Origin of the sequence: Pseudarthrobacter sp. AG30, from assembly GCF_003116525.1 — a bacterium.
Lineage (GTDB): Bacteria > Actinomycetota > Actinomycetes > Actinomycetales > Micrococcaceae > Arthrobacter.
Genome location: NZ_QEHL01000008.1, coordinates 1457 through 58456 on the forward strand (window position 1 = coordinate 1457; position 57000 = coordinate 58456).

Sequence of the window (57000 nt, forward strand, 5' to 3'; positions counted from 1 at the left end):
CGACACCCACTCCATCGTGGTGCGTGCCCTTGAAATGCTGGCGCGCCGCGGCGAGGTGGATGTTGACGCCCCGGTCAAGGCCATCGAGAAGTACAAGCTGCTCAACGTCAATGCCGGTACCACCGGCAATGCCGGCGGGGAGGCCTGACAGCCTTTCGCAGCAGAACCAACGGCGGCCCCCTCCATCACGGAGGGGGCCGCCGTTGTCCGTTCCGGGGTGCCTGCCTGCTGTGACGCAGCGCAAAGCGGATTGTAGCCTTCGCACAAATGGAGCTTGCGCGGTGGGGGCCGTATGCTCAAAGAATGCCAGCACCAGCCAGCCCGTCCGCCAAACGGAAACCGAGCCCGCCGAAGGTCACACCGGAGAAGTCCGAAACCCTTAAGCAGCTGCGGGCCAACGTCGGCCAGCTTTCCACAACCACCATGCGCAAGCTTGAGCAGTCGCTGCCCTGGTACAGCCGGCTCAGCTCCGACGAGAGGTCGGCCCTGGGCATGGTGGCGCAGAACGGGATCGCGGCATTCGTCACCTGGTACGAGCGTCCAAGCTCTCCGTCGTGGATCCTGACGGATGTGTTTGGGACGGCGCCCACGGAACTGACCCGCTCCATCAGCCTGCAGAAGGCGTTGCAGCTGATCAGGATCGTGGTGGAGGTTGTCGAGGACCAGGTTCCCGTCATTGCGCCGGAGGCAGACCAGCCGTCCCTGCGCGAAGCAGTCCTTCGGTACTCGCGTGAAGTCGCGTTCGCCGCAGCCGATGTCTACGCCCGGGCCGCCGAATCGCGCGGATCCTGGGACACCCGGCTGGAAGCCCTGATCGTGGATGCGATCCTTCGGGGTGAAAACACTGATGCGCTCCGCTCCCGCATCGCGGCCCTCGGCTGGAAGGCGCAGGAGCGTTTCACGGTCATGGTGGGGAACTCGCCGTCCGAACCCAGCGCCAGCTACGTGAGCGAACTGCGGCGGATGGCCGGGCGTTTCGCAGAGGACGCACTGGTGGGGATCCAGGGTGACCGGTTGATCCTCATCCTGGGCGGGGTGCAGGACCGCGAATCGGCCTATGTGAAGCTGAGCGAAATGTTCGCACCCGGCCCCGTGGTCTACGGCCCCGAGGCCGGTTCCCTGCTGGAGGCCAGCGGATCGGCGCAATCGGCGTTTGCCGGCCTCACTGCCGCCCGGGCGTGGCCGTCGGCGCCTCGGCCGGTAGCGGCCGACGATTTGCTGCCGGAACGGGTGATTTCCGGCGATGATGCCGCACGGCGTTCCTTGGTCAAGAATATCTACCGGCCCCTCGTGGCAGCGTCCAACGGCCTGGTGGAAACCCTGGGAACCTACCTTGAGCTGGGACATTCGCTGGAGGCAACGGCACGGGAACTCTTCGTCCACGCCAACACCGTCCGGTACCGGTTGAAGCGCGTTTGCGACGTCACCGGCTGGGACCCGCTGCTGCCCAGGGAGGCGTTTGTGCTCCAGGCAGCGCTCGTGGTGGGCCGCCTTTCTGCCCCGCCAAAGGCCGCCACGGAGCGGCAGTCGTCCCGGAACCAAGCGTGAGCCATTGTAGACTTCCTACAACCTGACCCCGTGAGCTTGGTGCGGTGAAACACCGCTGGATCACACAGTAATTTGGAAAGCTGGTTACGTGCTTGCAATAGTCTGCCCTGGACAGGGCTCGCAGACCCCGGGTTTTCTGGCCCCTTGGCTGGAACTACCTTCGGTGGCAGGCCAGCTGGCCGCCCTGAGCGACATCGCGGGGATCGACCTGATCGCCCACGGGACCACCTCCGACGAGGAAACCATCAAGGACACTGCCGTTGCGCAGCCCCTGATCGTTGCCGCAGGCCTGGTCACGGCGGCTTCCCTCTTCGACGTGGAGCTCAATTCCCTTCCGGTTATCCTCGCCGGCCATTCGGTGGGCGAAATCACTGCTGCCGCCCTCGCCGGCGTGCTGACCGAGCAGGAAGCCATGACCTTTGTCCGCGAACGGGCCAACAGCATGGCCGCGGCGGCTGCCGTCACGCCCACCGGCATGAGCGCCGTCGTGGGCGGCGACCCGGCCGAGGTGCTGGCTGCCATTGAGTCAGCCGGCACGGCCCCCGCGAACGTCAACGGCGCCGGCCAGACCGTTGCGGCCGGAACCTTCGACCAGCTGAAGGCGCTGGCCGCGAACCCGCCTGCCAAGGCCCGGGTGATTCCGTTGAAGGTGGCCGGTGCGTTCCACACCAGCCACATGGCACCGGCCGTTGACGCGCTTAAGGCGCTGGCGCCGCAGCTGAACCCGGCAGCCCCCAAGGTGCCCCTGCTGTCCAACTACGACGGCGGCGAGGTCACCGACGGCGGTGCCGCCGTCGAGAGCCTCATCGCACAGGTTTCCCGCCCGGTGCGGTGGGACCTCTGCATGGACGCGATGGTCAAGCGCGGTGTCACCGGACTCATCGAACTCGCCCCCGCAGGCACCCTGGCCGGACTCGCCAAGCGAGGCATGCCCGGCGTCAAGACGGTAGCGGTCAAGACTCCCGAAGACCTCTCTGCCGCCCTGGCACTGTTCGCAGAACTGGAGGGCAACGCATGAGCGTCCCCACGCTGAAGCAGGCTCCCATCCATGAGCACACCCGCATCCTCGGGCTGGGGGCGTACCGTCCGGACGTCATCGTCACGAATGAGGACGTGTGCCAGTGGATCGACTCCTCCGATGAGTGGATCCGCCAGCGCACCGGCATCGTGACCCGGCACCGTGCGGCCGCGGACGTGAGCGTGATCGACATGGCTGAGGGCGCTGCCCGCGAGGCCATGCAGAAGGCCGGGATCGAGGCTTCGCAGCTCGGCGCAGTCATCGTGTCCACCGTGACGCACCCGTACGCGACACCCTCAGCCGCTGCCAGCCTGGCGGACCGCATCGGCGCTACACCGGCACCGGCCTTTGACATCTCCGCAGCCTGCGCCGGTTACTGCTACGGCATCGCCCAGGCCGACGCCCTGGTCCGTTCCGGCGCTGCCAAGTACGTCCTGGTGGTGGGCGCGGAAAAGCTCTCGGACGTCATCGACAACCGGGAACGCACCATCTCTTTCCTGCTCGGGGACGGCGCCGGCGCCGTCGTCGTGGGTCCCTCCGACACTCCCGGCATCGCCCCGTCGGTGTGGGGTTCGGACGGCAGTAAATGGGATGCGATCGGCATGACCCGTTCCCTGCTGGACGTCCGCGATCTCGGCATGGCGGCCCGGCAGTCCGATTCCACCGGCGACCTTGCCCTCCTTGAAGAAGCGCAGGAACTTTACCCCACGCTCCGGCAGGACGGCCAGACCGTGTTCCGCTGGGCCGTGTGGGAGATGGCGAAAGTTGCCCAGCAGGCGCTCGACGCTGCCGGCATCGAGGCGGAAGACCTGGTTGCGTTCATCCCGCACCAGGCGAACATGCGCATCATCGACGAGATGGTGAAGAAGCTGAAGCTGCCCGAGACGGTTACAGTGGCACGGGACATTGCCGACGCCGGCAACACGTCCGCGGCCTCCATCCCGTTGGCAACGCACCGCCTCCTGCAGGAGAACCCCGGGCTGAGCGGCGGGCTGGCGCTGCAGATCGGTTTCGGCGCCGGGCTGGTCTTCGGCGCGCAGGTAATTGTCCTTCCCTAGATACGCCCAAGGGCCGCGACCGCGACCCGACCGTTTCCGGCAGCCCCTGCCGGCAATACAAGAAAAGGAGCCACCAATGGCTAGCAACGAAGAGATCCTGGCCGGCTTGGCTGAAATCGTCAACGAAGAGACCGGCCTGGCCCCGGAGGCCGTCGAGCTGGACAAGTCCTTCACCGAGGACCTGGACATCGACTCCATCTCCATGATGACCATCGTGGTCAACGCCGAGGAAAAGTTCGGCGTCCGCATTCCGGACGAAGAGGTCAAGAACCTCAAGACCGTCGGCGACGCCGTCAGCTTCATTGCCGGAGCACAGGCCTAATCCAGGCTTCCGCCGTCTCACGGCTTGGCTGGGCTGCCGATCCGGATTGACCGGATCGGCAGCCCGCCGCATCTAACCGGCACAGTGCCCCCGACCGGGACTGGCCGATCATCAAATGTGCGGGACCCTGCGGTTGGCGCAGGCGGATTCCCCACCGACGAAAGAGTGATCCCATGACGCGCAAAGTAGTCATTACCGGTCTGGGTGCCACCACGCCCATCGGCGGCGATGTACCCACCATGTGGAACAACGCCCTCAAGGGGGTCTCCGGTGCCCGCACCCTGGAGGACGACTGGGTAGCCAAGTACGAGCTCCCCGTCCATTTCGCTGCCCGCTGCAGCACACCCGCGCTGGACGTCCTGAGCCGGGTTGAAGCAAAGCGGATGGACCCATCCACGCAGTTCGGCGTCATTGCGGCCCGTGAGGCCTGGGCCGACTCCGGCATCACCGAATTCGACCAGGACCGGTTGGCTGTTGCGTTCGCCACCGGCATTGGCGGGGTCTGGACCCTGCTGGATGCCTGGGACACCCTCAAGGAGAAGGGCCCGCGCCGGGTCCTGCCCATGACCGTTCCCATGCTGATGCCCAATGGCGTGGCCGCGGCCGTCAGCCTGGACCTCGGCGCCCGAGCCGGCGCCCACACCCCGGTGTCCGCATGCGCCTCAGGCACCGAAGCCATGCACCTCGGCCTCGAACTCATCCGCTCCGGCAAGGCGGACGTAGTGATGTGCGGCGGTGCAGAAGCCGCAATCCACCCCATGCCGTTGGCGGCCTTCGCCTCCATGCAGGCACTGTCCCGCAGGAATGACGAGCCCGAGCGCGCCTCCCGTCCCTACGACACCGACCGTGACGGCTTCGTGATGGGCGAAGGGGCCGGAGCACTGGTCCTGGAGGCCGAGGAGCACGCCCTGGCCCGTGGAGCACGCATTTACGCCGAGCTCGCCGGTACGTCCGTCACTGCAGACGCGTACCACATCACCGCTCCGGATCCCCAAGGCCTCGGCGCCACCCGCGCGCTCAAGGCAGCCATGTTCGACGGCCGCATCCAGGCCGAGGACGTGGTGCACGTCAACGCCCACGCGACGTCGACCCCCGTAGGCGACAAGCCGGAATACACGGCACTGCGTGCCGCCCTGGGCAGCCACGTGGACAACGTGGCGGTTTCCGCCACCAAGTCGCAGATGGGGCACCTCCTGGGCGCGTCCGGCGCGGTGGAGGCGGTCCTGACCGTCCTGGCCGTCCATGAGCGCAAGGCTCCGGTCACCATCAACCTCGAGAACCAGGACCCCGAGATCCCGCTCGACGTTGTCACCTCCGCCCGTGACCTGCCTGCCGGCAGCATCGTGGCACTCAGCAACTCCTTCGGGTTCGGCGGACACAACGCCGTGGTGGCCATCCGCAGCATCTAGCCCCTGTCCTGCACAACGCATGGACAGCAAGAGGAGGCCCCGCCGGCTGGCGGGGCCTCCTCTTGTGCTATGGATGGGTACTCGTTTGGCCGCCCGGCAGGACGACGTCGGTCAACCTACCTGGTGCAGCCAGCGGACGGGGGCGCCTTCGGCAGCGTGGCGGAACGGTTCCAGTTCCTCGTCCCACGCCTCGCCCAGGGCCAGCGAGAGTTCGTGGTAGACGGCGGCGGGATCGCCCGCACCCGATTCGTAGGCGTAGCGGATGCGGTCCTCCGAAACCATGATGTTGCCATGGACGTCGGTGACGGCGTGGAAGATCCCCAGCTCTGGCGTGTGCGACCACCGGCCGCCGTCCACGCCCTGGGTGGGCTCCTCGGTCACCTCATAGCGCAGGTGCGCCCAGCCACGGAGGCAGGACGCCAGCTTGGATCCCGTGCCGGGGGTTCCGGTCCAGGAAAGCTCCGCACGGAACATTCCGGGCGCGGCAGGCTGCGGGGTCCACTCCAGGTCCGTCCGCTTATCCACCACAGCCCCGATTGCCCACTCGACATGGGGGCACAGGGCCGTAGGGGCTGAGTGAACAAACAGCACACCGCGGGTCATTGCAACAGACATTCCATCCTCCATAGCTCTAGGTACGTCTTCCCCAACGACCTCTGCCCGGATGGAACTGCCGTGCCCTGCACTGCGGCGGTGGTTCCCGATATTCAGGTGTATCAGATTAAGCTGTGTCCGGACTTGCCGAGCCGCATGAAGCTCAGGGAGCTTCAAGCGGGACTTGAAAGTTGCCGGACGTGACTCTCATTGTGCCGTACCCCGTGGAATTACGCCAGTGCGATGAGCCACACCGTCAGGCCCGGGGGTGAGCCTGCTGGTAGCTCTTCCGCAGGCGGTCAACCGAGACGTGGGTATAGATCTGGGTCGTGGCGAGGCTGCTGTGGCCCAGGATCTCCTGCACGGCACGCAGGTCCGCTCCGCCGTCGAGCAAATGCGTTGCAGCGGAGTGCCGCAAGGCGTGGGGCCCGGACACGGAGGTGTCACCGAGGGCACCGAAAAGAGTGTTGACCAGGGTGCGGACCTGGCGCTGGTCAACCCGGCCACCGCGGGCGCCCAGGAAGAGCGCCGGCCCGCTGGTGCCCGTCGCCAGGGCAGGGCGGCCTCGCCGCAGCCAATCGTCGACAGCGAGGGCGGCCGGAACCCCGTAGGGCACGGTGCGCTCTTTGTTCCCTTTGCCGATGACCCGCAGCGTCCGGCGGTCCGGGTCCAGATCGTCGACGTCCAACCCGGCAAGTTCACCTACCCTGATGCCTGTGGCGTAGAGGAGTTCCACGATGGCACGGTTACGCACGGCCAGCGGTTCACCGTCCAGTGCCGCGTTTTCGAGCCCTTCCAGCATTCGCGCCAGCTGGGACGCCTGGAGTACTCCCGGCAGTGATCCTTCGCGTTTGGGGGCTTTCAGGCGCAGGGCGGGGTCCGTCTCCAGAAGTTCTTCCCGGAGGGCCCAGGCAGTGAATGCCCTGGCCGTAGCGGACCGGCGCGCCAGCGTTGAGCGTGCGGCACCCGCCGAGCTCTGGCTGCCGAGCCAACGGCGGAAGGTTCCTAGTTCAAGGTCCTTCAGCCCGGTCGCGCCCTCGGATGCGGCGTGCGCCAAGAGGCTCCGCAGGTCCCCCAGGTAGGCACGCCGGGTATGCTCCGACACGGCCCGCTCCCCGGACAGGTAGGCGGCAAATGCGTCCAGTGCCGAGCCGAGCTCCTTGGGCAGTTCGTCATGGTCCACTCCTACACTGTCTCAGGCTTGCCCTCGTTCACCGCAGCCGGACACGGTCATACCTTGCCTCGTTTCCAGCCGCCGCGTTCAGAGACGGCCAGCCCGAGCAGCCCCAGCCGGCCGAGGCCGGCGCGCACCGAGTCCTGTCCCAATCCGGCCACCGCCGAGAGCTTTTCCACCGACGTGGTGGAGCGCAGCGGAAGTGCATCCAGCAGGATCAGGTCCTCCAGGGTCAGCCCGTCCTGCACGGCGGCTGCACCTGGCCGTTGTTCGGGCAGCCCCGCTCCGCTGGGCGCGGCGAGTTCGGACACTTCCGCGGCATCGGTGACGCAAACCGCGCCACCGTCCCGCAGGAGCCGGTGGCAGCCGGCCGAGTTGGCACTGTGGACTGATCCGGGGACCGCCCCCACTGCCCGCCCCAGGGTTTCGGCGTGGTGGGCTGTGTTCAGCGCACCGGAGCGCCACCGCGCTTCCACCACCACTGTCACTGACGAAAGCGCAGCAATCAGCCGATTCCGCTGCAGGAACCGGTACCGCGTGGGAGCCGATCCCGGCGGTACCTCCGCCAGGACCGCGCCTTGGTTGGCCACGGCCCGGAGCAGGTCCTCGTTTCCCGACGGATAGAACCGGTCCACTCCGCCGGCCATCACAGCGATGGTCGGGACGGCCGAGGATCCTCCCGCGAGGGCGGCACGGTGCGCGTGTGCATCGATGCCGTAGGCGCCGCCCGACACTATCGTGAAGCCCCGTTGCGCCAGCGAGTATGCCAGATCCCCTGTCACCGCAGCCCCATAGCTGGTGCTGTCGCGGGAACCTACCAGGGCGATGGACATGGCTGCGTCCGGCAGCGGGTGTTCCTGACCCCGCCACCACAGGCACAGGGGCTCCTGGATGCCGAGGTCGGCCAGCTGGGAGGGCCACAGCTCGTCCGTGGGAATGATCAAGCGGCCACCCAGCCGTGCCATCGTGGCCAGGTCCCGTTCCGGAGCCAGGTCAGCTATCCGCGGCTGCCAGCGCTTCAAGGCTGCAGCCATTCCCGCCCAGCTGCTCGCCCCGCTGTCAGCCAGCAACGAGGTGATTTCACGCTCCAGGTCAGCCCCGGCCGTGACCCGCCCGGTGGCAATCCGAAAGGCATCCGTTGCCCCAGCAACATGCACGAGGGCCAGGCCTGCGGCGTCCTGGGGCTCCATGAGGCGGGACAACGCTGCCCGGGCCAACCGCTCGTCAACCTTTGCTGGATGGTTTGCCGAATCGTTTGCCACGCGCAGTTCCTTTAGTTCGTTCACGTTTGCCGTCCTCCTCACGCCACCGCCGCGGCAGCCTGCCGCAAGCCAAGCGCCTGCCCGATGTCGTTGGCGTCCGGCAGGTCCCGCCGGCCCAGGTCGGCCAAGGTCCATGCCAGCCGGAGGACGCGGTCATAGCCGCGGGCGGTCAGGACCCCGCGCTCCAAGGCCTGGTCCAGGATCCGGGTGGCTGCCGGAGCGAGTCGCAAGTCACCGCGCAGGATGCGCCCCGGGACCTGCGAGTTCGTTTCCAGGCCAAAGCACCGCAACCGCTCTCCCTGCCGCTCACGTGCTGCCCTGACCCGCAGTGCGACCGTTGCGGTATCTTCCTCCCGGCCGGCCTGCCCGAACTCGGCCAGGGACACCCTTTCCACCTGCAACTGGATGTCCACCCGGTCCAGGAGTGGGCCGGACATCCTGGCGAGGTAACGGCGGCGCATCACGGGGGTACACGTGCAGTCCAGGCCTTTGCCGGAGGCCTTCCCGCACGGGCAGGGGTTTGCGGCCAGCACCAGCTGGAAGCGGGCCGGGTAGGCGGCAGTCCCGGCCGCCCGGTGGATCACCAGCTCACCGCTCTCCAGGGGCTGACGCAAGGCATCGAGAACCCGGCGTTCATATTCCGGGGCCTCGTCAAGGAACAGCACGCCGCGGTGGGCTCGGGATGCCGCCCCCGGCCGGGGAAGTCCTGAACCGCCTCCGATGATGGCCGCCGCAGTGGCTGAGTGGTGCGGGTTTTCAAAGGGTGGCCGGCGCAGAAGCTGGACCGCAGACGCCGGCAGGCCGCACAGCGAGTGGATGGCCGTGACCTCCATGGACTCATGGTCACCAAGATCCGGCAAAAGGCCCGGCAACCGTTCCGCAAGCATGGTCTTACCTGCTCCGGGCGGCCCCGTGAGGAGCAGGTGGTGTGCCCCTGCGGCAGCAACTTCCAACGCCTGGCGTGCCTCGGACTGGCCGGCAACATCGGCCATGTCCGGACACGGCCCGGCCGCCGGGTGTCCATCGTCAACATCGTCGGCGTCGTCCGGTTCAAAGTCCAAGGCGAGCTCCTGCGGATCCGCCCCGAAGTCCAGGGCCAGGCGCGCCAGCGTGCGGTAGCCGCGGACACTGGCGCCAGGCACGAGCGATGCCTCGGCAAGGTTTGCCTGCGCCACCACGACGTCCGGATAGCCGGCTTGTACCGCGGCCATCACGGCAGGCAGGATTCCCCGCACCGGCCGCAGCCGTCCGTCGAGGCCGAGCTCGGCAATGAAGACGGTCCGTCCGGTGGCTTTGACATCGTTCGATGCCCTCAGCACGGCCATGGTGACCGCGAGGTCGAAACCCGAACCACGTTTAGGCAGCGACGCCGGGATGAGGTTGGCGGTGATCTTCCGGCGGCTGAGCGGGATGCCGGAGTTCTTCGCGGCAGAACGGATCCGTTCCTTGGCTTCGTTGAGGGCCGCGTCCGGGAGCCCGAGGATGACGAAAGCCGGCAGTGTTTGGCCAATGTCGGCCTCCACTTCGACCACGTACCCGTTCAGGCCTACCAGGGCGATGGAGTAAGTCCGCCCCAGGGCCATCACCCAACCCCCTTGAGGTGCTCCACCACAGGGTGGCCGCCGCCGTCGTCCACCACGGCGATAACGTCCACGCGGCGCAGGGGCATCCGCAATTCCCGGTCGCGGCACCAGGCGGCGCCGAGCCGGTGCAGGCGTGCCAGCTTCTCCGGCCCCACGGCTTCGAAGGGATGGCCAAAGTCCAGGGAGCGGCGTGTTTTGACTTCTGCGATGACCAGCGCGTCACCGTCAAGGGCCACGATGTCGATCTCGCCCTCGGTGCATCGCCAGTTGCGCTCCACCACCAGCATTCCCAGCGTTTCCAGATAACCGGTGGCGAGGTCTTCGCCGCGCCGGCCCAGCAGGTCCTTCGATTTCATGTCTACCTCCGGAACCAGCTTGGCGGCGAACCGCTGCAGGGCACAGAAAGGCCCTGCCGTATGTGGACAGGGCCTTTCTGTGGAGGAAGAGTCGGAGCGCTGCTAGTTGCCCAGGTCCACGTCCTTGGGCAGGGCCAGCTCCTCGTTTCGTGGCAGTTCTTCGACGTTGACATCCTTGAAGGTCAGGACCCTGACGCTCTTGACGAAGCGCGCTGAGCGGTAAACGTCCCAGACCCAGGCGTCCTGGAGGGTCAGGTCGAAGTAGACCTCGCCGTCGGCGCTGCGGGCCTGCAGGTCCACGTGGTTGGCGAGGTAGAAACGCCGCTCGGTCTCGACAACGTAGGTGAACAGGCCGACGACGTCGCGGTATTCACGGTAGAGCTGAAGCTCCATGTCGGTTTCATAGTTCTCAAGATCCTCGGCACTCATGCTTCCATCTTGCACCATGTCCGGGGGCGCCGGCGCCGGGAGCAGGACTCAGGCTTCGTCCCGCGCGTCTTCGTCAGGAGATTCGGTGCCCTGCAACTCGCCGCCAAGCAGCCGCCAACTGACCCGGTGGTAGGGAGTCGGTCCGGCTGCGCGCAGGACATCACGGTGGGCTGCGGTGGCGTAACCCTTGTTGATGTCCCAGCCGTAATCCGGGTACTCGAGGTGCAATTCTCGCATCATCCGGTCACGCTCCACTTTGGCGATGACGCTCGCTGCGGCCACACTCAGGCACTGCATGTCCGCTTTGACCTTGGTGTGGACGGGCGCTTCACAGGCGGCTTCCACCACCGGCTGGTCGAACAAGGAAAGCTGCTCTGCCGGGGAAAGCCAGTTGTGGCTTCCATCCAGCAGCACCGCTTCCGGAATGATTCCGGCTCCCAGGATGGCCCCCCAGGCACGGGTTCCTGCCAGCCGCAGGGCTGCAATGATGCCGAGCGAATCGATCTCGGCGGCGGTCGCATGGCCAACCGCCGACGCAACGCTCCAGCGCCGCACCAACGGTTCCAGCCGCTCGCGCTCGGCCGGGCTGAGGAGCTTGCTGTCCCGCACGCCCGCCAGCGGTTTTTGGCGCTCCAGGTCCACGACAGCAATTCCCACGCTGACCGGCCCGGCAAGCGCACCGCGGCCCACCTCGTCAACGCCGGCCAGGAGCCGCACGCCCTGGGCCTTGAACGTACGCTCGTGCCGCAAGGTGGGCGCCTTGGCCCCGCGCGCCGGCGTGGCTCCGACGCTTCTGCGCGGCGCTGCTGCGGGGACGGTGCGGGTGGCGGACGGCATGGTCAGCGGGCCGCCGGGACGTTGCGGAACACGTCCGGGTAGTTGTCCAGGGTCTTGATCCGGTTCAGCGGCCACGCTATGACGGCGGCCTTGCCCACAAGGTCCTTGAGGTCGATGAAGCCGCCGTCGTTTTCCATGTGTGACCGGGAATCCGCCGAATGGTTACGGTTATCGCCCATCACCCACACTTTGCCCTCCGGAACGGTGACGTCAAAGTTACGGACCTGCGGGACTTCGGCGGGGTTGATGTAGGTCTCGTCCACGGCTGTTCCGTTGATGGTCAGTTTACCGCCGGCGTCGCAGCACACCACGTGGTCGCCGGGCAGCCCGATGACCCGCTTGACCAGGTGCTGGTCGGTGTTGTCGGGCAGCAACCCCACAAACGTCAGGCCGTCCTGAACCCAGGTGAACGGCCCCTGGGTTTTTGCTGCTGTTGGCGGCAGCCAGCCCTTGTTGTCGCGGAACACCACCACGTCCCCTCGGCTGAGCGCAAACGGCTCCGGGACGAGGAGATTGACGAAGATCCGGTCGTCCACATCAAGGGTGTTCACCATGGACTCGGACGGGATGAAGAACGCCCGGAAGAGGAAAGTCTTGATGAGGAAGGACAGCACAACGGCGATGACCACGACGGTGGCAATCTCCTTGAGCCACCCGAGCAAAGGGTTGCCCGTGGCCTTTCCGGCCGGTTTGGAGCGGGAGCCGCCCTTCCGGTGGGAATTCGTGCCGGCCTCGGGACTGTCGCCCGGCTCTGCGGGGGTTGGAACGCCCTGGTTCCCTGCGGCGCCGTCATGGCGCGGTTCAGGATTCCGCGCTGGGTTCTCGGGCATTTACCGTCCGTTCTGTGTTGTCGGCCCCACCACTGGCGGCCGCTCTACTGGAGCAAATCTATCAAGGGGCCACAGGATCTGGACCGGCCGGCCGACGACGCGCTCCAGCGGGACCATGCCGCCTCCTGGAGCTCCCAGCAGGCTGCGCGAATCGGCGGATACCGACCGGTGGTCCCCCATCAGCCACAACCTGCCCTCGGGGACCACCGAGTTGAACTTCTGCGTGCTCGGGACCTCTCCGGGAAAGATGTACGGCTCATCCAGCGGTACCCCGTTCACGGTGACCTTGCCGCCCGCGTCGCAGCAGACCACCGTATCGCCTGGGAGGCCTATGACCCGCTTGACGTAGGTGGTGTCGCTCCCGGTGAGGCCCAGCCACTGGGCGAGGCCGCCCGCTGCGTCCATCAGCGGACCCCTGCCGCTGTTCAGGGGCGCGAACGTACCGCGTCCGTCAAAGACGACGATGTCCCCGCGCCTGATGGGGTCGGCCTGGAAATCGGTGCGCGAGACCAGGATCCGGTCACCGCCTTGGAGTAGCGGCTCCATGGACTCGGAGGGAATGTAGTAGACATCGATCCACAAGGAGCGCACCACGCCGCTGATGGTGACGGCAAGGACCAGGGCCAGGAACACAAAACGCCAGCCCATGGTGCGGGGCTGGCGTTTTGTCTGGTGCATGGTCCGTATCCTGGCGCTGGTGGATTGCTCCGGCGCTGGCCGGTCACGGCCGCGTCCCAGCCGAGTGGCAAGTCCGAAAGGAACTTACTTGCCGGTGGCGAAGTCGCGCTTTTCCTTGATCTTCGCAGCCTTACCGCGCAGTGCGCGCATGTAGTAAAGCTTGGCGCGACGGACGTCACCCTTGGTAACGACCTCGATCTTTTCGATGATCGGGGAGTGCACCGGGAAGGTACGCTCCACGCCGACACCGAAGGAAACCTTGCGGACCGTGAAGGTTTCGCGGACGCCATCGCCCTGGCGGCCCAGGACGAAGCCCTGGAACACCTGGACACGGGAGTTCTTGCCTTCGATGATGTTCACGTGGACCTTGAGGGTATCGCCCGCGCGGAACTCGGGAACATCGTTGCGCAGCGAAGCTGCATCGAGGGAATCGAGAATATGCATGGTTGCACTCCTGGTGAACGCCACAGGTCATTCACTTTGGGTCACGGCAGGCAGGTCCGGCCGCCGAAAAGCGGGCCGGATTGTTGCCGCCGAAGTAAAGGGGTCCGGCCGCTTCAATGGTTGATGAGGCCGGTTGTCCGGCTGTTGGCCGCGCTACCCCCTGTGGCAGGTGCGGACCCAGCAGACACAAAGACCAATTTTGCCACAGTGCAGGGGTTACGCCAACTTGGGTCCGGCGCGGAAGCTATTCCTGTACCCCCGGCCCGGCGTCCGGGCGGCGGGCCAACCTTCCGGCCACGATGTCGAATCCCAGGTTGTGCAGTTCGGTGCGGTCGGCACGCGGAAGATTGCCGGCGTCGAACGCCTCCAGGAGGTCCGGGCGGCGTTCGGCCGTCCTGCGGTATTGCTCGTGCCGGCGCCACTGCGCGATCTTGCCGTGGTTTCCGGTGAGCAGGACCGCGGGGACCTCGCGGTCCCGCCATACGGACGGCTTGGTGTAGACCGGATATTCCAGCAGGCCGTCGGAGTGGGACTCCTCAACCAAGGACTCAGGGTTGCCCACCACACCCGGCAGGAGCCTGCCGATGGCCTCGACCATGGCCAGGACAGCGACTTCCCCGCCATTGAGCACGTAGTCGCCAAGGCTTACGGGGCGGACGGTGAAGTGCTCCTGTGCCCACTCGATGACGCGCTCGTCGATGCCTTCATAGCGGCCACAGGCGAAAGCAAGGTGCTCTTCCTCTGCCAGTTCATAAGCCAGAGCCTGCGTGAACCTCTCGCCGGCGGGAGATGGAACGATCAGGACAGGTTTGTGCTGCGGATCGGGACGGCCCTGGGCCACCGCTGAGAGGGCCTGCGCCCACGGTTCGGGCTTCATGACCATCCCCGCGCCTCCGCCGTACGGAGTGTCGTCCACGGAACGGTGCTTGTCGGTGGTGAAGCTGCGGAGGTCGTGGACATGCAGGTCCAGGATCCCGTCCTGGCGGGCCTTGCCGATCAGCGAGAGCTCCAGCGGGGCAAGGTATTCGGGGAAGATGCTGACGACGTCGATCCGCATCTATTCCCGGCCTTCTGGTTCCGGGGATGCGGCGTCGCCGGCGTTCAGTTCGAAGAGGCCGTCCGGCGGGGTGAGCAGGACGAAGCCCTCCTCAAGGTTGACCTCGGGCACAATCTGCTCCACGAAGGGAACCAGGATCTCTTCGCCCGCCGGGGTGGTCACGGTCAGCAGGTCCTGGACGGGCATGGTGGCCAGGGCAGTCACCTTTCCCACCACCTGTGAGCCGACCCGCGCCTGGAGGCCGACGAGTTCGTGCTCGTACCAGCCTTCGTCGTCATCCTCGTCGAGTTCTTCCGTTTCGATGAACAGCTTCGCGCCGCGGAGGGTTTCGGCCTTGTTGCGGTCCTTCACTTCCGCGAAGCCCAGCAGCAGGATGTCCTTGTTCCAGCGCGCACTGTCCACCGTCAAGGGGCCGGACGCGGCAGGTTCAACGACGAACTCCGTGCCGGGGACAAACCTGTCGTCGGGGGCATCGGTCAGCACCTGGACCGTGACTTCCCCGCGAATGCCGTGCGGCTTGCCGATCCGCGCCACCTGAAGCTGCATCTGTTCCTCTGTTCCGGGTTGTGGTTGGTGTGGGGTGAAAGCACTGTGTTGATCAAAGCAGTCCGGCCCCTCCACCAGGTGGTGGAGGGGCCGGAGCAGAACTAAGTGTTGCCGAGCGCTCAGCGGCGGCGGTCGGTATCGACGACGTCGACCCTGACCGGTTCGCCGCCGGCCAGTGCTGCCACCACGGTGCGCAGTGCGCGTGCGGTGCGGCCCTGGCGGCCAATCACCCGTCCGAGGTCATCCTGGTGAACCCGCACTTCGAGGGTGTCCCCGCGGCGGTTGTTCTTCGAACTGACCTTGACGTCGTCCGGGGAATCAACGATTCCACGGACCAGGTGCTCCAGCGCTTCTGCCAGCAATCTACTCAGCCTCGGTGGTCTCAGCTTCGGCGTCGGCCGGGGCCTCGGCAGCGTCAGACTTGGAGGCCTTTTTGGTGATGGCTTCCGGGATGATGACCGAGCCCTTCTCCGGAGCTACGAAAGCGTCCTTCGCGACCTTGGTCTTGAGGGTGCCTTCCTGGCCCGGGAGGCCCTTGAACTTCTGCCAGTCACCGGTGATCTTCAGGATGGCGGCAACCTGCTCGGACGGCTGGGCGCCGACGGACAGCCAGTACTGGGCACGCTCGGAGTTGACCTCGATGAACGAGGGCTCTTCGGTGGGGTGGTACTTGCCGATCTCCTCGATGGCGCGGCCGTCACGCTTGGTGCGTGAGTCCGCGACGACGATGCGGTAGTACGGGGCGCGCATCTTGCCGAAGCGCTTAAGGCGAATCTTTACGGCCACTTTTGTGGTCACTCCTGTTTCAGAAAAGGGGTGAACCCGGCGTTCTGCACCCGTGGGGCGGGCCGTACTTGCCGGTTCGAAGGACAGGATCCGGACGCGGAGAGAGGGGCCACGCAGATCGAGTACCTGTTTATTGTGCCAGATCAGCGAACTTATTTCGACTCGGCGTCGCCGCGCTTCGCGCCGGCGCCGGCCGCGGGATGGGCCCTGCGGCGCCGGTCAGGCGGACCAGACGTACAGCCCGGTTCGCTCGGCGTCGTCCAACCCGGCCGCGAGCCTGGCGAGCTGCTCCACGTAGGTCCGGGCCTGGGCCGCGCCGAAAGGCATGTCGTCCTGCGCGGCCCACTGCTCGGCGACGTCTTCGAGGACGTTGCCCTCGCCTTCGGTCTCGTAGGACAGGAGGTCGGCCAGCGCACGGACCATGGCAGGCGGAACTGCCAGAAGGGAGTCGCTGGCGACATCCACCATGGTCAGCTCATAGTCGGCACCACCGGCGTGGACAGCAGTCCCGGCGAGGTCGCCGAGCTGTTCGATTTCGAAGTCGCTGACTCCCTCGATCCGCACGGCCTGGCTGCCAGGACCGACGTTCGCCGCGGGCGCGCTCCCTGCATCAAGGAGGCCGGCGCGTTTGAGCGCGGCGTCATGGGTGGCAACAAAGATCTCGGTGAAGCCCATGGCTGTTTGCCCTTCTTCCGTTGGCGGAACTGCGCGCCGGGCGCTGCCCGCGTCCCGGCCGTACTGAATCAGCCTAGTAGCTGGGGACCGGCAGGGGCACGCGCCGGGCCGGGCCGCACAGGACAGTTCTCGGCGCTGGCCGGCCTCCGCCGGCAGCGCAGCTCAGCGGACGGCCACCCGCAGCCGGTTGCGCCACGGATCCTCGAACCGGAGTTCGGCGCCGGTGTGGTGCGCGGTCACTCCGGCGACCTTGAGGCGGTCAGCCAAGGCGCCGACGTCGTCCCCTGAAGGAACTTCGATGAGGACTTCGCCCAGCCCAAGGGTGTCCTTGCGGGGGCCGGCCCCGCGGCTGTTCCAGACGTTCATGGCCATGTGGTGGTGGTACCGCCCGGCGGAAACGAACAAGGCCTGCCCGTGCCAGCCCGCCGTCTTTTCGAAACCGAGGGTGCCCACGTAGAAGTCGCGCGCCGTCTGGACGTCTCCCACCTGGAGGTGGACGTGCCCCACGCCTGCGGCCGTCACGCGCTGGCCTTCGAGCGATTCCTCGGTGAGGTGCTGGTCCAGGTAGCGCTGCGGGGGAAGGGCAAGGCTGTCCATCACCACGTCCGTCCCGTTCCAGGACCAGTTGCTGCGCGGCCGGTCCCAATACAGTTCGATGCCGTTGCCTTCCGGATCGGTGAAGTAGAAGGCTTCGCTGACCAGGTGGTCGGCGCTGCCGGTGAAGGACATCGGCTCGTATTGGGCCGCGGTGGCGATGGTGGCGGCGAGGGAGGCCTGGTCTTCAAACAGCAGCGCGGTGTGGAAGAGTCCGGCCTCTCCCCTGCCGGGCAGGTTCAGCCCGGGGGCCGGAGCCAGGTGGACCAGGGGGCGGCCAAGGCGGCCCAGGTACAGTCCGCCGTCCTGCTCGGCCACCACCTCCAGGCCCAGTGCGCGCTGGTAGTAGTCGGTCATGACCTTCATGTCCCCCACCTTGAGCATCACCGTGCCCATGGCGAGGTCGGCAGGAAGCAGGTCCTGGCTGTTGGCTGATGCGGTCATTGGAGGCTCCTTGGATTGGCGGCCGTCCCGATGGCGGCCTGTCACTTCTTAAAATTACTTGAAGCTTCAATTTATTCCAAGTCCCGGGGGCCACGTTGGGTCAACGGATAACGCGGCCGCCCAGCACGACGTGGTCCAGCCTGCCGATGGTCTCCGGGACCGCCCGTGGATCCTCACGACAGACGATCACATCGGCGCGTGCGCCTTCTTCCAAGCCGTCCGCTCCGAGCCAGCGGCGGGCTGCCCAGCACGCTGCATCCAGCGCTGCAGTCATCGGCAGGCCCGCACCGTGCAGGGCGAGGATTTCGTCCGCGATGCGGCCGTGGCCGATGACGCTGCCGGCGTCTGTTCCGGCGAAGATGCGCACCCCCGCTGCGTGGGCCTCGGCCACGCGCTCCAGCCTCCGCTCCCAGAGGGACCGCATGTGGGCTGCGTACCGTGGAAACTTCGGCTCCGCTTGGGCGGCAATGTCCGGGAAGGTGGCGATGTTGATGAGGGTGGGCACGATCGGCACGCCCTGCCCGGCGAACCGGGGCAGGTGCCGTGGCAGCAGCCCGGTGGCGTGCTCGATGCAGTCGATGCCGGCGTCGAGCATCTGGTCCAGGGTGTCTTCGGCGAAGCAGTGGGCCGTCACCCGGGCACCTTCGTCGTGTGCAGCCTGGACCGCGTCGCGGACGACGGCGGCAGGAAAGGACGGCGCCAGGTCACCGGCGCCCCGGTCGATCCAGTCCCCCACCAGTTTGACCCAGCCGTCCCCGTCCCGGGCCTGCTTGCGCACGGCCTCAACGAGGTCCTCGGGTTCGACCTCGTGGGCGAAACCGCGCAGGTAGCGCCGGGTCCGGGCAATGTGCCGGCCGGCGCGGATCAACACCGGGAAGTCCGTGCCGCCCTGCATCCAGCGCGTATCGGCGGGCGAACCCGCATCACGGACCAGGAGGGTTCCGGCGTTGAGGTCCGCAAGCGCCTGTTCCTGCGCTACGGCGGCCTCCACCGGACCGGCCGGCCCCAGCCCGATATGGCAATGGGCGTCCACGAAGCCCGGCAATACCCAGCCGTCGAGTACCCGGTCGGGTGGCTGTGCGGGCCGGCGGAACGTGAGCTTGCCGCCCACGGACCAGAGTCCCTGCCGCAGGCTGTCCGGTGCAGCCAGGACGGGTCCGCGAAAGTGAATTATTCCTGCCATCCGGGCATCCTTTCGTTGCCCGGTCAGGCTAGCATCATCGATTGTTACAACGGGCTTCCGAAGGGCTGTGGTAGCTTCGTTGCTGACCACACGGGTGCCCCTGCAGGGGCTGAGATCGGGCTGCCGCAGCCTGCGACCGTTGAACCTGTCCGGGTAATGCCGGCGAAGGAAGTGAGTATTCCCTTGAGTACACAAAACACCCAGTTGAACCCTGCCCTGGTGCCGTCCGGTTCCGATGCGGCCAACGGTCCCGGCACCGGATCCAGTGGCGAATCCCAAGTGCGGGTGACGCAGTCGCTGAAGTCGCATTCACTGGCTTACATCGACGACGCCGGTTCCGGCATCCGGGTCCCGGTCACCGAGATCGCGCTGGAGCCATCACCCAACGGGCAGCCGAACGCACCTTTCCGGACCTACCGGACGGCCGGACCGGGAAGCGACCCCGTCCGCGGCCTGGAGCCCTTCCGTGCCGAATGGATCGTGGCGCGCGGGGACACCGAGGCCTACACCGGCAGGGAACGCAACCTGCTCGACGACGGCCGCTCGGCCGTGCGCCGGGGCGCTGCCTCCGCGGAGTGGAAGGGCGCCCGGCCGGTGCCCCGCCGCGCCGTCGACGGCCATACGGTGACCCAGATGCACTACGCCCGGCAGGGCACCATCACGCAGGAAATGCGTTTCGTGGCGCTGCGGGAAAACTGCGACGTGGAACTGGTCAGGAGCGAGGTAGCCGCCGGTCGGGCCATCATCCCGAACAACATCAACCACCCTGAGTCCGAGCCCATGATCATCGGCAAGGCGTTCCTGGTGAAAATCAACGCCAACATCGGTAATTCTGCCGTGACGAGCTCCATCGCCGAAGAGGTGGACAAGCTGCAGTGGGCCACCCAATGGGGTGCCGACACGGTGATGGACCTGTCCACGGGGGACGACATCCACACCACCAGGGAATGGATCATCCGCAACTCCCCTGTCCCGATCGGAACGGTTCCGATCTACCAGGCACTGGAAAAGGTCAACGGCGAAGCCAACGCGCTGACCTGGGAAATCTTCCGGGACACCGTCATTGAGCAGTGCGAGCAAGGTGTGGACTACATGACCATCCACGCCGGTGTCCTGCTGCGGTACGTCCCGCTCACCGCCAACCGGGTGACGGGCATCGTCTCGCGCGGTGGTTCCATTATGGCCGGCTGGTGCCTGGCCCACCACCAGGAGAACTTCCTGTACACGCATTTTGACGAACTTTGCGAAATCTTCGCGAAGTACGACGTCGCGTTCTCCCTGGGGGACGGGTTGCGGCCCGGCTCCACGGCGGACGCCAACGACGCGGCGCAGTTCGCTGAACTGGATACGCTGGCCGAGCTGACGCAGCGCGCGTGGGAGTACGACGTCCAGGTGATGGTCGAAGGCCCCGGGCACGTGCCGTTCCACCTGGTCCGGGAAAACGTGGAGCGGCAGCAGGAGCTGTGCAAGGGTGCGCCGTTCTACACACTCGGTCCGCTGGTGACCGATGTCGCGCCCGGCTACGACCACATCACCTCGGCAATCGGGGCCACCGAAATCGCACGGTACGGCACCGCCATGCTCTGCTACGTCACGCCCAAGGAACACCTGGGCCTGCCCAACAAAGACGACGTGAAGACCGGCGTCATCACGTACAAGATTGCGGCCCATGCAGCGGACCTGGCCAAGGGCCACCCGGGGGCGCGCGAGCGGGACGATGCTTTGTCCAAGGCCCGGTTCGAATTCCGCTGGCGCGACCAGTTCGCGCTGTCGCTGGACCCGGAGACGGCGGAATCGTTCCACGATGAGACGTTGCCGGCCGAGCCCGCCAAGACAGCGCACTTCTGCTCCATGTGCGGACCCAAGTTCTGCTCGATGCGGATCAGCCAGGACATCCGGAATGAATACGGCTCGGCTGAGGCGCAGGCGGCGCTCACTGAGGCGGCGTCGGGGATGCGGGCGAAGAGCCAGGAGTTCCTGGCCGCCGGCGGCAAGGTCTACCTTCCGGAGTTGCAGGTGCCCGCCGGCAGCTAGGAGGCCCGGGCCGGCTCGCTGCGGCTGACCTCGCCGATGAACTGCCTGATGGTCCGGTCGCCTTCCACCGAATCATGGGGCCGGTGCCCGCCCGCGGCAACGCGGTGCAGGGCACCGGTCTCCCGCAGGTAACCGGCAATCTCCTCGTACAGCGGCTCCCAGCCCCCGGTCAGGACCAAGGTGGGGACCCCGGGAACAATATGCAGGGGCGCTTCCCACGACGGGACCTGGAGCCGCAGCCGGCGCGCGGACCGTTTCTCCTCCGCGGTGGCAGGCTGCTGCAGGTCCGTGGCATAGACCCGCCGGACGAACTCCCGTTGGAAGTCCTCGTCACTGAGCTGGTGGCGGACCTCGAGAAGCGGCTTCATCAGGCTGATGTGTGCCGCCGTGGCCGGCAGCTCCGCGGTCAGGGAGAGGCACGCCGGTTCCACCAGGGTCAGGGAGTAGACGAGGTCGGGGCGTTCGACGGCCGCCATCATGGCAGGAATGGCTCCCTGGGAGTGCGCCACCACGTGTCCGCCGGCGGCGCCGCGGCCATCATCGGCCAGGGACCGCAGCACGATGGCAGTGTCCTCCGCAAATGATGATTCCACCGGCTCCGCGACGGCGTCATAGCCCTGCCTGCGAAGGAACAGGGCGTCGAAGGACAGCGCCATGCCGTGCTGGCGGGGCCACGCGGCGGCGCCGAAAGCACCGGCGCCGTGCACGAAAACTACCCGCTGCTTGAACATGACCCAACCCTATTCCACGGCACCGACATCCGTGGGGAACCGCTACTTGCCCAGGAACTTGTCGAAGCCCTTGGGGAGGTTCAACTGCGACGGATCGAAGTCGCCGCCCTGCTGGCCGAAAGCGGCACCGGTGGGCAGCGCCTTGCCCGCATTGGCGCGCCGGGCCTCGGCCTCCTTGCGTTCCTGCGCAGCCTTGGCCGGATTGCCGGACTTCGCCTTCTTCTTCGGCGCGTTCTTGGCGTTCTTCCGCGCACCCCCACCGGCACCGGGCATACCCGGCATCCCGGGCATTCCCGGCATGCCGCCCTGGGCCATCTTCTTCATCATCTTCTGGGCCTGCGCAAAGCGTTCCAGCAGGCCGTTGACCTCGGAAACGTGGACGCCGGAGCCGCGGGCGATGCGCGCCCGGCGGGAGCCGTTGATGATTCTCGGGGCGAGGCGCTCGTGCGGCGTCATGGACCGGACGATTGCCTCGACGCGGTCGATTTCGCGCTCGTCGAACTGCTCCAGCTGCTGCCGGATGTTCTGCGCGCCCGGCATCATCATGAGCATCTTCTTCATGGAGCCCATGTTGCGGATCTGCTGCATTTGGGCGAGGAAGTCCTCGAGGGTGAAGTCTTCCTGGTCGGCGAACTTCTTCGCCATCCGGGCTGCTTCGTCTTTGTCCCAGGACTTCTCGGCCTGCTCAATGAGGGTGAGGATGTCGCCCATGTCCAGGATGCGCGAGGCCATCCGGTCCGGGTGGAAGAGTTCGAAGTCGTCCAGGCCTTCGCCGGTGGAGGCGAACATGACCGGCTTCCCGGTCACCGAGGCGACCGACAGTGCGGCACCGCCGCGCGCATCGCCGTCGAGCTTGGACAACACGATGCCGGTGAAGTTGACGCCCTCATCGAAGGCGAGGGCCGTGTTGACCGCGTCCTGGCCGATCATGGAGTCGATCACGAAGAGGACTTCGTTCGGGACGATGGCGCGGCGGATCTGGCGGGCCTGCTCCATCATGTCCGCGTCGACGCCCAGGCGGCCGGCGGTGTCCACGATCACGACGTCGTGCAGGGTGCGCTTGGCTTCCTCGACGCCGGCACGGGCGACGGCGACCGGGTCACCGGCAGGGTGGTCCAGCTCGGTGGACGTGGCGCCGGGGTGCGGGGCGAAAACGGGCACGTTGGCGCGCTGGCCCACCACCTGGAGCTGGGTGACGGCGTTGGGGCGCTGGAGGTCGCAGGCCACCAGCATGGGGCTGTGGCCCTGGGCCTTCAGCCACTTGGACAGCTTGCCGGCCAAGGTGGTCTTGCCTGCACCCTGGAGGCCGGCCAGCATGATGATGGTGGGGCCGCTCTTGGCCAGCCGGATCCTGCGGGTTTCGCCGCCCAGGATCTCCACGAGTTCCTCGTTGACGATCTTGACGATCTGCTGGCTGGGATTCAGGGCAGCCGAGACCTCGGCGCCGAGCGCACGTTCGCGGACCTTCCCGGTGAACTCGCGGACCACCGGAACGGCGACGTCTGCGTCCAGCAGGGCACGGCGGATCTCGCGGACCGTGGCATCGACATCGGCCTCGGTGAGGCGGCCCTTGCCGCGGAGATTTTTGAAGGTTGCTGTCAACCGGTCAGAGAGTGAATTGAACACGCGCCGTGAACTTCTTTCAAGAGATGATCGGGACTCGACTACCTAGGGTATCAAGTCAGCCACGTCAGATGGCATGCTGGCAAAATGACGAGCCAAACATCTGTGCAGACCTTGCTCATCCTCGGCGCCTCCGGCGACCTCACCGGCCGGCTCCTCCTTCCCGGCCTTGCCCGGCTGGCGGCGGCGGGCCGGGCGGAAGGGCTCCGGCTGGTGGGTGCCGGATCGGATCCCTGGACCAAGGAACAGTGGCAGGACCGGGTCCGCTCGTCCTTCGCCGCCGCAGCCGGCGCAGCGGACGGCCCGGGGAAGGAAGCCCTCGAAGCACTGCAGGAGGAAACGGCGTACCACCAGGTGGATGTCACGGCCAAGGGTGCCCTGGCGTCCCTGCTGGCAGGGCTCAAGGGCCCTGTGGCCGTCTACTTTGCACTTCCGCCACGCATCAGCCAGCAGGCCTGCGAGACACTCCAGCCGGAGGAGGTTCCCGAGGGCACCCGGCTGGTCATGGAGAAGCCGTTCGGTTCCAGCGAGGAGTCGGCGCGCTCCTTGAACCGTACGCTCGCCCGACTGGTTCCGGAGGACCACATCCACCGCGTGGACCACTTCCTGGGCAAGGCGACAGTGCTTAACATCCTGGGCCTGCGGTTTGCCAACAACTTCCTGGAGCCGGTGTGGAACCGGCAGCACGTGGAGAAAGTGGAGATCTTCTTCGATGAGGACCTTGCCCTTGAGGGCCGGGCCCGCTACTACGACGGTGCTGGCGCGCTCCGCGACATGATCCAGAGCCACTTGCTGGAGGTCATGGCCCTCATGGCCATCGAACCTCCAGCCACTATCGGCGAGCGCGACCTCCGCGACGCGGTATCCAGCGTGCTGCGGGCCAGCAGCGTCCGTACACCGTTCACCGGCACTACCCGCCGGGCGCGCTATACGGCGGGATCGATTGCAGGGAAGGCCGTCCCCGACTACGCAAAGGAGGAGGGAGTGGATCCCGGCCGAGGAACGGAGACGCTTGCGGAGATCCAGGTGGACATCGACAACTGGCGCTGGCGGGGAGTGCCGTTCATCCTGCGTTCCGGGAAGGCGCTGGGCGACAAGCGCAAGGAGGCGGTGGTCACCTTCCTTCCCGTGCCCCACCTGCCGCGGGGATTCACGGGGGTGGACTCCCCCAACCAGCTGCGGATCGGGTTTGGTCCGGACACGCTGGAGTTCGACGTCGACGTCAACGGCCCGGGGAACATTTTCAGCCTGGGCCGGGTCACCTTGGAGGCGGAGTTGAGTGCCTCAGACCTGCTGCCGTACGGGGAGGTGCTGGAGGGGGTCCTGACCGGAGACCCGTTGCTGTCTGTCCGCGGCGATACCGCGGAGGACTGCTGGCGGATCGTGGAGCCGGTGCTCACGGCGTGGGCGAAGGGTGAGGTCCCGTTGGAGGAGTACGACGCCGGTTCGGCCGGCCCGGCATCGTGGCCCACCAACCGCGAAACGGGCGCGGGCGGCGGCGACTGATAAGGGAAGGGCACCAGCACAGGAAACAGCACAGCGGGCGGNNCCGCCCGCTGTGCTGTTTCGTTCTGTCGTTCCTGCCCCAGGGCCGGTGTGGCCTGCCTAGATGGCGGCTACTCCGCGTTCCCCGGTCCGGACGCGCACTGCTTCATGGACGTCGATGGTCCAGACCTTGCCGTCCCCGGCCCGGCCGGTGTTGGAGCTGGCGATGATCACGTCCAGGATGTCGTCTGACTGTTCGTCGGTGGCCAGGACTTCAACGCGGATCTTGGGAAGCAGGTCCACATTGTATTCGGCTCCTCGGTACACCTCGGTGTAGCCGCGCTGGCGTCCATATCCGCTGGCCGCGCTGACGGTGAGTCCTTGGACCCCGTAAGCTTCCAGTCCTTCCCGGATGGTTTCGAGCTTTTCCGGCCTGACGATTGCAGTGATCAGTTTCATGCCCCCACGCTTTCCTTGCCTGTTGCCGGCTGTGCCTGCTGTGCTCCGGCTGCGGATTCCCGGCTTTCCGCCTGGGTCTTGCCCGTCACCATGTCGTGCAGCGGCTGGAAGCTGCCACCGTGGCCGCCGACGCCAAACTCGTAGGCGGTCTCGGCGTGCAGGCTGAGGTCTGCGCCGGCGATTTCCTGGTGCTCGGAGATGCGGAAGCCCATGGTCTTGTGGATGGGGTAGGCGATGATCAGGGTCATCACCGCGGTGAAGGCGATGGAGAGCAGCGCTGCCAGGACCTGTGCCACCAGCTGGGTGGCGCCGCCGCCGTAGAACAGGCCGGCAGCCCCCTGGTCCGGGGTGGCGAGGAAGCCGATGGCAACGGTGCCGATGACACCTGCGACGAGGTGGACGCCCACAACATCCAGGGAGTCGTCATAACCGAGCTTGAACTTCAGGCCGACCGCCAGGGCAGAGGCGATACCGGCGACGACGCCCAGGGCAATCGCGCCGAGCGGGGAGACGTTGGCGCAGGCCGGGGTGATGGCGACGAGGCCGGCCACCACGCCTGAAGCAGCGCCGAGCGAGGTGGGGTGTCCGTCCCGGATGCGTTCCACAGCGAGCCAGCCCAGCATCGCGGCGGCCGGGGCTGCCAGGGTGTTGATCCAGATCAGGCCGGCCTGTTCCACCGTGGCGGCGGCGCCGGCGTTGAAGCCGAACCAGCCGAACCACAGGATGGCTGCGCCGAGCATGACGAACGGGATGTTGTGCGGGCGGTGGTTCGGGTCCTTGCCGAAGCCCTTCCGGTTACCAATGATCAGCACCAGCACCAGGCCGGCAACACCGGCGTTGATGTGCACCACGGTGCCTCCGGCGAAGTCGATGACCGGAGCGAAGGTCTGGCCGAACCAGCCGTCCTTGGAGAACAGGCCGCCGCCCCACACCATGAAGGCCAGCGGCGCGTAGACCAGCGTGGCCCAGATCGGCGTGAAGATCACCCAGGCCGAGAACTTTGCGCGGTCCGCGACGGCGCCGGAGATCAGGGCGACGGTGATGATCGCGAACGTTGCGGCGTAGCCCACCTTCAGCAGGTCCGCCGGGTCCGTGAAGTTGTGCAGGCCGAAGTGGCTGAACGGGTTGGCGAAGATCTGGAAGAAGTTGTCCTCGTTGCTCGTGGACATGGAGGCGCCCCACAGCACCCACGTGATGCCGACCGTTCCGATGGCGACGAAGCTCATCATCATCATGTTCAGTGCCGACTTGGCGCGCGTCATGCCGCCATAAAAGAATGCCAGGCCCGGGGTCATGAACAGCACGAGTGCTGCCGCAACCAGGAGCCAAACGAGACCTGCGGTGAGTTCCATGGCCTACGTCCTCTCTTGCTTTCGGTGCGGACTTGTCCGCCTGCCAACGCCTTTTTGCGTCCTGTAATGAGTTTGTGGGTGGCGTGTTTCGGCCGCGGAGGATTTAGATTGCGGGCCTGTTACAACAACCTCTAGGAAGTAAATGGTGCATATCCGCCTTGTTACGGTTATGTTTCCGCACTCGCGCAGCCACCCGGCTCCCTTTCCAGCAAGGACTTCAGCACCATGACGGCACCACCCCCGGTAAACGGCGCCACCGCAAGGATTTGGGCCCGCATGAGGCCGCAACGGGAGAAGCTTCCGCGGGACATCAAGGTGATGCTGGCCGCAGCGTTCCTCATCGCCCTGGGATTCGGCCTTGTTGCCCCCGTATTGCCGCAATTCGCAACAACCTTTGGCGTAGGAAACACCGAGGCCGCCGTCATCGTGGCGATCTTCGCGTTCATGCGCCTTGCTTTCGCCCCTGCCGGGGGTGCGCTGATCGGTAAACGCGGCGAACGCCCCGTTTACGTCGCAGGCCTGTTGATCGTGGCGCTGTCCACTGCGGCGTGCGCGTTCGCCCAGGACTACTGGCAACTCCTGCTGTTCCGCGGCCTGGGCGGCGCCGGCTCGGTAATGTTCACCGTTGCCTCGATGGCCCTGGTGATCCGGTTGGCGCCCCCGGAAAGCAGGGGCCGGGTATCGGGCGCCTATGCGTCGGCGTTCCTGATCGGAAACGTCTGCGGCCCGATCGTGGGAGGACTGCTGGCGGGGTTGGGCCTGCGGGTCCCGTTCCTGGCGTACGCGGGGGCCCTGCTCGTGGCAGCCTTCGTGGTGCAGACCCAGTTGAGCCATCAGCGCCGTGGCACCGGCGAGGCCCGGGAACGCGCACCGGACATGCGTTTCGGCGATGCCCTGTCAACCGGAACCTACCGGTCGGCGCTCCTGTCCAGCTTCGCGAACGGTTGGGCCACCTTCGGCGTCCGGATGGCAACGGTGCCGCTGTTCGCCGCGGCCGCTTTTGGGGCGGGGCCGCAGGCGGCAGGCCTGGCGCTGGCCGTGTTCGCGGCCGGGAACGCGGCCGCCCTGGCCTTCTCGGGCCGGCTCGCTGATTCCCTGGGGCGCAAGCCCATGATGATTTCCGGGCTGCTGGTGGCCGGCCTGTCAACCGCGTCGATCGGTATCACCCACGATCTGCCCTGGTTCCTCGCGGCATCGACGCTGGCCGGCGTCGGATCCGGTCTTTTCGGTCCTGCGCAGCAGGCCGCCGTGGCGGACGTGATCGGCAACGGGCGTTCCGGCGGAAAGGTGCTGGCCGCCTACCAGATGACGTCCGACGTCGGGGCGATCGTGGGACCGGTCGTGGCGGGCCTGCTGGCGGACGGCTTGGGTTTCGGCTGGGCGTTCGCGGTCACCGGCGCCATGCTGCTGCTGGCGGCCGGCGGCTGGTTGCCCACCCGGGAAACCCTCCGGGTTAAACCCAACTGACTCGCGTTTGTTGTCGTTGTGAGCCCTCAAAACGACAACAAATGCGAGCCAGTGGGCGGGCAGCTAGTTCAGCAGGGCGTCAACAAAGCTTTCGGTATCGAACGGGGCGAGGTCGTCGGCGCCTTCGCCCAGGCCCACGAGTTTGACGGGCACGCCGAGCGCCCGCTGGATGGCGACGACGATGCCGCCCTTGGCTGTTCCATCCAGTTTGGTCAGCACGATGCCGGTGATGTTGACCACCTCGGAGAAGACCTTGGCCTGGTTCAGGCCGTTCTGGCCGGTGGTGGCGTCCAGCACCAGCAGGACCTCGTCCACCTCGGCCAGCTTCTCCACCACGCGCTTGACCTTGCCCAGTTCGTCCATCAGGCCCACCTTGTTCTGCAGGCGCCCGGCGGTATCGATCATGACAACGTCGACTTCCTGCTCGATGCCTGCCTTCACCGCTTCGTAGGCGACCGACGCAGGATCGGCGCCGTCGATGTCGGACTTCACGGTGGGAACGCCCACCCGCTGGCCCCAGGTTGCCAACTGCTCGGCGGCGGCGGCCCGGAAGGTGTCCGCTGCGCCGAGCAGGACGTCCTTGTCCTCGGCCACCAGGACCCGCGCGAGCTTGCCTACGGTGGTGGTCTTTCCGACGCCGTTGACGCCCACCACCATCATGACGGCGGGCTTGTCCCCATGCCGCTCCACGTTCAGGCTGCGGTCCATGGTGGGGTCGACCAGTTTGATGAGTTCTTCGCGGAGCATGGCTTTGACGTGTTCGGGGGTCCTGGTGCCGAGGACCTTGACCCGCTCGCGGAGTGCATCCACCAGCTGCATGGTGGGTTCGGTGCCCAGGTCAGCGAGCAGGAGTGTTTCCTCCACCTCGTCCCAAACGCTCTCGTCGATCCGGTCGCTGGACAGCAGTGCCAGCAGGCCCTTACCCATGATGTTGTTGGAGCGGACCAGCCGTTCCCGCAGCCGGGTAAGGCGCCCTGCGACCGGCAGCGGTGTTTCGACCGGAATGGTTTCGAGTCCGGCGGCATCGTCCGGGACGGTGGTGGTGTCGACAACGTCGGTGCCGGCACCGCCGGGGGTCCCGCGTTCGATGGTTCCGGTGCTGTCATCCACTGCCGTGCCGCCCCCGGAGCGGACCTCGGGATCGTTCGCGTCCCGGGTGTCCGGGTAGCGGGTGATGTTCCTCCGCGTCTTGATCAGGACCGGGATCAGCGCGCCGATGACCACCACGGCAGCAAGGATGGACAGGACAATGGGAAGGATGTCATTCACTCCCCTAGCTTCTCATACAGGGTCCGCCCGGTCCGGGCCCCCGGCAGGGCGCCTGACCTGCTCCGATGCCGGAGGTGTGGCTGCTATACCTCGGCCCCGAGCCGCTGGCTGATGACGGTGGAGACGCCGTCGCCCCTCATGGTGACGCCGTAGAGCGCGTCCGCCACTTCCATGGTCCGCTTTTGGTGGGTGATGACGATCAGCTGGCTGGACTCCCGGAGCTCCTCGAAGATGGTGATCAGGCGCCCCAGGTTGGTGTCGTCCAGCGCCGCCTCCACCTCGTCCATGACGTAGAACGGGGACGGCCGGGCCTTGAAAATGGCCACCAACAGGGCCACCGCGGTGAGTGAGCGTTCGCCGCCGGAGAGCAGGGAGAGCCGCTTGATCTTCTTGCCGGCCGGACGGGCCTCCACGTCAATGCCGGTGGTCAGCATGTCGGCGGGGTCGGTGAGGACCAGGCGCCCCTCGCCGCCCGGGAACAGCCGCTCGAAGACCCTGACGAACTGGGCCTGGGTGTCCTCGAAGGCTTCCGCGAACACCCGTTGCACCCGGTCATCCACCTCTTTGATGATATCGAGCAGGTCCCGGCGGGACGCTTTGAGGTCTTCCAGCTGGGTGCTGAGGAACTGGTGCCGCTCCTCCAGCGCCGCGAACTCCTCCAGCGCCAGCGGGTTGACCTTGCCCAGGCTTGCGAGGTCCCGTTCGGCCCTCCGCAGCCGCTTCTCCTGTTCCTGCCGCACGTAGGGTTTGCCTTCGCGGATCTCCTCGCCACCGGCATCGACAGGAGCACGAAGGGCAGCCCATTTGTCGCCGGACTCTTCCGCCGGGACCGGCACGGGGACGTGCGGTCCGAACTCCGCGACCAAGGCCTCCGGCGTGATGCCCAGTTCGTCCACGGAACGGGTTTCCACCGCCTCGATCCTGGCCCGCTGCTGGGCCCGGGCAAGTTCGTCGCGGTGCACATTGTCTGTGAGGTCCGCCAGTTCGAGGGCCAGGGCGTCGTTGGATTCGCGGATGTCCCGGAGCCCGCGGTCCCGCAGCTCCCGGTTCTCCTCTGCGAGGTCGCGTTCGTGCCTGGCGAGCTCGACGGAGACATCCACATATCCAAGGGCCATCTCCACGCCCGCGGAAACGGCTGCGGCCCGCCGGGCCTGGATGCGGCGGCGCCGCGCGCGTTCGGCCGCTTCCTCCCGTGCCCGGCGCTCCGTGGCGGCCGCGCGGTCCAGGGAGGCTGCCCGGTTGCCGGTGGCTGCAAGTTGCTCCTCGGCGCTGCGCAGGGACAACCGTGCTTCAACCTCGGCGGCGCGGGCGGCCGACGCGGCTCCCGCCAGCTCATCGCGGTGTTCGGTGGAGGGTTCCTGCTCGACGGGAGCTTCCTGGGCCGCCGCGAGCCGGGCAGTGATGGCTGCGAGCGCCTCTTCCTCGGCGGCCACGTTCTCTTCGGCGCGGGCCAGGGAGGCTGCCAGTCGGTCGCTTTCTCCGACGGCGCTGCGCAGGACCGAATTGAGGTGCCCCAGGCGTTCGGCGACGGCGGCGAGCCGGGCATCGGATTCATGCAGCCGGTCCAGGGCAGCGTCCGCAGCCTCCTGCGCCGCGGCGCGCCGGGCCTCGGCGGCGGCCAGGGCGAACCTGTTCCGCTCCAGGTCCGCCGTCACGGCCGACAGCTCACGCCCGGCGTCGTCCACGGCCGCCTGAACCTCCAGGAGGGATGGTGCTTTGGCCGAACCGCCAGTGGCCGAGACGGCGGTGAACACGTCTCCCTCCCGGGTGACGGCCGTCAGGCCGGGCTGCGAGGCCACGAGCGCCGCCGCCGCATCCATGCCGGGGACGACGACGGTTCCGGACAGCAGGTGCCGTACCAGGGAGACCTCCACCGCCGGGCCGTCCACCAGTCCGGCAGCCCACCGGGCCTCGCCGGGAAGCTCCAGGTCCGGGGCGTCCCGTGGCTGGTCCACGTCCGCGGACGCCAGGAGGAGGGCCGCGCGGCCGCCGTCGTCGTCTTTTAGGGCCTGCAGGACCGCGGCCGCCGTGCCGGCGTCGTGGACGAGGACAGCATCCGACGCCTGCCCCAGTGCAGCAGCGATCGCGGCCTCGAACCCGGCGTGCACGGTGAGTGCGGCGGCGAGGCTGCCCCGGATGCCCGGAAGACCGGCCTCCAGCGCGTGCCGGGCGCCGTCCTTGCGGTCAAGGCCGAGTTTCAGGGCGTCCAGGCGCGCGACGAGGGCGTCGCGTTTGCGAATTCCTTCGTTGACTGCGGTCTTGAGGCCGGCGATGTCGCCCAGCACCGCATCGAGCACGTCACTGGCGGCCTCGTACTCGGCGTCGAGGGACTCCTCTCCCTCCTCTACTCCCGCCACCTGGTTTTCCAGGGCCGTGAATTCGGATTGTGCCTTGGCACGCCGTTCGGTGCCGGCGGCAAGGGATTCGCGGAGCCGGCCCAGCTCCGCCTGGGCCGACTCCACCCGGGACCGTGCCGCTGCGACCTGCCCGGCGAGGCGCGCCAGGCCTTCCCGGCGGTCAGCGGCCGCCCTCAACTGCGCGGTGAGCCGCTGGTCCTCGGCGCGCGCAGCCTGTTCGGCGTCGGCCTTCGCCGTGCTTGCGGCGTCCAGGACTCCGCGACGGCGCACGATGTCCGCTTCGAGTTCGGCCACCTCCTGCCGCACCCGCGCGGCTTGGCGTTCCAGTTGTTCCGGGTCCCGCCCGGACGGTGCCGGGGCGTCGTCGGAGCCCAGCAGGCGGCTCCGTTCGGTGGCCAGGGTACCCAAGGAACGGAGCCGTTCCCGGGCGGTGGAGAGCCGGTACCAGGTGTCGCGGGCAGCGTTGAGCCGGGGGGTGGCCTCCGCTGCAAGCTGTTCCAGCGCGGCCTGCTGCCTGCGGCCGGCTTCAAGTTCCTGTTCGACGGCGGTCCGCCGGGCTTTGAGCGCGGCTTCGCCGGCCACGTCCTGTTCCAGGGCCTGCTGGAGCTGGACAAGGTCATCGGCCAGGAGGCGTGCCCGGGCGTCCCGGACATCGAACTGGACACGCTGGGCGCGGCGGGCCACTTCCGCCTGCTTGCCAAGCGGCGTGAGCTGGCGCCGGATCTCCCCTGTGAGGTCCGTCAGCCGCTGGAGGTTGGCCTGCATCGCCTCCAGTTTGCGGACCGTCCGCTCCTTGCGCCGCCGGTGCTTGAGGATGCCGGCCGCCTCTTCGATAAATCCGCGCCGGTCCTCCGGGGTGGCGTGCAGGACCCGGTCCAGCTGCCCTTGGCCCACAATGACGTGCATTTCCCGGCCCAGCCCGGAATCGGACAACAATTCCTGGATGTCCAGCAACCGGCAACCGGCTCCGTTGATGGCGTACTCGGAACCTCCCGTCCGGAACAGGGTCCGCGAAATGGTCACTTCGCTGTATTCGATGGGCAGGGCGCCGTCGGTGTTGTCGATGGTCAGCGAGACGTGGGCGCGTCCCAGCGGCGGCCGGCCGGACGTCCCGGCGAAGATAACGTCCTCCATCTTGCCGCCGCGAAGCGTCTTGGCCCCTTGCTCGCCCATCACCCAGGCCAGGGCATCAACCACGTTGGACTTGCCGGAGCCGTTGGGACCCACGACGGCGGTGACGCCGGGTTCGAAGTCGAAGGTGGTGGCCGACGCAAAGGACTTGAACCCCCGGACGGTGAGGCTTTTGAGGTGCAAGGCTTTCCTGGTCTCCTGGCGGGGGTAGGGAACGATGCTGGAACCGGCTCCCTATAATCTACTGCGCAGGAGCGACATTTCCCGTCCAGCACTCCGCGGCCGGCGGCGGCGCCCCCGGCCAATATGCATGATCGGGCGCAGCAAAGGCATAGTTAAGCTCTTGGGCCTGCACTGATGTGGGTACAGTCACCGCGTGGCTGCAGGACAAAAACGAAGAGGGGCTTGAATTGGCAGGTAACGCAACCTTCCGGCACAGCAATACCGCGCTGCTTTCCGTAAGCAGCGTCGAGGCTCCGCGGATCGTCAGCTCCACGGATTTCGACCGCAAACTGGCCTCCACCCTGCAGAGGCTGAAGTTTCCGCCGCGGCTGCTCGAGCGCGTGGCCGGTATCACGCACCGCCGCTGGTGGGCCGCGGGGACCTCCTTCGATGATGCTGCCATCGAAGCCGGCGCCAAAGCTTTGGCCGAGGCGGGCATCGAAGCGTCGGAGGTGGGCCTGCTGATCAACACGTCAGTGACGCGGCGGAACCTGGAACCATCCGTTGCGGTGAAGATCCATCACGGACTCAGCCTGCCGTCGTCGGCCATGAACTTCGACCTCGCCAATGCCTGCCTGGGGTTCGTCAACGCCCTGACCCTGGCCGCCAACATGATCGATTCCGGCCAGATCCGGTACGCAGTGATCGTTAACGGCGAGGATGCCCAGCTGACCCAGGAAGCCACGCTTGCCCGGCTGCAGCGCCCCGAAACGACGCGTGACGATTTCAACCGTGAATTCGCCACCCTGACGCTCGGTTCCGGGGCGGCCGCCGCCGTCCTGGGTCCGGCGGACCAGCACCCGGGCGCCCACCGGATCGTGGGCGGCGTAATGCGGGCCGGCACCGAGCACCACGAACTCTGCGTGGGCGGCATCGACGGCATGGCCACCGACACCAAGGGCTTGCTCGACGGCGGCCTGCAACTGGTGGTCGATGCCTGGCATGAGGCCCAGCCGGAGTGGGACTGGGCGGAGATGGACCGCTACGTCACGCACCAGGTGAGCAATGCCTACACCCAGGCGATCATCAACGCGATCGACCTTGATCCGGACAAGGTACCCATCACCTTCCCGCACTGGGGCAACGTGGGCCCCGCGTCGTTGCCGATGACGCTGGCCGCCGAGACGCAGACGCTGGGAAGCGGTGACAGGGTCCTGTGCATGGGCGTCGGTTCGGGCCTGAACACCGCAATGCTGGAAATCGTTTGGTGACCGCGGCCTGGCCGGGAGTGGACGCCGAATGGTCGCGCCGGATCGAGGTTCCGTCCACCGCGGCCGCGGACCCGGCAGGCACGGTGCGCCGCTGGCATGTGCTCGATAACGGCCCGCAACTGGAGCGGCTGGGCCTGGCGCCGGCCGGAACCCTGCTGTGCGTGCACGGCAACCCCACCTGGTCCTACCTCTGGCGGAGTTTCCTGGCCGCCGGAACCGATCCGGTCCATCCCTGGCGCGTGGTGGCGGTGGACCAACTGGATATGGGCTTCTCCGAACGCACCGGTGTGTTCCGCCGCCTCGCCGACAGGATCAGGGACCTCGGCGACCTCACCGATGCGCTGGGCCTGCACGGTCCGGTGGTCACCGCCGGCCACGACTGGGGCGGCGTGATCAGCCTCGGCTGGGCCCTGGCCCACCAGCACCAGCTCGCCGGCGTGGTCCTCACGAACACCGCCGTCCACCAACCCGGCAGTTCCCGGATCCCGGCCGCCCTGCGCCTGGCGCTTCACCCCGCCGTGCACAAGTGGGGAACCACGACGTCGGACGCTTTCCTGCGGGTGACGCACTCGCTCGCCAGCCCGCCGCTGCCCGCGGATATCCGCGATGCCTACATGGCCCCCTACCGCGGGGCTTCCCGCCGTGAGGGGGTGGGAAACTTCGTCGCCGATATCCCCGTGGACGCATCCCATCCCAGCCATCCGGAGCTGGCGCGTGTGGCCGAGGGCCTGCGCGGCCTGGACGTCCCCGTCCTGATGTTGTGGGGCCCGCGGGACCCGATCTTCTCCGACCGGTACCTCAAGGACCTCATCCAACGGATACCCGCAGCCAAGGTGCACCGCTACGAGGGCGCCGGACACCTGCTCGCGGAAGACCGGGACATCGCACCGGCCGTCTTCGACTGGCTCACCGCCAACATCGCCGGCAGCGGTGCCGGGACGGACGGAACCGGGGCGGCCGGCAGTGCCGGGACGCAGGGCACCGGACAGGGCCACCCCGTCCCCGCCGCGCAGGACCCGTTCCGCCCCCTCTGGGCACTCCTCGGTGAACTGTCGGCCGGTCCTTCCGGTACCGGGACCGCCATTTCCGAGATGGCGCCCGACGGCAGCGCCGGCCGCTCGCTCACCTGGGCAGAACTGGAAAAAAACGTTGCCGACGTATCGGCCGGGCTCGCCGGAATGGGCGTCGGCAGCGGAAGCCGCGTGAGCCTGATGGTCCCTCCCGGCGTGGACCTCACGGTGGCGCTCTATGCCTGCCTGCGCCTGGGAGCCGTGGTGGTGGTGGCCGACGCCGGACTGGGCACCAGGGGGCTCAGCCGTGCCGTAAAGGGTGCCACCCCGGATGTCCTGGTCGGGATCGACAGGGCACTGGCGGCAGCCCGGGCCCTCGGCTGGGCTGCCAGGCTCGTCAGCGTGCACGACCTGCCCGCCGCGCGCCGCCGCATCCTTGGGGTGGAAACGTCCCTCACCGCCTTGGCACGGGCAGGTGCCCGCAGCGGACACCGCACCGCCGACGGGCCTGACCCGGACCAGCCCGCAGCCGTCCTGTTCACGTCCGGTTCCACCGGACCCGCAAAAGGCGTCGTCTACACGCACCGGCAGCTGGCAGCGATGCGCGACACCGTGGCGGAAACCTTCGGGATCCATCCGGGTGACCGGCTGGTGGCGGGCTTCGCGCCGTTCGCCCTGCTGGGGCCGGCCCTGGGCGCCGTCTCGGTGACGCCCGCCATGGACGTCACGGCCCCCCGAACCTTGACGGCACGTGCCCTCGCCCGAGCGGCCGCGGCTGTTGACGCAACGGTGGTCTTCGCCTCCCCTGCGGCACTGCGCAACGTCCTGGCCACCCAAGACGGCCTCACCACCGGCGACGCCGCGGCGTTGTCCCGCGTCGAACTGCTGCTCTCCGCCGGCGCCCCGGTTCCGGAACCCCTGCTCGCCGGGGTGCAGCGGCTGCTGCCCCGGGCCTCGCTGCACACGCCGTACGGAATGACCGAAGCCCTTCCCGTCACCGACATCAGCCTCGAACAAATCCGCGCCGCCGGTACCGGGAACGTAGCGGGGGCCGGCAACGGGGTTTGCGTGGGCCTGCCCGTCCATGGCGCCCGGGTTGCCATCCTCCCGCTGGCCGCGGACGGCACCGTTCCCGGCGACGGCACCAGTCCCGGGGCCGAGCCCGTGACGGCGCCCTGTGTCACCGGGGAGATCCTGGTCAGCGCCCCGCATGTCAAGGAGTACTACGACCGGCTCTGGCTCACACAGCAGGCGAGCGCGGCCTCGGCCGGCTGGCACCGCACCGGGGACGTGGGACACTTCGACGCCGAGGGCCGGCTGTGGGTGGAAGGGCGCCTGGCGCACATCGTGACGGCTCCGGGGTCGGTGGTAACGCCGGTGGGCCCCGAACAGGCCATCGAATCCCTGGACAGTGTCCGAATGGCCGCCGTCGTGGGAGTGGGACCGGTGGGGACCCAGGCCGTCGTCGCGGTCGTGGAAACCGTGCCGGCCGTCCGCAAGGCCGGTCCCGCTGATCCCCAGCTGGCCGTACGGGTGCGTGCGGCGGCGGCCGCAGCCGGCGTGTCCGTTGCAGCTGTCCTGGTGGTGCCCGCCCAGCCCACAGATATCCGCCACAACGCCAAAATCGACCGGACCCGCCTGTCCCTCTGGGCGGCGAAGGTGCTCGCCGGCGGCCGTCCGGGAACGCCATGAAGGTCCTGGTCACCGGCGCGAGCGGGCTCCTGGGCCGGGAGGTGGCCGCTTTGCTGGTACGCCGGGGCCACGCCGTGGCCACCTTCCAGCGGCGTCCCTCCAGGGTCGACGGCGCCGAGGACCGTTGCGGCTCCCTCACCGACGATGCAGCGGTCCGGGACGCGGTGCGGGACATGGCCGCGGTGGTCCACCTTGCCGCCAAGGTTTCCTTCACCGGCCGTGCAGCGGACTTTGACGAGGTGAACGTCCAGGGAACCCGGCGCCTGCTTGACGCCGCCCGCGAAGCCGGGGTGCGGGACCTGGTGTACGTGTCATCCCCCTCCGTGGCCAACACGGGCGCCGCAATCGCCGGGCAGGGCGCCGAACCGGCGGACCCCGGGCACGCGCATGGGAACTACGCGCGCACCAAGGCCCGCGCCGAGCTGCTGGCCCTCGCAGCGGACGCCCAGGACTTCCGCACCACCGCGGTGCGCCCGCACGTCGTATGGGGTCCGGGAGACACCCAGTTGGTGGAGCGTGTGCTGGAGCGGGCCGCGCGGGGCCGGCTGCCACTGCTCGATGCCGGCGCTGCCCTGATCGACACCACGTTCATTGACAATGCGGCGGCCGCCATCGTCGCGGCACTGGACCGCATGGGGCACGTCCACGGCAAGGCCCTGGTGGTCACGAACGGGGAACCCCGGCCTGTCGGGGAGCTGCTGGCAGGCATCTGCGCTGCAGGCCGAGTGCCGGCTCCGTCGTGGTCCGTGCCCGGCAGGCTTGCGCGGATTGCCGGCTCGGTGGTGGAACGGGCCTGGCTCCGGTTTGGCCGCCAGGAGGAACCTCCCATGACGGCCTTCCTTGCCGAGCAGCTGTCCACGGCCCACTGGTTCGACCAGCGAGAAACCCGGAGGCTCCTGGACTGGACCCCGGAGGTATCGCTGGACGAGGGTCTGGCGCGGCTGGCCGGCTACTACCAGCCAGGTTCAACGGCAGGCACGCGGCGCACCTGAGGGCCGCGGAGCCGCCTTGTCAGCGGACGACGGCGGGCGACCAGGCATGCTCGATGAACAGCCGGGGTGCCGCGCCGGGTTCCAGGGACAGCGACCAGATATCGCTGTCCGGGCCCGCCCCTTCCCTGGGCATCCCGTACAGGATGGTGCCGTTGTCAAGCCACTCGATTTGGTCGTCCAGGTCCCGTTGCTCACCCAGGACGGTGACGTTCCCGGTGGCCAGCTCGAGGACGGCGGGCTGCCGGGCGCCTGCCAGGGTTCCCGATGTGCTCTTCTTGAAGGCGATCCGTTGCCCGTCGGGAGAGACCGAAGGGCACTCGACGCCGGACGCGGCGATGGTGAGCGTCCGGGCGGCGATATCCCCGTGGACCAGCCAGATATTGCCCTGCGACGAGGCGGTGGCATAGAACTCATTCGGCTTGCCAGGGCTGAAGGTCACGCCCCAAATATTCCTGTCGGTGGCCTTGATCCGTGCGCCATGGTCCATCAGGGCGTAGTCCTCGAGGTTGGTATGGCTGCTTCCGTCCGCCGGGCCAATCAGTGTTTGCGTTGAAAAACTCGACGACGCATAGGAATGGCCGGAGACGAAGACGGTGGTTGCCACCAGGGAACCATCCGCACTGACCCGTGTCCTGTTGGGGATCCCGCCGAGTGCCCACGTCCCCTGCTGCACCAGCGACCTGTCATAGGTTGAAGCCTCGAAGGAGGTGGGCATCCCGTTCCTGGTCTCCAGGCAGCTGACCAGGTTCCGGGCCGCGTAGACCCTGTCGCAGGCCTTGCCCAGAAGGGTCCGCCGGCCGTTTGGTTCAGACAGGGCCGCAGTGGCTGCCTCCCCGAACCCTTGGCCGGGTGCCGTGTTCCTGAACAGCACGAAGGGGCCGGACGGCAATGCACCGGCGGAGGCAACCTGCACGTCCGGGGCGGCCTGCCGGCTCGCGCTTGACTGCTGGTAGGCGGTGAACGCCTGGGTACCTGCGGCGCCCAGTGTGGCTATGACGACCGCAAGCAGTAAGAGCAGCCGCTTCCTCACGAGGCGGGCACCGCTGCGGTGCTGCCGCGGAACAGCAGCGCTGCTCCTGCGATGGCTGCCGCCAGCAACGCAGTCGCGATGGCAACGGCCATGCCCGGCCCGGCCGCGAACCAGAGGACGCCAAATCCGGATGCGGCCGCCATCCGGCTGACGGCCACCACCGTCTGTGCGGTGCCCAGGGCGGTGCCCAGCCTTTCGGGGAGTGCCAGCTGGCTGACAAGCGCCGCCAGGACACCGTCAGTTGCCGCGTAGAAGAGCCCCAGGAGCAGCAAACAACCGATGGTGGCGGGGATCCCTGCAGTTGGCAGCCCGGCCAGCAGGTAGCAGGCCAACAAGGCACCGTGGCCGGCCAGGAAGACCGGTACTTTCCCCCACCGGTCCGCGATCCTGCCGACCGGCACGGCGAACAGCAGGAAGGCGGCGTTGGTGCCCACGAACAGCAGCGGGAACCACTGGATGGCGAAGGACTCACGGTGCTGGAGGAGGAGGTAGATGAAGCCGTCGCCGATGGTGAGGACGCCCAACAAGCCGGCGGCGGCCATGGGGCGGGCCAGGCCCGGTTCCCGCAGGCGCGACCACCGCAACAGATTCCAGCTGACGACCGGCCTGGACCGGCCGGGGTGTTGCCGCCGCCGCTGGAGCCGGTCCGGCACCACCAGGAGAAGCACCGCGACGCCGATCACGGCGAAGGCGAGTGAGACGCCAAAGACGGTGCTGAAGCCATTGGGGATCAGCATCAGGACCAGGAACGCGATGAGCGGGCCGGCGGCCGCCCCGATGTTGTCCAGCATCCGGTGGATGCCGAAGGAGCGCGCCAGGTACTCCGGTTGGGCCTCCGCCGCGATCATGGCATCCCGTGGCGCCGTGCGGATTCCTTTGCCGATCCTGTCGCCGGTGACGATGCCGGCAAGGGCCCAGAAGCCCCCGGCCACGAGGAACCCCGCCCGCGCCAGCATGGACAGCCCGTAGCCGGCAGCTGCCACGTACTTGGGATGGCCGGTGCGGTCGGACACCCAGCCCGCGCCGATCCGCACGATGGCGCTGGCGCCCTGGTTTATTCCGTCGATGACACCGAATGCGATGGTGGACAGCCCCAGGTAGCCCGTGACGTAGAGCGGGAGGATGGCGGCGACGGACTCGGACGATATGTCCGTCATCATGCTGACCACGCCCAGCCAGATGATCACCGGGGACAACCGGAAAGCCGGGTGGACCGAGGCAGGACCGGCGCCGGCCTGGTCCTGTTGGCCGCCTTTGCGGTCCGAGATCGAGATGTACAAGGGCTGCCTGTCCTTCCCGGGGCGGGAAGCGGTGCGCGTGCAGCGGGCCCCACCCGAAGTTCGTGCAGACAGTCTTGCAGCCGGCCCGCAGCCGCGGGTACCGAAGAATCCGCAGACCTGTTGTGGAAACCTACCAGCGGCCGTTCCGCGGCCGGGGCTGGCAGACCGGGCACGTGTGGGACGAGCGGTTCATGAACTGCTCGCGCCGGATGATCGACTGGATTCCCGCTGCGGCACAGCGTTTGCAGGGCTCGCCCCGGCGTCCGTAAGCGTTGAGGGACCTGTCGAAGTAGCCGGAGGCTCCGTTGACGTTGACGTACAGGGAGTCGAAGCTGGTGCCCCCGGCCGCCAGGGCGTCCAGCATCACCTCCCGGGCGCTGTCGAGGACCCGCTGGGCCTCGGCGCGGCGGAGCGTGTCGGTGGCCCGCGCATAATGAAGTTTTGCGCGCCACAGGGCTTCGTCGGCATAGATGTTGCCGATCCCGGACACCAGCCCCTGATCCAGGAGTGCCCGTTTGAGCCCGGTCTTGCGTTTCCGGAGGCGTTGGTAGAAGAGGTCGAAGGAAAATGCGGGGTCCAGCGGGTCCCGGGCAATATGGGCTGCCTCCGCTGCGATCAACGGAAGCGGCGATTCGGCGAGACCGCCGGGGCCGCCGTCCTCCGTAGGCACCAGGGCAGTAACGAAAAGGCCGCCGAAGATCCGTTGGTCAACGAACCGAAGCTGGTCCGGCATGCACTCACGTGGACTGAGCCCCAACCGTACTTTGAGGTGTTTTTCGTCGGGAACGCCGGGGCCCTGCATCAACAGCTGGCCGCTCATCCCCAAGTGGGCCATCAGTGCCACCGCCGGTGCCTGGTGCTGTTCGGCGTGTCCCGGCCCGGCCATGCCGTTGTCCGTCAGCGGCAGCCACAGGAATTTGCCGCGTCGGACGACGTCGGACACTGTGGCGCCCTCAAGGTTGCCGATGAAGTCCCCGGCCCCAAGGGCGTGCCGGCGGATGGAGCGCGGGTCCAGGACGTCGACGGTTTGGATGGTCCTGCCGCGGACCCAGCGAACCAGGCCGCGGCGCACCACCTCAACCTCGGGCAGTTCCGGCACGGAGGCTACTTCGCAGCTGCGGAGCCGGCGGACGTACCAGCGGCATCGTGGGCTTCAGCCCCGGAAAGCACCCGCCAGGCGTCGGCCGCCGCTTCCTGCTCGGCTTCCTTTTTGGAGTGCCCGGAGCCCTTGCCGTAGGCGTTGCCGCCGATGTTCAGGACGGCAGTGAACGTGCGGGCGTGGTCCGGACCCGAGCCGTCCACGGCGTAGTGGATGCTTCCGAGCTGCCGGCTGGCAGCCAGTTCCTGGATGCTGGTTTTCCAGTCGGTTCCGGCGCCCAGGACGGCGGCATCCTTCAGCATCGGGCCGATCAGCCGCATAACCAGCTGGCGGGCGGTCTCGATATCGTTGGAGACGTAGGTGGCGCCGATCAGCGCCTCCATGGTGTCCGCGAGGATAGAGGCCTTGTTTTTCCCGTGGGTGAGCTTTTCGCCCTGCCCCAGGTAGATGTATTCGCCAATGCCCAGGCTCCGTCCAATGCCGGCCAGGGCACGGGTGCTGACGACGGCGGACCGGCGCTTGGCGAGCTCGCCTTCGGGCAGGTCCGGGTTGTCCCGGTACAGGGCATCGGTCACGGAGAAGCCCAGGATGGAGTCCCCCAGGAACTCGAGCCGCTCGTTGGTGGGTATGCCGCCATTCTCGTAGGCATACGAACGGTGGGTGAGCGCAAGACGAAGCGTCCCGGCGTCAATAGAGACACCGAGACGCTTCAGAAGCTCTTCAGTTGACGACATCAGTCAGCCTGTTGGGCCGATTAGACGTCAGCGACCTTGCGGCCCTTGTACTCAAGGAACAGCGCGGTGCCAGCAGAGTCGGTAACGACCTTTGCCTGGTGCGGCAGGCTGTAGGTGACCTGGCCGTTCTCAACGGTCTTCACCAGGTGGGGGGCGGTCGCCTTCCACTGCGAGCGGCGGGCGCGGGTATTCGAGCGAGACATTTTCCGCTTGGGAACAGCCACGGCTAACTCATTTCTCTCTAGACAAACACGTACAAATCAATTTTGCCGGTCAGGCTTAGCCATATCAGCTAGGGCAGCCCAGCGAGGATCCAGGACCTCGTGGTGGTGCCCCGGCTCGTCTTCCAGGCGAACTCCGCATTCGGAGCAAAGGCCCTGGCAGTCTTCCCGGCACACCGGCTGGAACGGCAGGTTGGTGACAACCGCGTCCCGCAACACCGGTTCAAGATCGATTACATCGTGCTCGACTCGACGTTGCTCTTCATCTTCTTCTCCGTCCGAAAGCTCAGCGCCTTCATAGAAGAAAAGTTCTTGCACATTGACCTCAAGGTCATACGCAAGGGGATCCAGGCATCGGCCGCATTCGCCGGTTACTTCGACGGCTGCAGTTCCTGATACCAGAATTCCTTCGTGTACGGCCTCAAGCCTCAGGTCGAGCTCGACATCCGAGCCTTCCTGAACACCAATGAGCGCCACACCAAGATCACCCGGTGCGGGTACATGTTCCTTCAGTGTCCGCATGCTTCCCGGGCTGCGCCCGAGGTCCTTGACGTCGAACGCCAGGGGCGAACCAGCATCTCTTTTAATGAGAACTCCTGTTAAACATATGACCGACGTACCATCTTAGCCTGAAGAGCCATGGTGACTCAAACCGGCATGCGGCGGCGCCGAAGTACCCATCCAGCCTACCGTCTTGGCTGCTGATCCGGGCCAGGCTCGCCGGTCACCAGGCGGCGGTGCACCGAGCGGGGCACGTAATCGGAGACGCTCCCGCCCAGTGCCGCCACCTCCTTGATCAGGGTGGACGACAAGTGGACGTAGCTGGCTTCCGCCGGGAGGAACACCGTTTCCACCCCGCTCAGCTGCCGGTTCATCGTCGCCATGGGCAGCTCGTAGTCAAAATCCGACGACGAGCGCAGCCCTTTGACGATGGCGGACACCCCACGGTGGCGGCAGTATTCCGCCAGGAGTCCCGCGCCGACAGGCTCCACCACGATCCCCTTGAGCGAAGCCAACGTCTCACGCGCCATGTCCAGCCGCTCTTCCAAGGTGAACATGTACTTCTTGGCGTAGTTGGTGGAGATGGCCACGATGACCTCATCAAAAAGGCCGGCAGCCCTGGCAATGACTTCGAGATGGCCGTTGTGGATGGGGTCGAAGGATCCGGGGCACACAGCGCGTCTCATGCTCCGAACCTACCCCATGGAAAGGCCGGGATACCATGACTGGATGCATCCTCCACGGGAACATTCCACGCCCCTGGCACCTGCTCCCTGGCAGCGGACCGCGCTCGGCGCCAACCTGCTGGCGCCCGACGGCGGACTGGGGGTCACCATCTTCGAAGAGATGACCACCCTTGCCGTCCGGACCGGTGCCATCAACCTGGGCCAGGGCTTCCCGGACGAGGACGGGCCGCTGGAGATCAGGGAGGCGGCGCGTGCGGCCATCGCCGCCGGAGCCAACCAGTACGCACCCGGCAGAGGCATCCCCGAACTCCGCGAGGCGGTGGCCGCGCACCAGGAACGCTTCTACGGGTTGACGCCCGATCCCGCCACGGAGGTCATCATCACCACCGGGGCCACCGAAGGCATCGCTGCCTCGCTGCTGGCGTTCGCCGGGCCCGGCGACGAAGTCCTGACGTTCGAACCCTTCTATGACTCCTACGGTGCGGTCATCGGCCTCACGGGCGCCACCCATGTGACCGTGCCGCTGGCCGCGCCGGACTTCATGCCCGACCTCTCCGCCCTGGAATCGGCATTCAGCGACCGCACCCGGGTGGTCCTGCTGAACAACCCGCACAATCCCACCGGCGCCGTTTTTCCGGAAGCCGTGCTGCAGCGCGTCGTGGACCTTGCAGCCAAGCACGGAAGCATCATCGTCACCGACGAGGTGTACGAGCACCTGACGTTCGGCGTCCCCCATATCCCGGTGGCAACGCTGCCCGGGGCCGCCGGGATCACCATCACCATCTCCTCCGCGGGGAAGACGTTCTCACTGACGGGATGGAAGGTGGGCTGGCTCACCGGGCCGGAGGACCTGGTGGCCGCGGTGCGTACCGTGAAGCAATTCCTCACCTACAGTTCCGGGACCCCGTTCCAGGCGGCAATCGCCACGGGCCTGGGCCAGCCGGACGCTTTCTTCCACGGCATTGCGGCCACCCTGGAGAAAAAACGGGACATCCTCAGCGCGGGACTCAGGGACGCCGGGTTCGATGTCTTCACGCCCCGCGGCACCTACTTCGTCAACGTGGACACCGCACCGCTCGGCATCACCGATGCCCTGGACCTCGCCCGGCGCCTGCCGGCGTTGGTGGGAGTTGCCGCCATCCCGGTCCCCGTGTTCTGCCACCCCGAGGGTGCGGAACGGACAAGAAGCCTGCTGCGCTTCGCCTTCTGCAAGAAGACCGATGTCCTGGAGGAGGCCGCCTCACGGCTGGCAACGCTCCGCGGCAGGCTCTGATGTCCGGCGGCGTCGCGGGACCTGCGAGCCGGTTCCTGCGGACCACCGGACAGCACGCCACCATCGAACCGGACACGTTCACGGACGGCGGCTATGTGCTCAGCATCGGCGGGGCGGAACAGTCCCATGTCAACCTCAGCCGGCCCGACGAGATTTTCTACGAATACCTGCGCAGGATCGGCCACCTGGTGGATCTCGCCGCACCGTCAGGGGAACCGGTGAAAGCCCTGCACTTGGGCGCCGGTGCGCTGACCCTTGCACGCTACATCCAGGCCACCCGGCCCGGCTCACCGCAGTACGCGGTGGAGCTGGAACGCGAACTGCTGGACTTTGTCCTGCGGCACCTGCCCCTGCCCGAAGGCACGGACCTGACCACGATGATCGGCGATGCCCGGGAGGCACTAGGCACGCTGGCCCCGGGACTGGCATTCGACGTCGTCATCCTGGACATCTTTTCCGGGCCGGAGGCGCCTGCCCACATCGCGTCCAGTGGTTTCTACCGGGAGGCGCGGGGACGGCTGAGCCCGGACGGGGTGCTGATCGTCAATGTGGGCGACGAGCCCGCCCTCACGCTGGTCAGGAGCCAGGTGGCGGCCATGCGCGAGGCCATGGCCGATGTTGCCGCATTCGGGGAAGCCGGAATGTTCGAGGCACGGTACCCGGGAAACGTCATCCTGGCAGGAACGCAGGGCCCCTGGCCGGGGTCGTGGACAACAGAGCTGGCGGCCCGTGGCCCCCACCCTGCCCGGGTCCTGTCCGGCGTGGACCTGGACCCCTTCTCGGCCTAAGGCCAGGCCCTACCCCTCGGTCCCGTCCGGCAGGTCGTCGGCGGAGATGGCATCGGGCACCGACGGCTCGGCGAACCACAACCGGGTCTCGCCGTACTTCTTGTCCGCAAACCGTGCCATCCCATCGGGCCACTCGGGCTCCGGAGAACGCGAGGACCGCTCCACCACCACCACAGCCCCTGCCGCCAGGTGGCCGGCGAGCTTTTGGAGCACCGCGGCCAGCGCCGCTTCCTCCAGGGGATAGGGCGGGTCCAGGAACACGAGGTCCCAGGCAGCGTTGCCGGGCGCGCGGTCAAGGAAGGGCTCCACCCTGGCCCGGTGCACGCTGACGGTCTTGCGGCCAAGCACGCCGTCGATGAGGTCCGCATTGCGCTGGCACACCGCGCTGGCCTTGGCGTCGGACTCCACCAAATCCACGGACTGCGCTCCCCTGCTGGCACTTTCCACCCCCAGGGATCCGGAGCCCGCGTACAGGTCCAGAACCCTGGCTCCCGAGATCACGCCAAAAGCGTCGAGCCGGGAGAACAGCGCTTCCTTGACGCGGTCGGTGGTGGGCCGGGTCAAGGAACCCGGGACCGCGTTCAGCGGGGTACCGCCCGCGGCGCCGGAGATTATCCGTGTCATCGCGGCCGCCGCCGTCCGTCCGCGCCCTGGGGCCCTGCCGTGCTAACCGCGTTCAAGGAACGCCTCCTTCTCGGGGTTGAGGTACTTCTCGATGGCGTCGGCGAGTTCGGGGTGGCCCGCCAGCAACGGGTCCCCGCCGACGATGTGCTGGGCGTCTTCCCTTGCCCGGGCGATGACGTCTTCGTGTTCGAGGACGCGCAGGAGTTTAAGGGTGGAACGTCCGCCGGACTGGGAAGCGCCCAGGATATCGCCTTCGCGGCGCAGCTTGAGGTCTTCCTGCGAGAGGACGAACCCGTCCGTGGTGGCCACCACGGCTTCCAGCCGCCGCCGGCTGGGATGCCCCGGCTCCAGGGCGGTGACCAGCAGGCAGGTACCGGGCAGTCCGCCACGGCCGACGCGCCCGCGGAGCTGGTGCAGCTGCGAGATCCCAAACCTGTCGGCGTCCAGGATGACCATCAGGGTGGCGTTGTGCACATCCACGCCCACTTCGATCACGGTGGTGGAGACGAGCAGCTTGATGCGGTTGGCGGTGAAGCCGGCCATCGTCTCCGTCTTCAGCTCCGGCTCCTGGCGTCCGTGCAGCGGGGCAAGCGGCACCCCTGCAAGGGACGGCTCGGCCAGCAAATGCTCCACGACAGCGGTGACGGACGCAAGCTCCCGCCCTTCCTCTCCCTCCGCCCCCGGGGGTGCGGCTTCGCCGGGGCTGAAGTCGCCGTCGTCGTCCGTCCCGATCTTGGGACAGACCACGTACACCTGGCGCCCGGCATCGATCTCCTCGCGGGCGCGCGCCCAGATCCGCGCCGCCCAGGCGGGATTCTCCGCGAGGCCCACGAGGTGGGTGGTGATCGGGGCCCGGCCTTTGGGCAGTTCGCTGAGGGTTGACGTCTCCAGGTCCCCGAAAACCGTCATGGCAACGGTCCGCGGGATGGGGGTGGCTGTCATGACCAGCAGGTGCGGGGGCTTGCGCGCCTTGGCCCGCAGGGCGTCGCGCTGCTCCACGCCGAAACGGTGCTGCTCGTCCACCACGATGAGTCCGAGGTCGTAGAAGGAGACGTTGTCACCCAGGAGCGCGTGGGTGCCGATGATGATTCCGGCCGTCCCGGAGGCGGCATCCAGCATGGCTTGCCTGCGCGCCGCGGTGGGCATGGAGCCGGTCAGCAGAGTGACCTGCACGGAAACGCCGCTTCCGCCGGCCAGTCCGCCCAGCAGGCCGTCGCCGGACAGCGCGCCAAGGCTGCGCCGGATGGAGTCATAATGCTGGGCCGCGAGCACTTCGGTAGGGGCCAGGAGCGCGGCCTGCCCGCCGGCGTCGATGACCTGCAGCATGGCACGCAGCGCCACGACGGTCTTGCCCGAGCCGACCTCGCCCTGCAGCAGCCGGTTCATGGGGGTGTCGCGCGCCAGTTCCGCGGCGAGGGTTTGGCCGACGGCGGATTGGCCGGCTGTGAGCGTGAACGGCAGGTTGGCGTCGAAGGCGGCCAGGAGGCCGTCGCCCACCGGGCGGCGGGCCGTGGCTTCCTCGGCAGCGAGCTGGGCGCGGCGCCGCGCCAGCGCTGACTGCAGCACCAAGGCCTCGTGGTAGCGGAGGCGGTCCCGGGCCCTGCGCCAGTCGTCGGCGGACTCGGGTACGTGGATCAATTGGTAGGCGCGGGACACCGGCAGAAACCCTTCACGGGCGGAAACCTCGGTTGGCACCGGGTCCGGCAGGGCGTCGAGGTCGAGTGTCTCCAGGAGCGTGGCGATGGTCTTCTGGATCTTCCAGCTGGGAAGCTTGGCGGTTGCCGGGTACACCGGGATGGGCATGGCGGCGAGTTTCTCCGGGTCCTGGCCACTGTCGGTGAACGGATCGTCGTCCACCAGCTGGAAATCGGGGTTTGTCAGGCCCAGTTGTCCCTTGAAACTGGTGACCTTCCCGGAAAACAGGGCCCGCCGCCCCTGCAGGAGTTCTGTTTTGGCTTTGTACCCGTTAAAGAAGCTGATTTTTAGGGTTCCGGGCACCTTTCCGCGGAAGTCCCGGCCGCCCACCAGCCGGAGCCCCTGCTGACCGTCGTCGTCGGAGACGATGACGTCGGTGATGGTTCCCCGGCGGGCCTGCATGGTGCGCGTGCTGCTGGACAGCACCCGGGCGATCAGGGTGACGTCCTCGTCCAGCGGCAGCTCACTGATGGGGGTCAGCTCACCGCGGCTCATGTAACGGCGCGGGAAGTAATTCAGGAGTCCGTCCACGGTGGTGATCCCGAGGTGTTTCTCAATGACCGCTGCCGAGCGCTTGCCGATGCGCCGCTCCAGGGCCAGGTCGAGCTCAGCGTTCATGCCCGCCGGTGTTCACTGCGTCCATGTCCGGGTCCCGGGGCAGCGCAAGTTCGCTGACGCTGATCTGGGACGGCTCGCCCAGGGACCTGATGACGGCGACGGCCTGGTCCGGGTGCGGCACGTGCACATGCACCCGCCACCGGTACTTCCCGTCCGGGTCAACTCCGCCGCCCACCTGGCTCATGATGACGGACTCGCCGATTTCGTCCAGGCGCTGCCGGAGGGTGGCGGCGTCCAGCGGCGACAGGCTGATGGTGCACATGACTTCCACGCCGTCGGCGTCGGGCATGGCGGTGTGGATGTGGGGATCGGAGACGTCGTAGCCGTGCAGGCCGTCGAGGAGTTCGTTCTGCAGTTCCTCGCCCAGGACCGCCGAGCGCAGGCAGTCCAGGATGAGCAGCATTCCCACCCCGCCGGCATCGACGACGTGGGCGGACTGCAGGGCATCGAGCTGCTCTTCGGTGTGGATCACCGCTGCCAGGGCCCCCTCCACCGCGGCGTCCAGGGCAAGGCCCAGCGCGTGGTTGCTGTCGTCCCCGTCCTGGGCCGCGTCCACGGCGGCCGCGGCGCGGGCGGCTGCTTCCATGACGGAAAGCATGGTTCCGGGGACGGGATCGCTGAGGGCGGACCAGGCGCGGATCTGGGCGCGGTTCAGTGCGGCCGACAGGAGCGTGGACGTCACCCTGGTGTGGCCGGCCAGGGGCTCGGCCGCTGCGCACAGGAACACGGAGAAGAGGGTGCCGGAGTTTCCCCGGGCTTCCTCCATGGCCGCCTGCCCTGCCGTGGCGAGGACTTCACCGACGTCCACCGGGGCGGGCTGGTCGTCGGCGAGCACCAGCGAGCGGGCTGCGGCGCGAACGGTGAGGTAGAGGTTGGTACCGGTATCGCCGTCGGCCACCGGGAAGATGTTGATGGCGTTGAGCCGGTCGCTGTGGTTGCCCAGGGCCGTTTCCGCCTTGCCCAGCCACCTCTTCATCGCCAGCGCGTTGGCGGCAACCTTAGTGTGCAAAGTGATCCCATCCCCCGGTGTCCGCGGCCCGGCCCGCTATCAGGACGCCCGGGCCTTCGTCGGTTCCGAGTGCATGTACCGAGCCTATCGCAGTGAATCCGGGTGGCAGCTGAATACCGGCCGGGAAAGTGGCCAGCAGGCCGTGGTCCTCGCCGCCGGCCAGCACCCAGGGTGCCGGGTCCGCGTCCAGGAGGGTCGCGGCCGGGCGCAGCAGTTCGGCAAGGTGCGCCAGCCGGGCGGGATCGAGGTCAACGGCGACGTTGCTGGCGGCCGCCAGCCGGTGCCCGTCCCGCAGGAGTCCGTCCGAGATATCAAGCATGGCAGTCGCCCCCGCCGCCCGTGCAGCCGGTCCCGCCCACAGGGGCGGCCGGGGCCGGCACTGCAGCTCGGGGTAGATCCGTTCGGCGGGGCCGAGGGTGTCCGCGGCGATGCCGGATTCCAGCAGGGCCAGGCCGGCAGCGGCGTGCCCGACGGTTCCCGCCAAGGCCAGGATGTCTCCCGGCCGGGCCCCGGAACGCAGGACAGCCCGGCCGCCGTCGAGCGATCCCAGGACGGCGACCGTCACGGAAATTTCGCGGCCTCGGCCCAGGTCCCCGCCGGCAACGGAACACCCGGTGGCTCCGAGGGCCTGGATTCCGGCTCTCAGGCCGTCCGCCAGGTCTTCCACCCAGCTGACCGGCGTGTCCACCGGCAGGGTGAGGCTGACCACCATCGAGGTGGCGGTGGCACCCATCGCGTTGATATCGCTGAGGTTCTGTGCGGCGGCTTTCCACCCGACGTCGAATCCTGTGGTGCGGTAGCCGTTGGGCCAGAGGAGGCGGAAATCCTGGTCCTGGACTTGGGTGTCGATGCTGACCACGGCCCTGCCGTCCGGGGCAGCGACGATGGCGGCATCGTCTCCTGGGCCCAGCAGCGTACTTGCCGTGTGGGAGCCCGCCATCCGCAGGCGCGGGAAGATCCGGGCCAGCAGGTCTGATTCGGAAAGGCCCGCGACGGTGGGCTGGCGGTCAACGCGGTTTCGGAGGTCTTCAGGCACGCCACTACGCTACCGCGACCGGCCGACATCGTGTCCTGCCGGGGGCGCCGGCGGCGATAGGCTGGAACCATGCACCATCCCCAGCTGCCCCTGACCGCCCGCGCCACCAGGATGGCAGTTCTTGGGGCAGTCGTTGCCCTGTCCATGACCGCGTGCTCCCCCGCCGTCGACGTTACCGCCGCCAAGGACGCGGCAAACCCTGCCTGCGCGCCCATGATGGTGGCCCTGCCGGATGCGATCGGCGATTCCCGGCTGCGAAAGACCAACAGCCAGGCAACTGCCGCGTGGGGTGATCCGTCGCTGGTCATCCTCCGCTGCGGCGTCAACGTACCGGGTCCGACGACGGACCGCTGCGTGACCGTCAACGGCGTCGACTGGGTCATCAAGGAAGGCGACCCGGTGTGGACGCTGACCACTTACGGCCGGGAACCGGCCACCGAGATCCTGATGGACCCGGACAAGATCAGCTCCGCAACCGTCCTTGCGGACCTCGCAGGCGCCGCCGCGAAGGTCCCGTCGGTGCGGAACTGCGTGGGCCAGGAAGACCTGCAGAACCTCCCGCAGAGCAAGTAGGTTCTGCGGGCCCACCCACCGGGATGGGCCCGCAGGCCAGCCCGAGGCCTCAGCGGAGGCCGGTCTTCCGGTGCAGCGCCAGGTGGATGAGCTCATCGATCAGGTCTGCGTAGCCAAGTCCCGAGGCCGCCCACATTTGCGGGTACATGCTCTTGGGCGTGAACCCGGGCATGGTGTTGATCTCATTGATGATCAGCTCGCCGTCGGGGGTGTAGAAGAAGTCGACCCGACTCAAGCCCTCAGCGCCCACGGCATCGAAGGCCAGCGCAGCGAGCTCACGGACCCTCGAGATGGCTTCCGCCGGAATGTCCGCCGGGCAACTCAGCGCGGCAGCATCGTCCTCGACGTACTTGGCGTTGAAATCATAGAACTCGTGGGTGCCGCCGGCGACTGATATCTCCCCCGGCATGGAGGTCCGGGGAGCGTCCGTTCCCCTGCCTTCCAAGACCGCACACTCAATTTCGCGTCCCACGATTCCGGCCTCGATGACCAGTTTGAGGTCGTGCCGGCGTGCTTCCTCAATCGCGGCGTCGAGCTCGTCGAGGGAGTCCACTTTGGAAATGCCCATGGATGAGCCAGCGCGTGCGGGCTTGACGAAAACGGGGAAGCCCAGCCGGTCCACCTGTTTGCGCACGGATTCGGGGTCATTGCGCCATTGCCTGTCGGTGACCGCCAGGTAGGGGCCAACGCGGAGCCCGGCGGCTTCGAAGACCACTTTCATGTAGTGCTTGTCCATGCCGACGGCGGAAGCCAGGACACCGGCGCCGACGTAGCGGGTGTCCGACAATTCCAGGAGCCCTTGGATGGTGCCGTCTTCGCCGAAGGGTCCGTGCAGGAGCGGGAAGACGACGTCCACGGCACCCAGTTCCTGGGGTACTTCGTTGGGGGAAGCGACAATCAACTGGTGTTCGCCGCCGATCTCGGCCAGGGTCACGGTCTGGGCAGACGGCGAAACTTCCGGCAACGATGAGGCCGCCAGGGACCACTTCGCGGTATCGGCCGGTGCCAGGACCCATTGCCCGGTCTTGGCGATCCCGATCGGGATGACCTCGTACTTGTCCCTGTCGATGGCGCCGAGCACGCCGGCTGCCGTCACGCAACTTACGGCGTGCTCGCTGGAACGGCCGCCGAACAGCACGGCTACCCGCGGTTTCCTGCTGCTCGCCGTTTCCCCTGTGATGGGTGTGTCTTGGGACATGGTCAGTGATCGCCTTCAGGTTTCAATTCCCGGGACAGCAGGACGGGCCCCAGTTGGTCAACGGACAGCTTGCCTGCCAGCACCGCGACGACGGCGGCGGTGATAGGCATTTCGACGCCGAGCTTGCCGGCAAGTTCGTGCACGGCCTGGCCGGACTTGATGCCTTCGGCGGTCTGGGTCATTTTGCGGCCCACCTCCTCCAGGGTCAGCCCCTGGCCGAGGAGCCGGCCGGCGGTGTGGTTGCGGGACAACGCGGATGAGCAGGTCGCCACCAGGTCCCCGAGCCCGGCAAGGCCGGCCATGGTCTTGGCTTCGCCGCCGAGGGCCAGCGCAAGGCGGGAGGTCTCCGCCAGGCCGCGGGTAATGACCGAGGCTTTGGTGTTGTCTCCCATTTCCTTGCCTTCGCAGATGCCCACGGCCAGCGCGATCACGTTCTTGACGATGCCGCCGATTTCGACCCCGACGACGTCCGACGTGGTGTAGGGACGGAAGTACGGTGCCGTGCAGGTCCGGGCGAGCCATCCGGCGGTCGCGGAATCCGTGCAGGCCACCACCGACGCCGTCGGCTCTTCGCGCGCGATTTCCATGGCCAGGTTGGGTCCGGAGACTACGGCGATGCGTTCGGGCGGCAGGCCCAGTTCCTGGCTGATGACCTCGCTCATGCGGGCATCCGTGCCAAGTTCGAGGCCCTTCATGAGGGAAACGACGACGGCTCCGGGCTCGATCATGTCCTTCCACTCCCGCAGCTGCGGGCGGAGGGATTGGGCAGGGACGGCCACCACCACAAGATCGGCCCCGGCCAGCACCTCCCGGACGTCGGTGGAAGCGGTGATGCTGGCGGGCAGGACGATGTCCTTGAGGTAGTCGCTGTTGCGGTGGTCCCGGTTGATCTGGTCCACCACCTCGGCGCGCCTGCCCCACACCTTGATCCCGCGCGGGCTGCCGGCGGCCCCGGCTGCGTCTGCGAGGATCTTGGCGAAGGTGGTCCCCCACGAACCGGCGCCCAGGACAGCCACAGTCCGGGCCGATCCCGGCTTTCGGTCAACGGTCACTGTGCTTCCGTTTCCGGGCCGGGCTGTCCGCGGTCGATGAACCGTCCGTGCTTGGCTTGTTGCTGCTTGGCCGGATCCCAGCGTTCGGCCGGCGGCTGTTCGCCGCGGAGGCCCGCCAGCAGGCCGGTGATCGCGGCCATGATGACCTCGGTGGCTTCGGTCAGCGTCGCTTTGTCCAACGGGCGGCCGCTGAAGGCGCTGAGGTCCACCGGGTCCCCTACCACTACCCGGGAGAGCTTCCGCGGGAACACGTGGAACCGCTTGCCGTAGCGGGGGAACACCTCATGGGCGCCCCAGTGGGCGATCGGGACGACGGGAATTCCGCCTTCAAGGGCGAGCCTGGCCGCACCCGTATGGCCTTTCATGGGCCAGAGTGCGGGGTCGCGGGTCAATGTGCCCTCCGGATAGATGATGATTGCTCCGCCCTCGGCCACGATCTCCTGGGCCACCTGCAGCGACCGGTTCGCGCCCGTCGTCGAACGCTCAACGGGGACCTGCTTGGTCGCGTTCAGGAGCCAGCCCAGGCCGGGGACTTTGAACAGGCCGGCCTTGGCCAGGAAGTGCGGGGCACGCCCTTGGTTGTAAAGCATGTGGCCCACAACCAGGGGATCGATCTCGGTGCAGTGGTTGGGCGCGGCAATGAAGCCGCCGGCAGGCAGTTTCTCGGTGCCTTCCCATTTCTTGGCCATCATGAGGTTCAGCAGCGGGCGGGCGATCCCGGCGATGAACACAAACGTGGCCCTGCTTTTGGCAGTTTCCTTCACGGTCCGCCGCTACTTCGTGGTGGCGATGTCGAAGTCGGCACCGAGGCCGGCGAGCTTTTCGGTGAAGCGCTCGTAGCCGCGGTTGATGATGTCGATGCCCGTGACCCGGGAAGTTCCGGTGGCGGCCAGGGCGGCGATGAGATGGCTGAACCCGCCGCGCAGGTCCGGCACGTCGATATCCGTTCCCTTGAGCTGGGTGGGACCGGAGATAACGGCCGAGTGCAGGAAGTTGCGCTGGCCGAACCGGCACGGGACGCTGCCGAGGCACTCCCGGTGGACCTGGATGCTGGCGCCCATGCGGATGAGGGCGTCGGTGAAGCCAAAGCGGTTCTCGTATACCGTTTCGTGGACGATTGATACGCCCTCGGCCTGGGTCAACGCGACCACCAGCGGCTGCTGCCAGTCCGTCATGAACCCGGGGTGCACGTCTGTTTCAAGGACCAGCGGGTTGAGCTTGCCGCCCTTGTGGTAGAACCGGATGCCGTCCTCGCCGATGTCCATCCCGCCGCCCACTTTGCGGTAGGTGTTCAGGAAGGTCATCATGTCGCGCTGGGATGCGCCTTCAACGAAGATGTCGCCGCGGGTAACCAGGGCGGCCGAGGCCCAGGATGCGGACTCGTTGCGGTCCGAGAGCGCGCGGTGGTTGTAGCCGCCCAGATCGCGGACGCCCTCAATGCGGATGGTCCGGTCCGTCTGGACGCTGATGATGGCGCCCATCTTCTGCAGCACGGCGATCAGGTCGATGACCTCGGGCTCGGTGGCGGCACCGGAGAGCTCCGTGATGCCTTCCGCGCGGGTGGCGCTGAGGAGGACCTGCTCGGTGGCTCCGACGGACGGGTACGGCAGCGAGATCTTGGCGCCGTGCAGTCCCTTGGGTGCCGAGATGTGGATCCCGCCGGGGCGCTTTTCCACGACGGCGCCAAACTGGCGCAGGACGTCCAGGTGGTAGTCGATGGGGCGGTCGCCGATCTTGCAGCCGCCGAGGTCGGGGATGAACGCTTCCCCAATGGCGTGGATCAGGGGGCCGCACAGCAGGATGGGGATCCGGGAATCGCCGGCGTGCGCATCGATGGCGGTGCTTGAGGCCGTCTTCGCCGACGTCGGATCGAGGGTAAGGTCTCCGCTGACCGGGTCCTTCTCCACGGTCACGCCATGCAGCTTCAGCAGGGACGTGACGACCTCGACGTCCTTGATCTCCGGCACGTTGCGCAACACCGAGGGTTCGTTGCCCAGCAGTGCTGCCACCATGGCCTTCGGTACAAGATTCTTTGCCCCGCGGACGCTAACGCGGCCTGTAAGCGGGACTCCGCCGCGGATTGTCAGAACACTACTCATATACCGGTTTCCTCACGATCACTAGCCCACAAATCCTTGCAAAGGCTCCAACCAAGCATAGGAGGTCGTGTTACCGAACCGAAATAAGCGGGCACCGGCGGCAGTCCGTGGCGGGGTATTTCCTGCCGCCGGGCCCGTTCCTGCGTGCTAGGACAGCCGGGCGGGAAGCGTCTTCGGCTTGAAGCTGGGCCGGGTGGCCTCGTAGGCCGTGATGTCGGCTTCATGCTGGAGGGTCAGCCCGATGTCGTCCAGGCCTTCCAGCAGCCGCCAACGGGTGTAGTCGTCGATCTCGAAAGGCGCCACGATGGGGCCGCACACGACGGTCTTTGACTCAAGGTCCACCGTGACTTCGGTTCCGGGCGCGTTTTCCAGCTCTTTCCAGATCAGTTCAATGTCATCCTGGGCCACCTGGGCGGCCAGCAGGCCCTGCTTGCCGGAATTGCCGCGGAAGATGTCGGCGAAGCGGGAAGACAGGACGGCCTTGAAACCGTAGTCCTTCAGCGCCCAGACGGCGTGTTCGCGGGAGGAACCGGTGCCAAAGTCCGGGCCTGCCACGAGCACCGAACCGGTAGTGTAGGGCTCCTGGTTCAGGATGAACGAGGGGTCTTTCCGCCAGGCGGAGAACAGGGCGTCCTCGAACCCGGTCCGGGTGATGCGCTTGAGGTACACCGCCGGGATGATCTGGTCGGTGTCGACGTTGCTCTGGCGCAGCGGGACGCCAACGCCGGTGTGCTTGGTGAACTTTTCCATGGTGCTGTCCTAGGCTGCGTGGCTTGCGGATGGGGTTTCGACAGGCTGAACCGCCGGCTCGGGAGCCGGGTCAAGGTCCGACGGCGAGCTGAGCGTGCCCCGGACGGCAGTGGCTGCTGCCACCACCGGGGAAACCAGATGGGTGCGGCCGCCCTTGCCCTGCCGGCCCTCGAAGTTGCGGTTGGAGGTTGAGGCGCAACGCTCCCCCACTTCCAGCTGGTCCGGGTTCATGCCCAGGCACATGGAGCAGCCGGCAAAGCGCCACTCGGCACCAAAGTCCTTGAAGACCTTGTCCAGCCCCTCGGCTTCCGCTTCGAGCCGGACGCGGGCGGAGCCCGGGACCACCAGCATCCGGATGTTGGGGTCCTTTTGCCGGCCGCGGATGATGTCGGCAGCGGCGCGCAGGTCCTCCATCCGGGAGTTGGTGCAGGAGCCCAGGAAGACGGTGTCCACGCGGATGTCCTTCATGGGCGTGCCGGCTTCGAGTCCCATGTACTGCAGGGCGCGCTCGGCAGCGGCCTTGGCGTTTTCGTCGCCGAAGTCCTCCGGTGACGGGACGGACCCGGACAGGGACACACCCTGGCCCGGGTTGGTGCCCCAGGTGACGAACGGCTCAAGCGTGTTGGCGTCCAGGTCCACCTGCACGTCGAAGGTGGCGTCGTCGTCGCTACGCAGCGTGTTCCAGTACTCGACGGCGGCGTCCCAGTCCGCGCCTTCAGGCGCGTGGGGGCGGCCCTTCATGTACTCGTAGGTGGTCTCGTCCGGGGCCACCATACCGGCCCGGGCGCCGGCCTCGATGGACATGTTGCAGATGGTCATCCGGGCTTCCATGGAGAGCGCGCGGATGGCGGAGCCGCGGTATTCCAGGACGT

General features: G+C 67.5%; 54 protein-coding genes and 1 riboswitch (1 of these 55 running past the window's edge). Of the genes, 14 read left to right on the plus strand and 40 right to left on the minus strand.

Annotated features, from left to right (window positions below; all coding sequences use genetic code 11):
- Positions 1–303 precede the first annotated feature (303 nt).
- The 5 genes from DC347_RS07785 to fabF all read left to right on the plus strand — a co-directional run bounded on the left by DC347_RS07785 (position 304) and on the right by fabF (position 5355).
- Positions 304–1548: a CdaR family transcriptional regulator gene (locus DC347_RS07785; protein ID WP_018759983.1), complete on the plus strand. Its 1245-nt coding sequence runs from the start codon at positions 304–306 to the stop codon at positions 1546–1548.
- Positions 1549–1636: 88 nt separating this feature from the next.
- Positions 1637–2566, plus strand: coding sequence for an ACP S-malonyltransferase (locus tag DC347_RS07790; protein WP_206073900.1), 930 nt, complete (start codon positions 1637–1639; stop codon positions 2564–2566).
- Positions 2563–3624: a beta-ketoacyl-ACP synthase III gene (locus DC347_RS07795; protein WP_109044990.1), complete on the plus strand. Its 1062-nt coding sequence runs from the start codon at positions 2563–2565 to the stop codon at positions 3622–3624. The genes DC347_RS07790 and DC347_RS07795 overlap by 4 nt, the downstream gene beginning before the upstream one ends.
- Before the next feature lie 76 nt (positions 3625–3700).
- Entirely contained in the window at positions 3701–3946 is a 246-nt protein-coding gene (locus DC347_RS07800; protein WP_009359314.1) for an acyl carrier protein, read from the plus strand.
- A 173-nt stretch (positions 3947–4119) separates the two neighbouring features.
- A complete protein-coding gene (gene fabF / locus DC347_RS07805; protein WP_018759986.1) occupies positions 4120–5355 on the plus strand; it encodes a beta-ketoacyl-ACP synthase II in 1236 nt (411 codons plus the stop codon).
- Between the two features lie 111 nt (positions 5356–5466).
- On the opposite strand, the gene DC347_RS07810 is transcribed toward fabF, so the two are convergent.
- The 17 genes from DC347_RS07810 to DC347_RS07890 all read right to left on the minus strand — a co-directional run bounded on the left by DC347_RS07810 (position 5467) and on the right by DC347_RS07890 (position 18827).
- Positions 5467–5970, minus strand: coding sequence for a DUF3145 domain-containing protein (locus DC347_RS07810; RefSeq protein WP_026264214.1), 504 nt, complete (start codon positions 5968–5970; stop codon positions 5467–5469).
- Positions 5971–6205: 235 nt separating this feature from the next.
- Positions 6206–7132: a tyrosine recombinase XerC gene (locus DC347_RS07815; RefSeq protein ID WP_109044991.1), complete on the minus strand. Its 927-nt coding sequence runs from the start codon at positions 7130–7132 to the stop codon at positions 6206–6208.
- A 47-nt stretch (positions 7133–7179) separates the two neighbouring features.
- On the minus strand, positions 7180–8313 hold the full coding sequence (gene dprA, locus DC347_RS07820) for a DNA-processing protein DprA (RefSeq protein WP_240617735.1): 1134 nt from the start codon (positions 8311–8313) through the stop codon (positions 7180–7182).
- 110 nt (positions 8314–8423) lie between these two features.
- The gene (locus tag DC347_RS07825) at positions 8424–9968 is read right to left on the minus strand and encodes a YifB family Mg chelatase-like AAA ATPase (protein WP_018759990.1); all 1545 of its coding nucleotides are present in this window, start codon (positions 9966–9968) and stop codon (positions 8424–8426) included.
- Positions 9968–10324, minus strand: coding sequence for a YraN family protein (locus DC347_RS07830; protein ID WP_018759991.1), 357 nt, complete (start codon positions 10322–10324; stop codon positions 9968–9970). The genes DC347_RS07825 and DC347_RS07830 overlap by 1 nt, the downstream gene beginning before the upstream one ends.
- A 102-nt stretch (positions 10325–10426) precedes the next feature.
- Positions 10427–10753: a DUF2469 domain-containing protein gene (locus DC347_RS07835; protein ID WP_018759992.1), complete on the minus strand. Its 327-nt coding sequence runs from the start codon at positions 10751–10753 to the stop codon at positions 10427–10429.
- Positions 10754–10801: 48 nt separating this feature from the next.
- The gene (locus DC347_RS07840; protein WP_240617729.1) at positions 10802–11590 is read right to left on the minus strand and encodes a ribonuclease HII; all 789 of its coding nucleotides are present in this window, start codon (positions 11588–11590) and stop codon (positions 10802–10804) included.
- 2 nt (positions 11591–11592) lie between these two features.
- On the minus strand, positions 11593–12420 hold the full coding sequence (gene lepB, locus DC347_RS07845; RefSeq protein ID WP_109044993.1) for a signal peptidase I: 828 nt from the start codon (positions 12418–12420) through the stop codon (positions 11593–11595).
- Positions 12421–13098, minus strand: coding sequence for a signal peptidase I (gene lepB, locus DC347_RS07850; protein ID WP_109044994.1), 678 nt, complete (start codon positions 13096–13098; stop codon positions 12421–12423).
- A gap of 84 nt (positions 13099–13182) precedes the next feature.
- A complete protein-coding gene (gene rplS, locus DC347_RS07855) occupies positions 13183–13542 on the minus strand; it encodes a 50S ribosomal protein L19 (RefSeq protein WP_018759996.1) in 360 nt (119 codons plus the stop codon).
- 244 nt (positions 13543–13786) lie between these two features.
- Positions 13787–14599, minus strand: a complete 813-nt coding sequence (trmD, locus tag DC347_RS07860) for a tRNA (guanosine(37)-N1)-methyltransferase TrmD (RefSeq protein WP_109044995.1) — start codon at positions 14597–14599, stop codon at positions 13787–13789.
- Positions 14600–15145 carry a ribosome maturation factor RimM gene (gene rimM / locus DC347_RS07865; RefSeq protein ID WP_206073901.1) on the minus strand — a complete coding sequence of 182 codons (546 nt, stop codon included), beginning with the start codon at positions 15143–15145 and terminating at the stop codon, positions 14600–14602.
- 119 nt (positions 15146–15264) lie between these two features.
- Entirely contained in the window at positions 15265–15507 is a 243-nt protein-coding gene (locus tag DC347_RS07870) for an RNA-binding protein (RefSeq protein ID WP_018759999.1), read from the minus strand.
- Position 15508: 1 nt separating this feature from the next.
- The gene (gene rpsP / locus DC347_RS07875) at positions 15509–15931 is read right to left on the minus strand and encodes a 30S ribosomal protein S16 (RefSeq protein ID WP_018760000.1); all 423 of its coding nucleotides are present in this window, start codon (positions 15929–15931) and stop codon (positions 15509–15511) included.
- Positions 15932–16150: 219 nt separating this feature from the next.
- Complete coding sequence (locus tag DC347_RS07880) at positions 16151–16606, minus strand: hypothetical protein (protein ID WP_018760001.1); 456 nt, start codon at positions 16604–16606, stop codon at positions 16151–16153.
- A 162-nt stretch (positions 16607–16768) separates the two neighbouring features.
- Positions 16769–17644: a VOC family protein gene (locus DC347_RS07885; RefSeq protein WP_109044997.1), complete on the minus strand. Its 876-nt coding sequence runs from the start codon at positions 17642–17644 to the stop codon at positions 16769–16771.
- 100 nt (positions 17645–17744) lie between these two features.
- The gene (locus DC347_RS07890; RefSeq protein WP_109044998.1) at positions 17745–18827 is read right to left on the minus strand and encodes an amidohydrolase family protein; all 1083 of its coding nucleotides are present in this window, start codon (positions 18825–18827) and stop codon (positions 17745–17747) included.
- An 80-nt stretch (positions 18828–18907) separates the two neighbouring features.
- Positions 18908–19015, plus strand: a riboswitch (TPP riboswitch).
- Here DC347_RS07890 and thiC point away from each other — a divergent pair.
- A complete protein-coding gene (gene thiC, locus DC347_RS07895; protein WP_109044999.1) occupies positions 19011–20861 on the plus strand; it encodes a phosphomethylpyrimidine synthase ThiC in 1851 nt (616 codons plus the stop codon). Its footprint overlaps the riboswitch before it by 5 nt.
- Here the strand turns inward: thiC and DC347_RS07900 are convergent.
- Together DC347_RS07900 and ffh are read right to left on the minus strand one after the other, a co-directional pair.
- The gene (locus DC347_RS07900; protein ID WP_018760005.1) at positions 20858–21592 is read right to left on the minus strand and encodes an alpha/beta hydrolase; all 735 of its coding nucleotides are present in this window, start codon (positions 21590–21592) and stop codon (positions 20858–20860) included. The genes thiC and DC347_RS07900 overlap by 4 nt on opposite strands.
- 42 nt (positions 21593–21634) lie before the next feature.
- Positions 21635–23218, minus strand: a complete 1584-nt coding sequence (gene ffh, locus DC347_RS07905) for a signal recognition particle protein (RefSeq protein WP_109045000.1) — start codon at positions 23216–23218, stop codon at positions 21635–21637.
- Between the two features lie 84 nt (positions 23219–23302).
- Here ffh and DC347_RS07910 point away from each other — a divergent pair, with 84 nt between their 5' ends.
- Entirely contained in the window at positions 23303–24721 is a 1419-nt protein-coding gene (locus DC347_RS07910; protein WP_109045001.1) for a glucose-6-phosphate dehydrogenase, read from the plus strand.
- A gap of 99 nt (positions 24722–24820) precedes the next feature.
- Here the strand turns inward: DC347_RS07910 and DC347_RS07915 are convergent, their stop codons facing one another.
- On the minus strand, positions 24821–25159 hold the full coding sequence (locus DC347_RS07915; protein ID WP_018760008.1) for a P-II family nitrogen regulator: 339 nt from the start codon (positions 25157–25159) through the stop codon (positions 24821–24823).
- Positions 25156–26511: an ammonium transporter gene (locus DC347_RS07920; protein WP_018760009.1), complete on the minus strand. Its 1356-nt coding sequence runs from the start codon at positions 26509–26511 to the stop codon at positions 25156–25158. The genes DC347_RS07915 and DC347_RS07920 overlap by 4 nt, the downstream gene beginning before the upstream one ends.
- A gap of 276 nt (positions 26512–26787) precedes the next feature.
- Between DC347_RS07920 and DC347_RS07925 the strand changes: the two genes are divergently transcribed.
- Positions 26788–27978 (plus strand): MFS transporter, encoded by a 1191-nt coding sequence (locus tag DC347_RS07925; protein WP_109045002.1) that lies wholly within the window; start codon positions 26788–26790, stop codon positions 27976–27978.
- 63 nt (positions 27979–28041) lie between these two features.
- On the opposite strand, the gene ftsY is transcribed toward DC347_RS07925, so the two are convergent.
- The gene (gene ftsY / locus DC347_RS07930; protein ID WP_109045003.1) at positions 28042–29247 is read right to left on the minus strand and encodes a signal recognition particle-docking protein FtsY; all 1206 of its coding nucleotides are present in this window, start codon (positions 29245–29247) and stop codon (positions 28042–28044) included.
- A gap of 83 nt (positions 29248–29330) precedes the next feature.
- Complete coding sequence (gene smc / locus DC347_RS07935) at positions 29331–32918, minus strand: chromosome segregation protein SMC (protein ID WP_109045004.1); 3588 nt, start codon at positions 32916–32918, stop codon at positions 29331–29333.
- Positions 32919–33145: 227 nt separating this feature from the next.
- Here smc and DC347_RS07940 point away from each other — a divergent pair, with 227 nt between their 5' ends.
- The 3 genes from DC347_RS07940 to DC347_RS07950 are packed head-to-tail and all read left to right on the plus strand — an operon-like array spanning position 33146 to position 37862.
- Positions 33146–34168, plus strand: coding sequence for a 3-oxoacyl-ACP synthase III (locus DC347_RS07940; protein WP_026264216.1), 1023 nt, complete (start codon positions 33146–33148; stop codon positions 34166–34168).
- Positions 34162–36870: an alpha/beta fold hydrolase gene (locus DC347_RS07945; RefSeq protein ID WP_109045005.1), complete on the plus strand. Its 2709-nt coding sequence runs from the start codon at positions 34162–34164 to the stop codon at positions 36868–36870. Before DC347_RS07940 ends, DC347_RS07945 begins: the two co-directional genes overlap by 7 nt.
- Complete coding sequence (locus DC347_RS07950; RefSeq protein WP_109045006.1) at positions 36867–37862, plus strand: NAD(P)-dependent oxidoreductase; 996 nt, start codon at positions 36867–36869, stop codon at positions 37860–37862. Before DC347_RS07945 ends, DC347_RS07950 begins: the two co-directional genes overlap by 4 nt.
- A gap of 19 nt (positions 37863–37881) precedes the next feature.
- Here DC347_RS07950 and DC347_RS07955 read toward each other — a convergent pair whose 3' ends face one another.
- From DC347_RS07955 to coaD, 7 genes are all read right to left on the minus strand, one after another.
- Positions 37882–38892 carry a hypothetical protein gene (locus DC347_RS07955; protein ID WP_109045007.1) on the minus strand — a complete coding sequence of 337 codons (1011 nt, stop codon included), beginning with the start codon at positions 38890–38892 and terminating at the stop codon, positions 37882–37884.
- Positions 38889–40172, minus strand: a complete 1284-nt coding sequence (locus tag DC347_RS07960) for an MFS transporter (RefSeq protein ID WP_206073902.1) — start codon at positions 40170–40172, stop codon at positions 38889–38891. The genes DC347_RS07955 and DC347_RS07960 overlap by 4 nt, the downstream gene beginning before the upstream one ends.
- 130 nt (positions 40173–40302) lie before the next feature.
- A complete protein-coding gene (gene mutM, locus DC347_RS07965; protein ID WP_109045008.1) occupies positions 40303–41271 on the minus strand; it encodes a bifunctional DNA-formamidopyrimidine glycosylase/DNA-(apurinic or apyrimidinic site) lyase in 969 nt (322 codons plus the stop codon).
- Between the two features lie 5 nt (positions 41272–41276).
- Positions 41277–42005: a ribonuclease III gene (rnc, locus tag DC347_RS07970; protein ID WP_109045009.1), complete on the minus strand. Its 729-nt coding sequence runs from the start codon at positions 42003–42005 to the stop codon at positions 41277–41279.
- Positions 42006–42025: 20 nt separating this feature from the next.
- The gene (rpmF, locus tag DC347_RS07975) at positions 42026–42229 is read right to left on the minus strand and encodes a 50S ribosomal protein L32 (protein WP_009356569.1); all 204 of its coding nucleotides are present in this window, start codon (positions 42227–42229) and stop codon (positions 42026–42028) included.
- A gap of 36 nt (positions 42230–42265) precedes the next feature.
- Positions 42266–42790 (minus strand): DUF177 domain-containing protein, encoded by a 525-nt coding sequence (locus tag DC347_RS07980; protein ID WP_081624091.1) that lies wholly within the window; start codon positions 42788–42790, stop codon positions 42266–42268.
- 122 nt (positions 42791–42912) lie between these two features.
- Positions 42913–43413, minus strand: a complete 501-nt coding sequence (coaD, locus tag DC347_RS07985; protein WP_026264218.1) for a pantetheine-phosphate adenylyltransferase — start codon at positions 43411–43413, stop codon at positions 42913–42915.
- 43 nt (positions 43414–43456) lie between these two features.
- Here coaD and DC347_RS07990 point away from each other — a divergent pair, with 43 nt between their 5' ends.
- Complete coding sequence (locus DC347_RS07990) at positions 43457–44686, plus strand: aminotransferase class I/II-fold pyridoxal phosphate-dependent enzyme (protein ID WP_206073903.1); 1230 nt, start codon at positions 43457–43459, stop codon at positions 44684–44686.
- Positions 44686–45474: a spermidine synthase gene (locus DC347_RS07995; protein ID WP_018760024.1), complete on the plus strand. Its 789-nt coding sequence runs from the start codon at positions 44686–44688 to the stop codon at positions 45472–45474. The genes DC347_RS07990 and DC347_RS07995 overlap by 1 nt, the downstream gene beginning before the upstream one ends.
- A 9-nt stretch (positions 45475–45483) precedes the next feature.
- On the opposite strand, the gene rsmD is transcribed toward DC347_RS07995, so the two are convergent.
- The 4 genes from rsmD to thiL are packed head-to-tail and all read right to left on the minus strand — an operon-like array spanning position 45484 to position 50456.
- Entirely contained in the window at positions 45484–46098 is a 615-nt protein-coding gene (gene rsmD / locus DC347_RS08000) for a 16S rRNA (guanine(966)-N(2))-methyltransferase RsmD (RefSeq protein WP_018760025.1), read from the minus strand.
- Positions 46099–46140: 42 nt separating this feature from the next.
- Positions 46141–48411 (minus strand): ATP-dependent DNA helicase RecG, encoded by a 2271-nt coding sequence (locus DC347_RS08005; protein ID WP_109045011.1) that lies wholly within the window; start codon positions 48409–48411, stop codon positions 46141–46143.
- Complete coding sequence (locus DC347_RS08010; protein ID WP_018760027.1) at positions 48401–49387, minus strand: DAK2 domain-containing protein; 987 nt, start codon at positions 49385–49387, stop codon at positions 48401–48403. The genes DC347_RS08005 and DC347_RS08010 overlap by 11 nt, the downstream gene beginning before the upstream one ends.
- 22 nt (positions 49388–49409) lie before the next feature.
- The gene (gene thiL / locus DC347_RS08015) at positions 49410–50456 is read right to left on the minus strand and encodes a thiamine-phosphate kinase (protein ID WP_018760028.1); all 1047 of its coding nucleotides are present in this window, start codon (positions 50454–50456) and stop codon (positions 49410–49412) included.
- Positions 50457–50525: 69 nt separating this feature from the next.
- On the opposite strand from thiL, the gene DC347_RS08020 reads away from it, so the two are divergent.
- Entirely contained in the window at positions 50526–51029 is a 504-nt protein-coding gene (locus DC347_RS08020; RefSeq protein ID WP_109045012.1) for a DUF3515 domain-containing protein, read from the plus strand.
- A 49-nt stretch (positions 51030–51078) separates the two neighbouring features.
- On the opposite strand, the gene DC347_RS08025 is transcribed toward DC347_RS08020, so the two are convergent.
- The 6 genes from DC347_RS08025 to leuC all read right to left on the minus strand — a co-directional run.
- On the minus strand, positions 51079–52227 hold the full coding sequence (locus DC347_RS08025) for a D-alanine--D-alanine ligase family protein (protein WP_109045013.1): 1149 nt from the start codon (positions 52225–52227) through the stop codon (positions 51079–51081).
- A gap of 2 nt (positions 52228–52229) precedes the next feature.
- Positions 52230–53279, minus strand: coding sequence for an NAD(P)H-dependent glycerol-3-phosphate dehydrogenase (locus DC347_RS08030; RefSeq protein ID WP_018760031.1), 1050 nt, complete (start codon positions 53277–53279; stop codon positions 52230–52232).
- The gene (locus DC347_RS08035) at positions 53276–54043 is read right to left on the minus strand and encodes a 1-acyl-sn-glycerol-3-phosphate acyltransferase (RefSeq protein ID WP_026264221.1); all 768 of its coding nucleotides are present in this window, start codon (positions 54041–54043) and stop codon (positions 53276–53278) included. Before DC347_RS08035 ends, DC347_RS08030 begins: the two co-directional genes overlap by 4 nt.
- A 9-nt stretch (positions 54044–54052) precedes the next feature.
- Positions 54053–55378 (minus strand): UDP-N-acetylglucosamine 1-carboxyvinyltransferase, encoded by a 1326-nt coding sequence (gene murA / locus DC347_RS08040; RefSeq protein WP_026264222.1) that lies wholly within the window; start codon positions 55376–55378, stop codon positions 54053–54055.
- A gap of 147 nt (positions 55379–55525) precedes the next feature.
- Positions 55526–56128: a 3-isopropylmalate dehydratase small subunit gene (gene leuD, locus DC347_RS08045; protein ID WP_018760034.1), complete on the minus strand. Its 603-nt coding sequence runs from the start codon at positions 56126–56128 to the stop codon at positions 55526–55528.
- A gap of 9 nt (positions 56129–56137) precedes the next feature.
- Positions 56138–57000, minus strand: the 3' portion of a protein-coding gene (leuC, locus tag DC347_RS08050) for a 3-isopropylmalate dehydratase large subunit (protein ID WP_109045126.1). Its footprint extends 610 nt past the window's final position; the window shows 863 of its 1473 coding nt (coding positions 611–1473); its start codon lies beyond the right edge, outside the window — the gene reads right to left on this strand; its stop codon occupies positions 56138–56140.

Excerpts from the sequence above, each read along its gene's own strand:
- DC347_RS07785 (WP_018759983.1), top strand. The coding sequence starts at position 304 with ATGCCAGCACCAGCCAGCCCGTCCGCCAAACGGAAACCGAGCCCGCCG.
- DC347_RS07795 (WP_109044990.1), top strand. The coding sequence starts at position 2,563 with ATGAGCGTCCCCACGCTGAAGCAGGCTCCCATCCATGAGCACACCCGC.
- DC347_RS07800 (WP_009359314.1), top strand. The coding sequence starts at position 3,701 with ATGGCTAGCAACGAAGAGATCCTGGCCGGCTTGGCTGAAATCGTCAAC.
- fabF (WP_018759986.1), top strand. The coding sequence starts at position 4,120 with ATGACGCGCAAAGTAGTCATTACCGGTCTGGGTGCCACCACGCCCATC.
- DC347_RS07810 (WP_026264214.1), bottom strand. The coding sequence starts at position 5,970 with ATGTCTGTTGCAATGACCCGCGGTGTGCTGTTTGTTCACTCAGCCCCT.
- dprA (WP_240617735.1), bottom strand. The coding sequence starts at position 8,313 with ATGGAGCCCCAGGACGCCGCAGGCCTGGCCCTCGTGCATGTTGCTGGG.
- DC347_RS07825 (WP_018759990.1), bottom strand. The coding sequence starts at position 9,968 with ATGGCCCTGGGGCGGACTTACTCCATCGCCCTGGTAGGCCTGAACGGG.
- DC347_RS07830 (WP_018759991.1), bottom strand. The coding sequence starts at position 10,324 with ATGAAATCGAAGGACCTGCTGGGCCGGCGCGGCGAAGACCTCGCCACC.
- DC347_RS07835 (WP_018759992.1), bottom strand. The coding sequence starts at position 10,753 with ATGAGTGCCGAGGATCTTGAGAACTATGAAACCGACATGGAGCTTCAG.
- DC347_RS07840 (WP_240617729.1), bottom strand. The coding sequence starts at position 11,590 with ATGCCGTCCGCCACCCGCACCGTCCCCGCAGCAGCGCCGCGCAGAAGC.
- lepB (WP_109044993.1), bottom strand. The coding sequence starts at position 12,420 with ATGCCCGAGAACCCAGCGCGGAATCCTGAACCGCGCCATGACGGCGCC.
- lepB (WP_109044994.1), bottom strand. The coding sequence starts at position 13,098 with ATGCACCAGACAAAACGCCAGCCCCGCACCATGGGCTGGCGTTTTGTG.
- rplS (WP_018759996.1), bottom strand. The coding sequence starts at position 13,542 with ATGCATATTCTCGATTCCCTCGATGCAGCTTCGCTGCGCAACGATGTT.
- trmD (WP_109044995.1), bottom strand. The coding sequence starts at position 14,599 with ATGCGGATCGACGTCGTCAGCATCTTCCCCGAATACCTTGCCCCGCTG.
- rimM (WP_206073901.1), bottom strand. The coding sequence starts at position 15,145 with ATGCAGCTTCAGGTGGCGCGGATCGGCAAGCCGCACGGCATTCGCGGG.
- DC347_RS07880 (WP_018760001.1), bottom strand. The coding sequence starts at position 16,606 with ATGGGCTTCACCGAGATCTTTGTTGCCACCCATGACGCCGCGCTCAAA.
- DC347_RS07885 (WP_109044997.1), bottom strand. The coding sequence starts at position 17,644 with ATGACCGCATCAGCCAACAGCCAGGACCTGCTTCCTGCCGACCTCGCC.
- DC347_RS07890 (WP_109044998.1), bottom strand. The coding sequence starts at position 18,827 with ATGGCAGGAATAATTCACTTTCGCGGACCCGTCCTGGCTGCACCGGAC.
- DC347_RS07900 (WP_018760005.1), bottom strand. The coding sequence starts at position 21,592 with ATGTTCAAGCAGCGGGTAGTTTTCGTGCACGGCGCCGGTGCTTTCGGC.
- DC347_RS07910 (WP_109045001.1), top strand. The coding sequence starts at position 23,303 with ATGACGAGCCAAACATCTGTGCAGACCTTGCTCATCCTCGGCGCCTCC.
- DC347_RS07915 (WP_018760008.1), bottom strand. The coding sequence starts at position 25,159 with ATGAAACTGATCACTGCAATCGTCAGGCCGGAAAAGCTCGAAACCATC.
- DC347_RS07920 (WP_018760009.1), bottom strand. The coding sequence starts at position 26,511 with ATGGAACTCACCGCAGGTCTCGTTTGGCTCCTGGTTGCGGCAGCACTC.
- DC347_RS07925 (WP_109045002.1), top strand. The coding sequence starts at position 26,788 with ATGAGGCCGCAACGGGAGAAGCTTCCGCGGGACATCAAGGTGATGCTG.
- DC347_RS07950 (WP_109045006.1), top strand. The coding sequence starts at position 36,867 with ATGAAGGTCCTGGTCACCGGCGCGAGCGGGCTCCTGGGCCGGGAGGTG.
- rnc (WP_109045009.1), bottom strand. The coding sequence starts at position 42,005 with ATGTCGTCAACTGAAGAGCTTCTGAAGCGTCTCGGTGTCTCTATTGAC.
- coaD (WP_026264218.1), bottom strand. The coding sequence starts at position 43,413 with ATGAGACGCGCTGTGTGCCCCGGATCCTTCGACCCCATCCACAACGGC.
- DC347_RS07990 (WP_206073903.1), top strand. The coding sequence starts at position 43,457 with ATGCATCCTCCACGGGAACATTCCACGCCCCTGGCACCTGCTCCCTGG.
- DC347_RS07995 (WP_018760024.1), top strand. The coding sequence starts at position 44,686 with ATGTCCGGCGGCGTCGCGGGACCTGCGAGCCGGTTCCTGCGGACCACC.
- rsmD (WP_018760025.1), bottom strand. The coding sequence starts at position 46,098 with ATGACACGGATAATCTCCGGCGCCGCGGGCGGTACCCCGCTGAACGCG.
- DC347_RS08005 (WP_109045011.1), bottom strand. The coding sequence starts at position 48,411 with ATGAACGCTGAGCTCGACCTGGCCCTGGAGCGGCGCATCGGCAAGCGC.
- DC347_RS08010 (WP_018760027.1), bottom strand. The coding sequence starts at position 49,387 with ATGAAGAGGTGGCTGGGCAAGGCGGAAACGGCCCTGGGCAACCACAGC.
- DC347_RS08020 (WP_109045012.1), top strand. The coding sequence starts at position 50,526 with ATGCACCATCCCCAGCTGCCCCTGACCGCCCGCGCCACCAGGATGGCA.
- DC347_RS08025 (WP_109045013.1), bottom strand. The coding sequence starts at position 52,227 with ATGTCCCAAGACACACCCATCACAGGGGAAACGGCGAGCAGCAGGAAA.
- murA (WP_026264222.1), bottom strand. The coding sequence starts at position 55,378 with ATGAGTAGTGTTCTGACAATCCGCGGCGGAGTCCCGCTTACAGGCCGC.
- leuD (WP_018760034.1), bottom strand. The coding sequence starts at position 56,128 with ATGGAAAAGTTCACCAAGCACACCGGCGTTGGCGTCCCGCTGCGCCAG.